The organism is Scytonema sp. PRP1 (assembly GCF_036697665.2).
Taxonomy (GTDB): domain Bacteria; phylum Cyanobacteriota; class Cyanobacteriia; order Cyanobacteriales; family Nostocaceae; genus Kalymmatonema; species Kalymmatonema gypsitolerans.
Genome location: NZ_JBAHYJ020000086.1, coordinates 57672 through 115342, shown reverse-complemented (window position 1 = coordinate 115342; position 57671 = coordinate 57672). Strand labels below are relative to the sequence as shown.

General features: G+C 44.0%; 55 protein-coding genes and 3 pseudogenes (1 of these 58 only partly in view). 28 read left to right on the top strand and 30 right to left on the bottom strand.

The features are described 5' to 3' along the window. Window positions 1-35 precede the first annotated feature (35 nt). A complete protein-coding gene (locus V5G28_RS21840) occupies window positions 36-1682 on the bottom strand; it encodes a Ppx/GppA phosphatase family protein (protein WP_332991014.1) in 1647 nt (548 codons plus the stop codon). A 288-nt stretch (window positions 1683-1970) separates the two neighbouring features. Here V5G28_RS21840 and V5G28_RS21835 point away from each other — a divergent pair, with 288 nt between their 5' ends. Both V5G28_RS21835 and V5G28_RS21830 read left to right on the top strand, forming a co-directional pair. Then, window positions 1971-2852, top strand: coding sequence for a 4-hydroxybenzoate solanesyltransferase (locus tag V5G28_RS21835; RefSeq protein WP_332991012.1), 882 nt, complete (start codon window positions 1971-1973; stop codon window positions 2850-2852). Between the two features lie 349 nt (window positions 2853-3201). Beyond that, window positions 3202-3693, top strand: coding sequence for a TIGR00725 family protein (locus V5G28_RS21830; RefSeq protein ID WP_332991009.1), 492 nt, complete (start codon window positions 3202-3204; stop codon window positions 3691-3693). Here V5G28_RS21830 and V5G28_RS21825 read toward each other — a convergent pair. The 5 genes and pseudogenes from V5G28_RS21825 to nuoB form a co-directional block, all read right to left on the bottom strand. Next, window positions 3690-5072, bottom strand: coding sequence for a cytochrome P450 (locus tag V5G28_RS21825; protein ID WP_332991007.1), 1383 nt, complete (start codon window positions 5070-5072; stop codon window positions 3690-3692). The genes V5G28_RS21830 and V5G28_RS21825 overlap by 4 nt on opposite strands. Window positions 5073-5107: 35 nt before the next feature. Next, window positions 5108-5749 (bottom strand): Coq4 family protein, encoded by a 642-nt coding sequence (locus V5G28_RS21820; RefSeq protein WP_332991005.1) that lies wholly within the window; start codon window positions 5747-5749, stop codon window positions 5108-5110. 149 nt (window positions 5750-5898) lie between these two features. Then, window positions 5899-6855 (bottom strand): hypothetical protein, encoded by a 957-nt coding sequence (locus tag V5G28_RS21815; protein ID WP_332991003.1) that lies wholly within the window; start codon window positions 6853-6855, stop codon window positions 5899-5901. A gap of 82 nt (window positions 6856-6937) precedes the next feature. Next, entirely contained in the window at window positions 6938-7990 is a 1053-nt protein-coding gene (locus tag V5G28_RS21810; protein WP_332991000.1) for a class I SAM-dependent methyltransferase, read from the bottom strand. Further along, window positions 7987-8681, bottom strand: a pseudogene (nuoB, locus tag V5G28_RS21805) (NADH-quinone oxidoreductase subunit NuoB). The gene V5G28_RS21810 and the pseudogene nuoB overlap by 4 nt, the downstream one beginning before the upstream one ends. 265 nt (window positions 8682-8946) lie before the next feature. Between nuoB and V5G28_RS21800 the strand changes: the two are divergent. The 3 genes from V5G28_RS21800 (at window position 8947) to V5G28_RS21790 (ending at window position 10348) form a co-directional block, all read left to right on the top strand. Next, window positions 8947-9171, top strand: a complete 225-nt coding sequence (locus V5G28_RS21800; protein WP_332990996.1) for a hypothetical protein — start codon at window positions 8947-8949, stop codon at window positions 9169-9171. 122 nt (window positions 9172-9293) lie between these two features. Next, window positions 9294-9989, top strand: coding sequence for a 3-oxoacyl-ACP reductase FabG (gene fabG / locus V5G28_RS21795; protein ID WP_332990994.1), 696 nt, complete (start codon window positions 9294-9296; stop codon window positions 9987-9989). A 77-nt stretch (window positions 9990-10066) separates the two neighbouring features. Beyond that, the gene (locus V5G28_RS21790) at window positions 10067-10348 is read left to right on the top strand and encodes a hypothetical protein (protein ID WP_332990992.1); all 282 of its coding nucleotides are present in this window, start codon (window positions 10067-10069) and stop codon (window positions 10346-10348) included. Between the two features lie 76 nt (window positions 10349-10424). Here V5G28_RS21790 and V5G28_RS21785 read toward each other — a convergent pair whose 3' ends face one another. Both V5G28_RS21785 and V5G28_RS21780 read right to left on the bottom strand, forming a co-directional pair. Further along, complete coding sequence (locus tag V5G28_RS21785) at window positions 10425-10997, bottom strand: nuclear transport factor 2 family protein (protein WP_332990990.1); 573 nt, start codon at window positions 10995-10997, stop codon at window positions 10425-10427. A gap of 152 nt (window positions 10998-11149) precedes the next feature. Then, window positions 11150-11980 (bottom strand): oxidoreductase, encoded by an 831-nt coding sequence (locus tag V5G28_RS21780; protein WP_332990988.1) that lies wholly within the window; start codon window positions 11978-11980, stop codon window positions 11150-11152. 331 nt (window positions 11981-12311) lie between these two features. Between V5G28_RS21780 and V5G28_RS21775 the strand changes: the two genes are divergently transcribed. The 3 genes from V5G28_RS21775 (at window position 12312) to V5G28_RS21765 (ending at window position 17547) form a co-directional block, all read left to right on the top strand. Next, complete coding sequence (locus tag V5G28_RS21775; RefSeq protein WP_332990986.1) at window positions 12312-13232, top strand: AraC family transcriptional regulator; 921 nt, start codon at window positions 12312-12314, stop codon at window positions 13230-13232. Window positions 13233-13393: 161 nt separating this feature from the next. Continuing rightward, on the top strand, window positions 13394-13705 hold the full coding sequence (locus V5G28_RS21770) for an NAD(P)H-binding protein (protein WP_332990984.1): 312 nt from the start codon (window positions 13394-13396) through the stop codon (window positions 13703-13705). Between the two features lie 176 nt (window positions 13706-13881). Then, entirely contained in the window at window positions 13882-17547 is a 3666-nt protein-coding gene (locus V5G28_RS21765) for an NB-ARC domain-containing protein (RefSeq protein WP_332990982.1), read from the top strand. Window positions 17548-17594: 47 nt separating this feature from the next. Here the strand turns inward: V5G28_RS21765 and V5G28_RS21760 are convergent, their stop codons facing one another. Together V5G28_RS21760 and V5G28_RS21755 are read right to left on the bottom strand one after the other, a co-directional pair. Further along, window positions 17595-18938: a 2Fe-2S iron-sulfur cluster-binding protein gene (locus V5G28_RS21760; protein WP_332990980.1), complete on the bottom strand. Its 1344-nt coding sequence runs from the start codon at window positions 18936-18938 to the stop codon at window positions 17595-17597. Window positions 18939-19002: 64 nt separating this feature from the next. Continuing rightward, window positions 19003-19500, bottom strand: coding sequence for a DM13 domain-containing protein (locus V5G28_RS21755; RefSeq protein ID WP_336231285.1), 498 nt, complete (start codon window positions 19498-19500; stop codon window positions 19003-19005). Between the two features lie 573 nt (window positions 19501-20073). On the opposite strand from V5G28_RS21755, the gene V5G28_RS21750 reads away from it, so the two are divergent. Next, window positions 20074-22071: an EamA family transporter gene (locus V5G28_RS21750; RefSeq protein WP_332990976.1), complete on the top strand. Its 1998-nt coding sequence runs from the start codon at window positions 20074-20076 to the stop codon at window positions 22069-22071. 1246 nt (window positions 22072-23317) lie between these two features. Here the strand turns inward: V5G28_RS21750 and V5G28_RS21745 are convergent. Further along, on the bottom strand, window positions 23318-23524 hold the full coding sequence (locus tag V5G28_RS21745; protein ID WP_332990975.1) for a hypothetical protein: 207 nt from the start codon (window positions 23522-23524) through the stop codon (window positions 23318-23320). Between the two features lie 136 nt (window positions 23525-23660). On the opposite strand from V5G28_RS21745, the gene hetR reads away from it, so the two are divergent. After that, on the top strand, window positions 23661-24560 hold the full coding sequence (gene hetR / locus V5G28_RS21740; RefSeq protein WP_073629253.1) for a heterocyst differentiation master regulator HetR: 900 nt from the start codon (window positions 23661-23663) through the stop codon (window positions 24558-24560). A gap of 502 nt (window positions 24561-25062) precedes the next feature. On the opposite strand, the gene V5G28_RS21735 is transcribed toward hetR, so the two are convergent. Continuing rightward, a complete protein-coding gene (locus tag V5G28_RS21735) occupies window positions 25063-25821 on the bottom strand; it encodes a hypothetical protein (RefSeq protein ID WP_096569802.1) in 759 nt (252 codons plus the stop codon). Between the two features lie 274 nt (window positions 25822-26095). Here V5G28_RS21735 and rpsD point away from each other — a divergent pair, with 274 nt between their 5' ends. Further along, complete coding sequence (rpsD, locus tag V5G28_RS21730) at window positions 26096-26704, top strand: 30S ribosomal protein S4 (protein WP_073629257.1); 609 nt, start codon at window positions 26096-26098, stop codon at window positions 26702-26704. An 84-nt stretch (window positions 26705-26788) separates the two neighbouring features. On the opposite strand, the gene moaA is transcribed toward rpsD, so the two are convergent. From moaA to V5G28_RS21710, 4 genes are all read right to left on the bottom strand, one after another. Beyond that, window positions 26789-27778 carry a GTP 3',8-cyclase MoaA gene (moaA, locus tag V5G28_RS21725; protein WP_332990971.1) on the bottom strand — a complete coding sequence of 330 codons (990 nt, stop codon included), beginning with the start codon at window positions 27776-27778 and terminating at the stop codon, window positions 26789-26791. Window positions 27779-28444: 666 nt separating this feature from the next. Continuing rightward, window positions 28445-28990, bottom strand: a complete 546-nt coding sequence (locus V5G28_RS21720) for a hypothetical protein (protein WP_332990969.1) — start codon at window positions 28988-28990, stop codon at window positions 28445-28447. Then, complete coding sequence (locus V5G28_RS21715) at window positions 28978-29910, bottom strand: RNA-guided endonuclease InsQ/TnpB family protein (RefSeq protein ID WP_332991068.1); 933 nt, start codon at window positions 29908-29910, stop codon at window positions 28978-28980. The genes V5G28_RS21720 and V5G28_RS21715 overlap by 13 nt, the downstream gene beginning before the upstream one ends. Next, window positions 29903-30157 (bottom strand): hypothetical protein, encoded by a 255-nt coding sequence (locus V5G28_RS21710; protein WP_332990967.1) that lies wholly within the window; start codon window positions 30155-30157, stop codon window positions 29903-29905. The genes V5G28_RS21715 and V5G28_RS21710 overlap by 8 nt, the downstream gene beginning before the upstream one ends. Before the next feature lie 40 nt (window positions 30158-30197). Between V5G28_RS21710 and V5G28_RS21705 the strand changes: the two genes are divergently transcribed. The 7 genes and pseudogenes from V5G28_RS21705 (at window position 30198) to V5G28_RS21670 (ending at window position 34756) form a co-directional block, all read left to right on the top strand. Beyond that, window positions 30198-30605, top strand: coding sequence for an element excision factor XisH family protein (locus V5G28_RS21705; protein ID WP_332990966.1), 408 nt, complete (start codon window positions 30198-30200; stop codon window positions 30603-30605). Beyond that, window positions 30575-30910, top strand: a complete 336-nt coding sequence (locus tag V5G28_RS21700; protein WP_332990964.1) for a XisI protein — start codon at window positions 30575-30577, stop codon at window positions 30908-30910. Before V5G28_RS21705 ends, V5G28_RS21700 begins: the two co-directional genes overlap by 31 nt. A 278-nt stretch (window positions 30911-31188) precedes the next feature. Continuing rightward, on the top strand, window positions 31189-31413 hold the full coding sequence (locus V5G28_RS21695; RefSeq protein ID WP_332990961.1) for a type II toxin-antitoxin system HicB family antitoxin: 225 nt from the start codon (window positions 31189-31191) through the stop codon (window positions 31411-31413). Then, window positions 31406-31660 (top strand): type II toxin-antitoxin system HicA family toxin, encoded by a 255-nt coding sequence (locus V5G28_RS21690; protein ID WP_332990959.1) that lies wholly within the window; start codon window positions 31406-31408, stop codon window positions 31658-31660. Before V5G28_RS21695 ends, V5G28_RS21690 begins: the two co-directional genes overlap by 8 nt. A gap of 215 nt (window positions 31661-31875) precedes the next feature. Further along, a pseudogene (locus tag V5G28_RS36820) lies at window positions 31876-33023 on the top strand (ISAs1 family transposase). A gap of 36 nt (window positions 33024-33059) precedes the next feature. Then, window positions 33060-33656 carry a hypothetical protein gene (locus V5G28_RS21675; RefSeq protein ID WP_332990953.1) on the top strand — a complete coding sequence of 199 codons (597 nt, stop codon included), beginning with the start codon at window positions 33060-33062 and terminating at the stop codon, window positions 33654-33656. 74 nt (window positions 33657-33730) lie between these two features. Beyond that, window positions 33731-34756, top strand: coding sequence for a hypothetical protein (locus V5G28_RS21670; protein WP_073630643.1), 1026 nt, complete (start codon window positions 33731-33733; stop codon window positions 34754-34756). A gap of 206 nt (window positions 34757-34962) precedes the next feature. Here the strand turns inward: V5G28_RS21670 and V5G28_RS21665 are convergent, their stop codons facing one another. Continuing rightward, the gene (locus V5G28_RS21665) at window positions 34963-35805 is read right to left on the bottom strand and encodes a carbohydrate ABC transporter permease (protein ID WP_332991066.1); all 843 of its coding nucleotides are present in this window, start codon (window positions 35803-35805) and stop codon (window positions 34963-34965) included. 213 nt (window positions 35806-36018) lie between these two features. Between V5G28_RS21665 and V5G28_RS21660 the strand changes: the two genes are divergently transcribed. From V5G28_RS21660 to folE, 5 genes are all read left to right on the top strand, one after another. After that, a complete protein-coding gene (locus V5G28_RS21660; protein WP_332990950.1) occupies window positions 36019-36714 on the top strand; it encodes an aldehyde oxygenase (deformylating) in 696 nt (231 codons plus the stop codon). Between the two features lie 183 nt (window positions 36715-36897). Next, window positions 36898-37917 (top strand): long-chain acyl-[acyl-carrier-protein] reductase, encoded by a 1020-nt coding sequence (locus V5G28_RS21655; RefSeq protein WP_332990947.1) that lies wholly within the window; start codon window positions 36898-36900, stop codon window positions 37915-37917. A gap of 85 nt (window positions 37918-38002) precedes the next feature. Next, entirely contained in the window at window positions 38003-38986 is a 984-nt protein-coding gene (locus V5G28_RS21650; RefSeq protein WP_332990945.1) for an acetyl-CoA carboxylase carboxyltransferase subunit alpha, read from the top strand. A gap of 395 nt (window positions 38987-39381) precedes the next feature. Next, window positions 39382-40104, top strand: coding sequence for an SDR family oxidoreductase (locus V5G28_RS21645; protein ID WP_332990943.1), 723 nt, complete (start codon window positions 39382-39384; stop codon window positions 40102-40104). A gap of 113 nt (window positions 40105-40217) precedes the next feature. Then, window positions 40218-40925, top strand: coding sequence for a GTP cyclohydrolase I FolE (folE, locus tag V5G28_RS21640; RefSeq protein ID WP_096571549.1), 708 nt, complete (start codon window positions 40218-40220; stop codon window positions 40923-40925). Between the two features lie 58 nt (window positions 40926-40983). Here folE and V5G28_RS21635 read toward each other — a convergent pair whose 3' ends face one another. Then, window positions 40984-41616 (bottom strand): phosphoribosylanthranilate isomerase, encoded by a 633-nt coding sequence (locus V5G28_RS21635; RefSeq protein ID WP_332990942.1) that lies wholly within the window; start codon window positions 41614-41616, stop codon window positions 40984-40986. 180 nt (window positions 41617-41796) lie between these two features. Here V5G28_RS21635 and psaK point away from each other — a divergent pair, with 180 nt between their 5' ends. Further along, window positions 41797-42048 (top strand): photosystem I reaction center subunit PsaK, encoded by a 252-nt coding sequence (gene psaK, locus V5G28_RS21630; protein WP_083246176.1) that lies wholly within the window; start codon window positions 41797-41799, stop codon window positions 42046-42048. Between the two features lie 487 nt (window positions 42049-42535). Beyond that, window positions 42536-42979 carry an RNA-guided endonuclease InsQ/TnpB family protein gene (locus tag V5G28_RS21625; protein WP_332991061.1) on the top strand — a complete coding sequence of 148 codons (444 nt, stop codon included), beginning with the start codon at window positions 42536-42538 and terminating at the stop codon, window positions 42977-42979. A 236-nt stretch (window positions 42980-43215) separates the two neighbouring features. Here V5G28_RS21625 and gatC read toward each other — a convergent pair whose 3' ends face one another. The 3 genes from gatC to V5G28_RS21610 all read right to left on the bottom strand — a co-directional run bounded on the left by gatC (window position 43216) and on the right by V5G28_RS21610 (window position 45095). Continuing rightward, window positions 43216-43506, bottom strand: coding sequence for an Asp-tRNA(Asn)/Glu-tRNA(Gln) amidotransferase subunit GatC (gene gatC, locus V5G28_RS21620; RefSeq protein ID WP_332991059.1), 291 nt, complete (start codon window positions 43504-43506; stop codon window positions 43216-43218). A 285-nt stretch (window positions 43507-43791) separates the two neighbouring features. Next, window positions 43792-44313: a photosystem I assembly protein Ycf3 gene (locus V5G28_RS21615; RefSeq protein ID WP_096569680.1), complete on the bottom strand. Its 522-nt coding sequence runs from the start codon at window positions 44311-44313 to the stop codon at window positions 43792-43794. 113 nt (window positions 44314-44426) lie between these two features. Continuing rightward, window positions 44427-45095 carry an SOS response-associated peptidase gene (locus V5G28_RS21610; protein WP_332990939.1) on the bottom strand — a complete coding sequence of 223 codons (669 nt, stop codon included), beginning with the start codon at window positions 45093-45095 and terminating at the stop codon, window positions 44427-44429. Window positions 45096-45298: 203 nt separating this feature from the next. Here V5G28_RS21610 and V5G28_RS21605 point away from each other — a divergent pair, with 203 nt between their 5' ends. Next, on the top strand, window positions 45299-45922 hold the full coding sequence (locus V5G28_RS21605) for a glutathione S-transferase family protein (protein WP_332990937.1): 624 nt from the start codon (window positions 45299-45301) through the stop codon (window positions 45920-45922). A gap of 273 nt (window positions 45923-46195) precedes the next feature. Here V5G28_RS21605 and V5G28_RS21600 read toward each other — a convergent pair whose 3' ends face one another. The 4 genes from V5G28_RS21600 to V5G28_RS21585 all read right to left on the bottom strand — a co-directional run bounded on the left by V5G28_RS21600 (window position 46196) and on the right by V5G28_RS21585 (window position 48283). Continuing rightward, window positions 46196-46420 carry a DUF167 domain-containing protein gene (locus V5G28_RS21600; RefSeq protein WP_332990935.1) on the bottom strand — a complete coding sequence of 75 codons (225 nt, stop codon included), beginning with the start codon at window positions 46418-46420 and terminating at the stop codon, window positions 46196-46198. Further along, window positions 46404-46814 carry a ribosomal maturation YjgA family protein gene (locus tag V5G28_RS21595; protein WP_332990933.1) on the bottom strand — a complete coding sequence of 137 codons (411 nt, stop codon included), beginning with the start codon at window positions 46812-46814 and terminating at the stop codon, window positions 46404-46406. The genes V5G28_RS21600 and V5G28_RS21595 overlap by 17 nt, the downstream gene beginning before the upstream one ends. Before the next feature lie 156 nt (window positions 46815-46970). Continuing rightward, window positions 46971-47513, bottom strand: coding sequence for a DUF2231 domain-containing protein (locus V5G28_RS21590; RefSeq protein ID WP_096569689.1), 543 nt, complete (start codon window positions 47511-47513; stop codon window positions 46971-46973). Window positions 47514-47542: 29 nt separating this feature from the next. Then, window positions 47543-48283, bottom strand: a complete 741-nt coding sequence (locus V5G28_RS21585; protein ID WP_332990929.1) for an LmeA family phospholipid-binding protein — start codon at window positions 48281-48283, stop codon at window positions 47543-47545. Between the two features lie 258 nt (window positions 48284-48541). Between V5G28_RS21585 and V5G28_RS21580 the strand changes: the two genes are divergently transcribed. Continuing rightward, window positions 48542-49591, top strand: coding sequence for a hemerythrin domain-containing protein (locus V5G28_RS21580; RefSeq protein ID WP_332990928.1), 1050 nt, complete (start codon window positions 48542-48544; stop codon window positions 49589-49591). Between the two features lie 113 nt (window positions 49592-49704). Here the strand turns inward: V5G28_RS21580 and V5G28_RS21575 are convergent, their stop codons facing one another. The 5 genes and pseudogenes from V5G28_RS21575 to V5G28_RS21555 all read right to left on the bottom strand — a co-directional run bounded on the left by V5G28_RS21575 (window position 49705) and on the right by V5G28_RS21555 (window position 56101). After that, a complete protein-coding gene (locus V5G28_RS21575; RefSeq protein WP_332990926.1) occupies window positions 49705-50889 on the bottom strand; it encodes a M20 family metallopeptidase in 1185 nt (394 codons plus the stop codon). Between the two features lie 191 nt (window positions 50890-51080). Further along, the gene (locus tag V5G28_RS21570) at window positions 51081-51644 is read right to left on the bottom strand and encodes a pentapeptide repeat-containing protein (protein WP_332990924.1); all 564 of its coding nucleotides are present in this window, start codon (window positions 51642-51644) and stop codon (window positions 51081-51083) included. A 431-nt stretch (window positions 51645-52075) separates the two neighbouring features. Next, window positions 52076-53851 (bottom strand): serine/threonine protein kinase, encoded by a 1776-nt coding sequence (locus V5G28_RS21565; protein ID WP_332990922.1) that lies wholly within the window; start codon window positions 53849-53851, stop codon window positions 52076-52078. A gap of 311 nt (window positions 53852-54162) precedes the next feature. Next, a complete protein-coding gene (locus V5G28_RS21560; RefSeq protein WP_332990921.1) occupies window positions 54163-54354 on the bottom strand; it encodes a hypothetical protein in 192 nt (63 codons plus the stop codon). A 143-nt stretch (window positions 54355-54497) separates the two neighbouring features. Then, a pseudogene (locus V5G28_RS21555) lies at window positions 54498-56101 on the bottom strand (peptide ligase PGM1-related protein). Window positions 56102-56908: 807 nt separating this feature from the next. Between V5G28_RS21555 and V5G28_RS21550 the strand changes: the two are divergent. Continuing rightward, window positions 56909-57671 carry the 5' portion of an SDR family oxidoreductase gene (locus V5G28_RS21550; RefSeq protein ID WP_332990918.1) on the top strand. Its footprint extends 92 nt past the window's final position, so only the first 763 of its 855 coding nucleotides appear in the window; it begins with the start codon at window positions 56909-56911; its stop codon lies off the right edge, out of view.

The window sequence follows — 57671 nt, the reverse complement described above, 5'->3', positions numbered from 1 at the left end:
GGTGCGTTACACTGCGTTAACACACCCTAGTTCATTTAAGTAAGCACAGCTAGAGGCTCTAAATTCGCCACAAATTTCACACCAAACTCTGCCTCAAACACTCCTTTGTTGTAATCCAAACTCCAAAGTTCTAAGGCACAATCATCATCAGCGCGAGATGGAAAAACTTTTAAATTAAATTCCTGCTGTTCCAGCAAATATTCACATTGCACTCGTGTAATTGCTCCAATTTGCCGTCTATCTAAAGCAACCGCCAATCTTAAAATAGCACTCAACTGATTAACAATTTGCCGATGATTTTTGCTCACCAGATTGCGATAATTTTCGTGCTTTTTTTTGGGAGGCGATTTGCGATGATAACGCGCTAAATTGGCAATAATTTCTACCTCAGTTTCGTTGTAGCCTAGTAATTCACCATTGCGAATGAGATAGTAAGAGTGCTTGTGGTGAGAAGAATGGCTGACATAATGACCACAATTGTGTAATAGCGCCGCAGCCTGAAGGAGTTGCCGTTCTTCTGCTCCCCAGTTGTGGAGTGTCCCTTTTGTTTGGTCAAATATACTCAAAGCAAAGACTGCTACCCTATCGCTGTGTTCTAAATTCACATGGTATTTATTCGCAATCTTCAGAACACTCCGCTGGCGCACACTAGTTTGGTAACGCAGCCGATCTTCAATTAAGCCGTGGGCAAGCATCCAGTCTACAATAACACCTTCCCTCAGCGAACGTTCACACACGGTGACGGACTCAACCCCCAAAAGGTTCATTGCTTCTTGTAGGATGACTGCGCCTGCAAGTATAACTTCAGACCGTTTCTCCGGCATACCAGGAATTGCAGCGCGTTCTGAGTTACTTATTTTCCGCAAGCGATTGACCCACTCCTGCAAGTCTTTTAAACTCAGTTCATAACCATTGAGCGTTGAAGGAACGGAACTCTGTTTCTCTCGCGCTTGAATCATCACCAGAGTTTCAATTGTGCCGGAAGTTCCTACCAAACGGGGAAATTCCCCTAATTTGAGGTTTGCTTGCACCTCTTCCACGGAACGTTCTAACATTCCGCGTGCATATGCTTGCAAATACTTAAACTCAGCGTTGCTGATAGGATCAGTGGTGATTAACTCGCTGGTGAGTCTGACTGCACCGACTTTTGTACTAGTGAGGGTTCGCGCTTCGTGAGAGTCGCCCAAAATTATTTCTGTGGAACCGCCACCAATATCTATAATGATGTGGGGATGGTTGTTGAATTCCATCCCTGACAGCACACCAAGATAAATCCGCCGCGCTTCTTCTTGACCAGAAATTAGGTCAACGCTTAAACCCAACTCGTCTTCTACGCTTTGCAAAAAATCTTTGCCGTTGGGCGCTTCTCGTACGGCGCTAGTCGCCACAGCAATGATTGTTTCGGCGTTGAGAGTTTTGGCGATCTCTTGGAAGCGTCCCAAGGTGGCGATCGCTCGTTCCATCACTTCTGGTTTCAAATTCCCTGTTTCAATATCGCGATCGCCAAGTCTCACTGTTTCTTTTTCTCTGGCGATAATGCTAAAAGATGGCAGTGTGGGTTCAATTCGCACAACTACCATGTGTAGTGAATTTGTCCCCAAATCGATAGCAGCAATAATCCGATGTTGCTCAACTGTTTGAGTTGGAAGGCTCTCCCAGCTAGCTGAAACTAAATTCACCATCTATGGTTTCTCTCTGTTAAGGATGGTAAGTTAAGGATGGTAAAAGCTGGCAATACAGACGGTCTGAGCGAGACAATGTATGCATGAAAAACAAAATTATTCTCAAGCGGAATGTATAAGTGAACCTGACTGAGTCAGGAGATGCACCATGTTCACACAACTAAATTAACTCATTAAGCGTATCCAAAGTTGTTACTTGTGGTTTGATTTTATAAATATCAAATAAAGATATTCTATAGATGTAACTATATGTGAATAAATCTATCTCTAGTTATTGTTTTGCTGCCTATGCTAACTACGCCAGAACGCAACACCGAACCCATGTTGTTTGTTATTATCCGGCTTTTGCGGTGGCATAAACCAGAAGGACGGTTAATTTTGATGATTCCTGCTCTTTGGGCTGTGTTTTTGGCAGCTGCTGGAAAACCACCTTTACCCTTGGTTGGCGTTATCATTTTGGGGACTCTCGCCACAAGTGCTGCTGGGTGTGTTGTCAATGATTTGTGGGATAGAGATATAGATCCACAAGTGGAAAGAACTCGCGATCGCCCTCTTGCTTCCCGTGCGCTTTCGATAAAAGTCGGCATCATTGTTGCCATAGTGGCGATGGGATGTGCAGCAGTTCTTGCCTTTTATCTTAACGCGCTTTCATTTTGGTTATGTGTAGCAGCAGTTCCAGTCATTTTGCTTTATCCAGGGGCAAAGCGGGTGTTTCCTATCCCGCAGTTGGTGCTCTCCATCGCTTGGGGTTTTGGCGTTTTGATTAGCTGGAGTGCGGTGACGCATAACCTTTCACTTCCCACTTGGCTGCTTTGGGGTGCAACTGTACTGTGGACATTGGGATTTGATACTGTTTATGCCATGAGCGACAAGGAAGATGACCGCCGAATTGGTGTGAACTCTAGCGCCTTATTCTTTGGTGATTACGCGCCTGTTGCAATTGGGATTTTCTTTGTTGGTACCGTGTTTTTACTGGGTTGGCTAGGTGTGCTTATGCACCTGCGCCCTACCTTTTGGATCAGTCTTGCTATTGCTACTGTAGCCTGGACTTGGCAGTACACACGCTTAAGACAGCCAAACCTGCCTAACTCTGCTTATGGAGAAATGTTCCGGCAAAACGTGTGGATTGGTTTTCTCGTACTTGCTGGGATGATTGTTGGGAGTTTATAATGTTTTTTCAGACTCGGTTTCTTCTGGAAACCGGGTTTCTACTGAAAATTTATGAATTTTTTATAAAAATATTTAGCGCTATATCCGAAATTTTACTATATCAGCTTTTTCTCTGCGCCCTTTGTGCCTGTGCGGTTTAAAAGTAATTTATTTAACCACAGAGGCACAGAGGAGCACCTCGTGAGGGAGGGTTTCCCGACAGCAGGCGCAGAGTACACAGAGTAAAGAGGTTAAAGAGGAATTTCTTGACCAAAATTTTTACCCACCTTGAAAGGGCTGGTTCTAGCTCGAAAAGTTTTGAGTTCTGAGTTTTGAATTCTGGGTACTGTGTTCTTCTTAAGAAACAGCAATGAGAAAAATCATTATTGGAGTGATGGGACCAGGAGAAAAGGCTACCTCAATTGATGTGCAAAATGCCTATGAACTTGGGAAAGTCATTGCACAAGAAGGATGGGTTTTGCTCACTGGTGGTAGAAATGTTGGGGTCATGGAAGCCGCAAATCTGGGAGCAAAATCTGCCAATGGTTTAACTATTGGCATTCTTCCTAGTGAGGATAGCAAGGGCATTTCTGAAGCAGTTGATATTGCTATATTTACTGATATGGGAAATGCTCGCAATAATATTAATGTCCTCTCCAGTGATGTGGTGATTGCCTGTGGGATGGGTGCTGGGACAGCTTCAGAAATTGCTTTGGCTTTGAAAGGTAATAAGAAAGTTATTTTGCTGACTGACGAGGAACAAAGCAAAGTTTTCTTCAAAAAGCTGTCGCCAGAAAACGTTTATGTTGTGAATGGGGTAGGAGAGGCGATCGCAACAACAAAGGCAATTTTAAGTCGTTAATTACGCCCCTTAACCACCAAAGGTACTCCTCCTGGAGGTGCAAATGTTATACCGCGACGTACAGGTAGCAAAGGACGCCGTTCTGCTAGTTCTAGTGAGTAATCAGATAAGACGGTTGCAAGTACCAATTTCATTTCAAACATGGCAAATGCCAAGCCAAGGCAGCGACGGTTCCCGCCTCCAAAAGGTAAATATTCATAAGGAGAAAACTGTCTTTCTAGAAAGCGCTCTGGCTTAAACTGCTTGGGTTCTGGGTAAATATCTGGGCGATGGTGAGTCAAATAGATACAAGCCGAAATTAACATCCCTTTTGGTAATTCGTAGCCCATCAATTGCATTGGAGCTTGTAAAATTCGTGGTAAGGCAAAGAAAACAACAGGATAAATTCTTAAGGTTTCTGAACAAACTGCATTCAAATAAGGTAGCCGAGCAATTTCCATTGGATCTGCACTACCGACGTTAATGGAGCTAAATTCTTGTAAGAGCTTTTCGCGCACTTCTGGTATATAGTGAACCCAATATAAAGCCCAAGCTAAAGCGGTTGCTGTGGTTTCATGCCCAGCGAAAAGCATGGTCATTAATTCATCCCGTAACTCAACATCTGTCATCGGTTGACCTGCTTCATCCCGAACTGATAGTAATAAGCTCAGAATATCTTCACCTAAAGGCTCAGGCTTTGAGCGGCGATCGCGAATTTCTTGGTAAAGTAATTTATCAAGTAGCTCTCTTTGCCGTACAAAATTTCCCCAAGGACTCAAAGGTCCTAAATCATGTTGCAGTGTTTTAAAAAATAGTAGAGTCGCACTTAAAGGAGACTCAAAACTATCCAACATTGCTGTTAAGGTTTTCCTAATTTGTTGGTAACGCTCTCCTTCCTTCAGCCCAAAAACAGCGCGTAAAATAACTGTTAGGGAAATCTCTTGCATACTGGAACGTGCTTTAAATACATCGCCAATCTTCCACTGGCTGATAACTTGCTTGGCAATGTCAGAAATGAGCTGACCGTAAGCCCGCATTCTCTCACCATGAAAAGGAGGCATCAACAGCTTGCGTTGTTGCATATGACGCTCACCGTCTAGCAATATTAAAGAGTTTGACCCCAACAAAGGTTGTATAATTTCGCTTCCTGAACCTGAATCAAATAACTTGGAATCAGCAGTAAAAATTTCTTGAATCGCTTCGGGATTACTGATAATGACTTGGGGACGAAAGCCAGGAATTTCAGTTAAAAAGATATCTCCATAGCGTTCTTGCATTGTTTCAAGATAATCCAACGGTCGCACAACTGCCCATATCGTTTGGAGCAATCCTGGTTCACGCGTTCTATTTGGCAGTTTCGTATTGATTTGCTGTGGAGAGTTTTGTTTGAGCGTAATCATCTGTTGTTCTCCTGCATTTTGTTATTATAAAAAATCTAAACTGGAATGAATTTTGGGGAATATTCAGGGTTATGAATTTGTGGTAATCCTAATCGAGTTCTGATTTCGTTGATTGGTTCTTTCCAATGTTCTTCAAAGCGGTATCCTAATAAAAATTGTGCTTTGTTCCCAAGTTCAAGTCCTTTTTTAAGATTAGCAAAAATAGCTTGACGTTGTTTAGGAGCTATGATTGGATATAGGAATTTTGCTAACAAAAGGCTAATTTTTAGAGATTTGCTGTAATTTTGGGCAGCTGCGAAGGCAAGCACGCCAATTTCTCCGGCGTAGCTGGTATCAAAGCCAAGCAAGAGATGAAAAATATCGTGAGTGACAACGTATCGCAAGGCAAATACATTGCGTCTAGCAACGTCCTCAAGTTCGGGACTGATGTTAAATGGTTTCAGGTTATTTTTCCGCATATGTTCGGCATATTCTCGCCCAAAGGTACCTTGAGGATATTTACTCAATTCCTCTAAATTAATGAGGGGATGATATCCGACAACGTGTTGCAGTTTAGCCTCTACTGTCGGATTAACTTTTGCTCCTAATAAATCAGATTTAAGAATGGCAAAATCGCCGTAATTTTCAGACTTTTTATAAGCTTGAAGCGCTTTGATTTGTTTGAGTTTGTTCCACATAGATGTTTCCAAAATCTGGAATTGAAAATCTAAAGTTGGCTAAGGGGCAATACGGTTCAGTTAGATGTTAATCCTTAAAGATCCCCCAACCCCCTTAAAAAGGGGGCTAAATTCTCCGCTTTTTAAGGGGGGTTAGGGGGGATCTAGCCTTATCTGAACCGCATTGGGCTAAAGGGTGGAATGCTGTAGCGATCGCGTAATTCTTCTACTGGTACATGCACAACTTCCCAGAAGTTCCAGTTATCTGAAAAATCTACTTTACACGCTGCACCGCGCTGTAGGGCGTGTATGACTCGTGAGATATCAAACAGTTCCATCCCCGCATCCGCATAAGGCGTGATGTGAAAACCCCAATGAAAATACAGAACGACGAACAGCAGAAATACAAAACCGTTTTCGCGGATAAAACCCGCCTGAAAGGCTCCCTGCTGAATCTCTCCTTGAGGGTCAGTGTCGTAACCAGATAAAATATGCGCAAAATCGTGAAACACCATGCGCTCTGGAATGCTCCCCACCTCACCAGGAAAGCTAAAACGTTTTTGGGTGTAGTATTCCCAAAACGCGCGTCCCAAAGTTCCCTCTGGTAATAGCCCCAATTGTCGATACTTCCATGCTACATCTGGATCTTCGCCGCCGTAAAACAGTGGAGTTACTATCTTTTTAAGACCGATAGTACCTTCTTGTGCATAGGATGCACTCATAAATATGCCCATCGACTCCCGTGTTATGTCCATCTGCGCTAGCAGCTTATGTTCTCTAGCGGCTTTGTGCAGCACTCGTAAACTTTGCTCGTTACTACAAAGGACTTCTGCAAGCGATCGCAATGCTTTTTGCTGGCTAGGCGTAATCTCGTTATCTACCATCGCCATCACCATTGCCATTTGGAGCAAGCGTTTGCGGTGGTGTGGATCGGTGATGGCTGTAGCAATTTGTGTTGGCGTGATAGGAGATAAGTCATCAACTACAACTGAGGCTTGATGTAGCTGCTTCACTACCTGTAAAAACTGATGTTCAAGTGGTGTTAATGCCTCTGGTTTAGCCGCTACTGTTGTTAGAGTTTGCAACACGAAGGGCAGTTCTTGAGAAGAAAAGACAGCGATATCCATCTCACATCTCCCTTCAGGGACAGGATGTCAGGAGGTACGGGCGCGGCGTCTTGCGCCCGTAATAACAAACGCGGATTAAGACCTATAAACGCGCTTCCAGTATGAGATTAAAAGGAGTCTGTGTAGCACACCGGAACCGACTAAAGCCAGCTTCAGACATAACTTGAGCCAGTCTCGCTTCACCAGCTTGTGCTCCCAGTCCTAGCCCAACCTCTTGAGATAGTGAGTTGGGCGTGCATATTGCAGTGGAGGCGGAATAAAACATCCGACCTACTGGATTGAGATTGTCCTCAATAGAGTTACCAGCGAACGGTTCAACCAATAGCACCGTTCCGTCTTCAGCTAAGACTTCCTTTGTATGTTTTGCCGCACCTACAGGATCGCCTAAATCATGTAGACAATCCATAAAGCAAACTAGGTCGTAGTTTGTTCCTGGAAAATTCTTTGCATGAGCGACTTCAAATTGGACGCGATCGCTAACACCAGCTTCTACAGCGCGTTGACGTGCAACAGTAATTGACTCGTTGTGGTAATCGAAGCCAAAGAATTTTGAGTTGGGATAAGCCTGCGCCAAAAGGATAGTAGATGCACCATGACCGCAACCCACGTCAGCAACTAAAGCGCCTGCCTGCAACTTTTCTTCAACTCCTTCGAGTGCAGGAATCCAGTTAGTCGTCAGCGACGCCTTGTAACCCGTTTTGTAGAACGCTTCGCAGCCGCAAAATAGCCGATGATGATGCTCGTGCCAACCAATGCCCCGACCAGTTTGGAAAGCATTTATAACTTTGTCCTCATCCAGCCACATTGAGGAAATAGTATCGAAAGCAGCAGCCATGAAAACGGGACTTTCTGGATTGGCTAACACCATCGCGTGTTCGTCAGGCAACTCATAAGTGTGTTGTTCACGGTCGTAAGTGATATAGCCACTGGCTGCCTGACTGTTCAGCCACTCCAGAACGTATCGCTCGCGAGTACCTGTCTTTTGAGCTAGTTGAGATGGCGTCATCGGACCAGCACCAGCCATTGCTTTGTATAAACCCAGTCGGTGCCCAATACTAGCCATCACGCCTGACATACTTACTGCCATGTCGTTGACAAGCTGATTGACAAATGCGTTAAGACGATCTTCATTCATTGAAACTTTACCTCCATTTTCTGCTGTTGAAGCGCCAAAGGTAAAGGCAATCCTGTTGCCTCAGCAATTTCCTTGGATGGAGTTTCCCGTGTAGGGCTTTTCAGATACTTCCCATCATTGATGGGAGGCACTACTTTCATCTTGTGTGTGATGCTGTAGTAGCGGTGAGATTGTTGGAGTTGGGGCAGTTCTTGGATGCTTTGATTGGCAATTTTCTTACGCAATTTAATAATCGCATCGATGACAGCCTCAGGTCGGGGGGACATCCCGGTATGTAGACATCGACTGGAATTAACTTGTCTACCCCTCGAACAGTGGTTGGAGAATCTACACTGAACATTCCGCCCGTAATTGTGCAAGCTCCCATTGCGATGACATACTTAGGTTCTGCCATTTGTTCATAAAGTCGCACCAAGTTAGGGGCGTACTTCATCGTGATTGTACCTGCGGTAATCATTAAGTCTGCTTGTCGGGGAGTCGCACGGGGAATCATGCCATATCGCTCCATGTCGAACCGAGAAGCATAAGCAGCCATAAACTCCATGAAACAGCAGGCTGTGCCAAACATCATCGGATACAAACTGGACATTTTTGCCCAGTTGTACAAGTCATCCAGAGTTGTGAGAATAATATTTTCAGACAGTTGTTGCGTTACTTCGGGACGCTTAATTGGATTAATAACATTAGTCATGGGTCGAATCTCTCATAATTATGAATATTGTTTGACAAAATGCGCTTTTTGTGTAATTTAAAGCGATTGGAAGAGCAGTTTTTCTTTTGTAGGAAGCTTTCCTGCAAGCTCTTCCACTCACAATTCACTACACCGTCGATAACTACAGTTTCTGATAACGTTTGAATCTGTACCAGTAAAGATAAAGGTCTTAAGTCGCTAACTTAAGCGATTGCTAACGCAACACATTACACTATCGCTAGCACACCATACATAGCCTGTAGAAATGATTATTACTTTAGAAGGCGCACCTGCGGTAGGAAAATCGACAACGTGTGTTGCGATCGCACAGCATTATTCAGCTTTTGTCGTACCAGAAGTGAATAAGCTTTTCGCTCGTCCCAAGCATGAGCCGGAAAACTGGTATTTAAACAGACAGGTGGCAAGATGGGAAATGGGAATTCGTCAGGTAGAAGACTATGAGTGGATTGTATTTGACAAAACCTTGTGAGAATTGTAGAAACCACGTGGATGGTGCCCGTGGAGGAAACAAGAGGAAAGTCATCTCATATCTTGCAGCGAATGTCAATTCCTTGTTTGATGTAGGAATAGTTAGTAGTTTGTGGAGTAATAATGAAAGATAAATATGTGTTACTGACAGGAGGCACTGGGGGGTTGGGTTTAGGTGTCACTCCTGTTGTACTGGCACTCGGTGCGCTCGTCACGGTGCCTTATCGCAAAGCGGAAGAAACAAAGCGGCTTAAAGAAGCTATCTCCCCTGCCGATCGGGACAGAATCCAGTTTATTCCTGCCGATTTGCAAGATGAGCAAGCTGTTCAACATCTAGTGGATGCTATGCCGCGAGTCGATGTGTTGATCCATCTGGTTGGAGGTTTTGCGATTGGTAAAACCCATGAGTATCCTTTTGCTGATTGGCAACGGGACTTTGGGTTGAATCTCAACACAACCTTTTTAGTCTGCAAGCATAGCCTACGACGTATGTTAGAGCATGGATATGGACGGATTGTCACGGTCGGCTCGCGGGGGGCTGTAGAACCGGGCGGGCAACTCGCAGCTTATTGTGCTTCCAAAGCAGGAGTCGTTGCCCTGACCAAGGCGATCGCTGATGAAACCAAAGGAACCAACATTACAGCCAATGTGGTTCTACCCAGCATTATTGATACCCCTACCAATCGAGTAGCATTGGGAGCTGAGAACGCGCACAACTGGGTTAAACCTGAATCTTTAGCTCAAGTTATTTGTTTCTTAGCATCTGAAGCGGCTCAAGATGTTCGAGGGGCAGCAGTTCCAGTTTATGGCAGTGCTTAATGCTGTCAAGAATCAATTTTATTATAGACTAGAACGCGAACGAGTATCACTGTAAAAATTCCGGAAGAATTGTAGCCATGCAATCAGCCAACCCAGCAGATCCAACGCCCCCAACCCTTGAGAAGAAACTTGCTCTGCTACAAAAGTTAAGAGATGAATTAGGCAGTGGAGACACGATTCGCCGTCTATTTTTTGGCGATTTGGAACCCATTGCACTCCAACCAGGAGGAGCGAATACCGTGGTTCATCTCTATAACAAAGCCAATGATGTCACCATTGCTTATTGCACTTCCTACGATGTATTTTTGGCTGCCCGACCAGGACGAGTCACCGAATTCGATCCTGCCGAAATCAAGTAGGGAAAGATCGCAAAGATGTTTGAGCGTGGAAAAGTGATTGCATCTGAGGTGCCCTGTGGTGCGATCGTCTTGAACTTCAATAGTTTGTCAATTCCTTTTTACTTACAGGAATGCGTTTCCACAGATCGGTAAGCTCAATGGTATCGAAGAATGCTACTACCTTGACAATACGCCCGTTTTTCATGGTCATATACCAGGAATAGGTGTTGGTATAGGGTTTGCCGTCTTTGGCTGTAGCTGTTCCATCCCATAAGGCAATTACCATGTCGCCCTCGGCATAAATGCCTCGTAAACTGGGTACTATTCTGACGCTCAATCGCTCGTTAATTGGCGCGATCGCTTCCTCCAAAAATTGCTTGCGGCTGGTGTAGGTTTTGGAAATTGGACTTCTGCCTGTAATCGTCCATTCCACATCATCAGCTAGCAGTGAGAAGAAACTACCAGTGTTATTTGCCCATTTGGCAAAGCCTTCGCGTACTATTTCTTTATTCTGGCTCTCATTAGATTGCACAAGAAAGCGAATCTCTGCTTGCTTTGGCTCGGCTTTAGCACTGGTCACAGGTGCTAAAGCGGCTATCATCAAACCAAAGCCAATTAATCCAAAGCTCATTAGTAATTTACGGTGGGGGGCGGTGGTGTATTTTTTCATAAATCCTCTTTCTGGATTAAGTCTGTATAGAAAACACTATTTTGTCTTTGTTATCGAATCGACAGGTCAGGCAGCCCAATCTATCAGTATTTCCCATGCAATCAAAAACACTAGAGATAAGGCTGCTTTTTCATGGCTGAGTCTTCCACTCCTTATCTGTAATCAGTGGATTCAGCCAGAGTCCGCCATTGTGCCGTTTCTTGCTCGACGTAAGCGTTTTTCTTAGCAATTGCCTGAAGGGTGTCTGTCCCTAGAGGCAACCGCAGAGGTGGGGTATCTGCGTTGACCAGCTCAAGGATCGCCTGGGCGAGTTTGGTGGGATCTCCGGGTTGTTGATAGTTCAGTTCAGATGCGTGGTTACGGATTTTACCGACCGTTTCCGCATAATCGGAAATTTCCATGGCAGTGCGCTGGAGCGAGCTGCCATCGAGGAAATTGGTCCGGAAGTATCCCGGCTCGACCACAGTGGCATGGATGCCCAGAGGAGCTAATTCATCGTGTAGAGCTTCAGTAATGCCTTCAACTGCAAACTTGGTTGAGGAGTAGATGCCCCACCCTGGAGTGGAGCGGTAGCCCCCGATCGACGATAGGTTAATAATGTGTCCGGAGCGGTTCTGACGCATACTGGGCAACACGGCACGGGTCACATTCAACAGCCCGAAGACGTTCGTGCGGTATACCCGCTCAACCTCAGTAGCACTGGTTTCTTCGATGCCTCCAAGCAAACCGAATCCCGCATTGTTGACTAACACATCGATCTGCCCAAAGCGTTCCAGTCCTGCTGCAACTGCTGCTTTCACTTGAGCCTCGTCGGTAATATCCAGGCTGAGCGTCAACACATTTTGACTGGACTCGAACTGATGCAAATCGGTTTTGTTGCGGGCGGTTGCAATTAATTGGTCACCTGCTGCCAAAACGGCTTTTGCGATTTCGGCTCCAATTCCACGGGAAGCACCTGTAATGAACCATGTTCTCTGAGTCATCTTTCGTTCTCCTTACATTCAGTTAGTAACACAGCTAGATTCTTCAACCGACATCAATTCGTTTTTAGGCAGTTGCAAAAGCGGTATTTTTGCTCCGTCCTCACCTCGATTTTGTAATCAAAGCGATTTGGATTTGCTTGTTGTGCCCTGCTCTATTGCCTTATCCTTTCATTGTCTTTTTGTTATAGGTTCATCATAGGCTTAAGCAAAAGGGTTTTAAATACATAAACCTCGCAGATTATTGCCCGATCCTCTCAAGCAGTCAGATGGGACTCAAAAGAATCCTCTATAATAATCGCAGCAAAATGATCGGAGCGATCGAGAAACTGCTATGGCAATTGAACTCTTGAAACGCGAGACGGCGATTCATCCTTGTCAAGAACTGGTGGAACTAGTGACTCGCCATACGGATGACTTGGGGAACGGTATCCATTCAACTGCGATCGCTCAGTTAGAATTTATGCGGGAATCTGCTGCTCCTACAGCACTCTGTGCTGTATATGAACCGACTCTTTGCATTATTCTTCAAGGCAAAAAAGAAACCTTACTAGGAAAGGAAACCTATCAGTATGGTGCGGCTCAATATATCGTTGTCACAGTGGATTTACCGCTCAGTGGATACATTGTCGAAGCGACACCAGACAAGCCGTATCTAGGATTTAAGCTGAGCCTGGACGCAATTCAACTTTGGAATATTATTGACCAAATCCAGCGCAGTCCAGATAAAAAAGAAACTTCGGTTAGAGGCTTGTTCGTTAGTGATGCTAATGCATCGTTAATTGATTGTGCCACCAGACTAACACGGCTGCTGGATACGCCCCAGGATATTCCATTCCTAGCACCGATGATTATTCGCGAAATCTATTACCGTCTTTTAATTGGCGAACAGGACGAAGCAGTTCGCCAGATTGCGACATCCGGTAGCAATATGCAGCGTGTTGCAGAAGTAATTAAACGGATCAAAGCTGATTTTACAAAATCATTGCGCGTTGAGGATTTGGCTCAGCAAGCGAGTATGTCTCCTGCATCATTCCATCGCCATTTCAAGGCAGTCACCTCAATGAGTCCATTGCAATATCAAAAACAGTTGAGATTATTGGAAGCACGTCGTCTGATGCTGAGTGAAAACGCTGATGCAATTCATGCGGCTTATCAGGTTGGTTATGAAAGTCCTTCACAGTTCAGTCGTGAATATTCCCGCTTATTTGGTGCCCCACCCATGAAGGATATTGAACGTTTACGAATCACCTGAACATTGCAGTTCGCTATATGTGTTAGATGGAACTCCATACCGTTTTCTACTGAAATTGGACTACTCAAGTTTATAAAAATTGGATCTTCAGTCAAACCAAAATCCGCTCTAACTTTAAAGTATCAACTCTAAACCAATGCTTGTTTGACAGGAGTGTTGATATGAAAATTTTTATTGCAGGTGCAACGGGAGCAATTGGTCGTCCACTGGTCACGGGTTTAGTTGCTGCGGGTCACGAAGTGATTGGAATGACTCGAACATCAGAAAAAGCTCATGTTCTTACCAAACTGGGCGCAAAACCCGTAGTGGTTGATGCTTTTGACGCAGTAGCAGTCCGTACTGCGATTACCCACGCTCAACCCGAAGTGGTCATTGAGCAATTGACTTCTCTACCTCAGACCTATACGCGAACATCAATGAATGCGGCGGCTGAACTTGATGCTCGATTGCGGCGGGAAGGCGTTAAGCGTTAAGTTAAGTTTTGTAAAGAATGAAGCTCTAACTGAGTTCTGATAAGCCTTGGAGTATTTGGCAATTGGCAAATGCTCAGGATAACGATCCTTAAAATGTATAAAAGATAAAGGATTCCAAGATATTGCCTTTCAGCCTGTAAAATTATTCTCAACTTAGCCTTAGCCTTGTCTACTCAATGGAAAAGTACAAGCAAAGACGCAGGCGCGGTGTTATTCTCAGTCTCCAAGGATTGCAGAAGCTTCAGGAGGCTAAGCATGTCTTAGAAATTCAAGAAAATGATGGAGCCAGATTTACTCTGGAAGAATTGAGTTACCGCACGCAGTTAGCTCCTTTTACGGTATCTAAAGTGCTGACGCGAGAAGAAGGAGTTGATAAGCAAAGCCTTGAGTATTTCTTTCGAGCTTTCGGTTTGGAGTTGACTAAAAGCGATTATTGCAAGCCAACGACTGGGGAAGTTGTCATAATTGGAGAAAATATTGCCCCTTCCCCATTATTGCTAGAAGCAAGCCCATCACCCCATCACCAAGACTGGGGCGAAGCTGTTGATGTCTCCATCTTCTTTGGTCGCACAGACGAACTCAGTAAGTTAGAGTATTGGATACTGCACGACCATTGTCGGCTGATTGCTTTGCTGGGGATGGGTGGAATTGGTAAATCTTCCCTGTCAGTGAAACTGGCTACTCAAATTCAAGAGCAGTTTGAGTTTGTAGTCTGGCGAAGTCTCCGCAACAGTCCGCCTCTTAAAGACTTGCTCGCAAATTTGCTGCAATTTTTTGCTAACGGTCAACCAATAGATTTATCAGAAAACATTGGCAAGCGTATATCGCAGTTGATAACACATTTGCGATCGCACCGCTGTTTGGTTGTGCTAGACAATGCAGAATCGATATTAGCAGAGTTAGACTCCTCTGGACATTACCAAATTGGCTATGAAGACTACGGAGAACTGTTTAAGCAAATAGGAGAAACGGCTCACCAAAGCTGTGTGGTGCTGACAAGTCGGGAAAAGCCCCAGGAAATTGCAGCACTCGTTGGGGAAAGTTTACCAGTTCGGTCATTACACTTAACAGGTTTAAATGCTAGTGCGGCGCTAGAACTGGTGCGAACCAAAAGCTTTTTTTGCGGTTCTGATGCAGATTGGCAAGACCTAATTGCACATTACGCAGGTAATCCCCTCGCTCTCAAGATTATTGCTACCACAATTCAAGAATTATTTGATGGTGATATTGCAGAATTTCGCGCTCAAGGTACGACTGTTTATGGTAGTATTTATGACTTATTAGCACAGCAATTTCACAGAATTTCACCTTTGGAAAAAGACCTAATGTGCTGGCTAGCAATCAATCGCGAACCAGTCACTCTCACAGAGTTGCGTGCTGATTTAGTCTTACCTGTATCTTCAATGAAGCTTTTGGAAGCATTGGAGTCACTTGGGAGGCGCAGTTTAATCGAAAAAAAATCAGTTCCACACACCCCTGTGCAATTTACTCTCCAACCAGTGGTGATGGAATATGTCACCGATTATATTGTTCAACAAGTTTGTACCGAGATTGAACAGATGGGTAAGAGGACAAGCGAAACCGCAAGTTCTCCTGATCTGTTTATCCTCTTCAACAGCCATGCGTTGATCAAAGCTACAGCCAAAGACTACATTCGGGTTGCTCAAACTAAACTTATTCTCCAGCCTGTCATTGAGCAACTACTGCTAAAGCTGCGAAGTAAAGTGGCGATCGCAACTCATCTGACTCAGATTGTACATGAATTACGCGAGCAATCTCTCAAAAGATACCCGCACCTCCCCACATTTGAACTAGAACCGGGGTATGCAGTTGGTAACCTCATAAACCTACTGTGTCAACTGCAAACTGATTTAACTGGCTACGACTTCTCTTACCTAACGATTTGGCAAGCTTATCTCCAAGACACCCCCCTCAGACAAGTAAACTTTGCCCATAGCGACTTATCTAAGTCTGTATTTGCCAAAACTTTTTCAAGCCCCATGTCTGCCGTGTTCAGTCCGAATGGTAAAATTTTGGCAACAGCTCACTCTGAAGGTCAAATTTGCTTGTGGAATGTCGCCACTGCTCAACAGCTCATGAGCTGTCAGGGTCATTTGGGTTCTGTTTGGTGTGTTGCCTTTAGTCCAGATGGCAGCATCCTGGCAAGTGGGGCGCAAGATGAAAAGATTAAGTTATGGGATGTCACAACGGGACAATGCTTGAAAACTCTGCAAGGTCATAAAGGGTGCGTTTTCTCCGTTATTTTTGCACTCGATGGTAAAATCTTAATCAGTAGTAGTGCAGACTGTACTATCAGGGTTTGGAATGTTGACACAGGAGAATGTACCCAAGCCTTGCATGGACATAATAGTGCAATCTTCTCTCTAGCTTTGAGTCCAGATGGTTGTATCTTCGCCAGTGGCAGTGATGACAAAACTGCCAAGCTTTGGGATTTGACTACAGGTTGCTGTATCAAAACCTTGCAAGGATATAGTGATTGGATTAGGTCTGTTGCCTTCAGCGCTTCAGGAATGCTTGCTACTAGCGGTTTAGACCCCAGCATTTGGCTTTGGGACATAGATGAGGGTCATTGTATCGGAACTTTGCAGGGGCATAGTAACGGCGTGCATTCGGTGACTTTTGTGGACGACGACAATACCCTTGCTAGCAGTGGTTTAGATGGAACAGTTCGACTTTGGGATACAGCAACAAAGCAATGCATCAGAACATTCCAAGGACATACTAACGCAGTGTACGCGCTTGCCACTAACCCCCAAGGCACTCTGCTTGTCACTGGTGGTGATGACTTCACCATGAAACTCTGGGATGTCGCAACTGGAGAGTGCGTGAGAATATTTAGGGGAATGCATAACTGGGTTGCATCCGTTGCCTTTAATCCTACCCCTTTTGAAAAATCTTTCCTGATCGCCAGTGGTAGCTATGACCGAATTGTAAGACTTTGGAATTTAGACGGTGAGTGCCAACGTTTGATTGGACACACTGATTTCATCTATTTAGTTGTTTATAGTCCTGACGGTCGCACATTAGCAAGCACAAGCGCTGACCATTCTATCAGGTTATGGGATGTACTGGAAGGTAAGTGCATCAAAGTCTTGCAGGGACATACAAGTATGGTGACAGGGGTTGCTTTCAGTCCAGATGGTTGTCTGTTGGCAAGTAGCAGCTATGACCGTACTATCAAATTATGGGATATAGCAACAGGTGAAATTCTGCACACTCACCCGGAACATATTGCCATGTCTATCTCCTTTAGTCCAGATGGCAAAAAGCTGGCAGTTGGCAGTTTTGATGATGTCGGGAGAATCTGGGATTTAGAAACCTGGCAATGCTATCAAACATTCAAAGGACACAGCAGTTGGGTTTGGTGGGTTGCCTTTAGTCCTCAAGGTGATATGCTTGCGACTGGTAGTGCAGATGGCACTGTGCGGCTATGGGATGTGCAAACAGGAAAGTGTATTCATATAGTCCAAGCACATAAAAATTGGGTGTGGGCGATCGCCTTTAGTTCTCAAGGTGATATCCTTGCAAGTGGCAGCAGTGACGGCACCATCAAACTTTGGGATGTAGCGACAGGTGAGTGCATTGCTACCTTGGAACATCATATTTGGGTGATGTCTATTGCCTTTAGTCCTGAAGGTCATATCTTAGTTAGTGGCGATGGCAATGGTGCTATCAAGATATGGGATATGCAGACAAAAGAGTGCATCAAAACTCTGAGAGTAGAATGCCTTTATGAGAGCATGAATATTTACGGAGTAACAGGTTTGACAGAAGCGCAGAAAGCAACCTTGTTGACTCTTGGAGCAGTGGAGCAGAAATAGTTTATCTGTTCCAAGACTACTAAAACATTGCCTGAACTTTCCAGAATTTAAACATCGAGGACAACTCTAGAAGTTCTTGGTTTGGAAATACAAATCAGTACTGAATTTTCATCGGTTGCAGCAGTTGGAGGTTCTTGGTAAGCAACTTCGCCTGCATCGATTTTGCACATACAAGTACCACAGATACCTGCACGACAACTATAGGGAGGGTTAATGCCATTGGCTTCTGCAAACTCCAAGATAGTGCCATCACCCTCCTGCCAAGTCAAGGCTTTGCCCGATTTTGTGAAGACAATCTCAGCTTCTCTAACGTCTTCACCTGCTGTTGCAGCAGGAGGTTGGCTTGTGGAAGAGACTTTACCCGCCTTGGTAAACGATTCAAAGAAGACTCTACTTTCAGGAACTCCCCATTCCTTGAGTCCTTCGCGCAGAGATTGCATAAAGGATGGAGAACCACAAAGGAAAAACTCGGCTCCTTGCCCAACCAATTGTTGAATTAACGCAATGTCTACATAACCAATACTATGGTAAAGACCTTCGTCTTCTGGTGTGGGACGGCTGTAGCGAAAATGTACCTTGAGGTTGGCATTGCGTTGACTAAGTGCCAAAACTTCATCCTGGAATGCGTGAAACCTACCATCCCTAACACCATGTATAAACCAGATAGGTCGATTGGGGTTAAGACGGCTGCACGCCTTCGCCATGCTGATCATAGGAGTAATTCCGACACCATTACTAATCAGCACGGCAGGCAATGACTTCTGAACGTCTATAACAAACCTACCGCTTGGTGGTTTTGCTGCAATAACGGAACCTTCATTGACAAAATCGTGCATAAAGTTAGATGCAATACCAGCCGGTACATCTAACCCGCTAGGAGTGGTTTCTCGCTTAATGGATAGGCGATAGTATTCACAGGAATCGGTGTAATCTGAAAGAGAGTACGTGCGAATGACAGGCTTAGTTTGTCCGGGGATCTCCAGCCTGATAGTTAAGAATTGACCCGGTTGAAAGTTAGGAATTTCCCCGTTATCCTCAGGTTTCAGATAAAATGAAGTAATTTCCTCACTTTCTTTTACCTTGCGAACCACCACAAAGTTACGCCAATCCTGCCAGATCTTGCTGTTTGTTGTTTGAGAGGAACGCCTAATATTAAGGTCTTGAGCAGATTGTTGTTGACTTGCTTTGCTAGTATGAACTAAACCAAAGGCTGCACCGCATCCGGTTCCAAAGAGCGCAGAATACACACCAAACTGATAAGCAGATTTATCTTTGGCATTCGTTACACCAATGGCTACAGCAGCAGCTAGGGTAACTGCAGAGCAAACTGTAGCTGCTGCTGTCACACTTCTGAGTAATGGATTCTGAATTCTTCCCAGACTTTCCAGCACTATTGTTTCCTGTCTAGTTGTAATTATTAACGCAATCGAGTAGAGTTAGATCTCAAAGTGTTAACTAACTGTTCAATGTTGCAGCCCCAAAGGTTGCATTGAATTTGCGACACCAGATAACAGCAGATTGGTATTTTGCTAAATTGACACTACTAGGAATTGAATAACTCTGAGTGCCACTAAATTTTTGTAGAGGGGCAAGAATTACGTAATCTCCCTTTTTTAAAGGATAAGCAGGTGGTTTGGTAGTATTAATGACATTTTTGGATTGATGCAAAATGACGACCAAATCGGGTCCAAGATTCGAGGTCTTAAAATCAGAACCCAGTTCCACAAAGGATTTACCATTTCTGGTTACAATGCGAGCAGTTCCTTGGGTGTTATGTTCTCCAGAAACAAAAGTGCCTTCTTTTACAGTCGTTTGTTCCTTTTGCTTTGACTGGGTTGAAGATTGTGTCTGAGTTGAAGGTGTAGCAGCAGCCATCTGATTCTTAGGAACTGCTGCACAACTGACTACCACAAGAGAAGCTAGACTCAACAATATCTTTTGTTTCAATTTCATGGGTGATTCTTTCTTAATGCAATCAAGCAACAATTTAATTGTTGCTTGAGTCATTAGTCGCATGATGATGCTTTGCTAAGGAGTTCACTTAAGAAAGCTGAAATTTAGCCGAGAAAATTTTTACAAATTTTTCAGGAAAATCTCATAACCTAAGGTGAGTTTTATGAAGTGGTTTTGACCTCTGTAGCGGTTTGGGTTTTCAATTTAAGGGGTAGGCAAGATCGCTCTTTAGGTGGCGATCGCGATCGCTAAACGGTCATGGTATGTCATTGACACGAGAATATCTTCTATGCAATTATTTTAACCTTAGTTTTATTATGTATGTAGCGCTTTGGATTACTGATACCATTAAAGTATAAAATAATCTTTATCAAGATATCTAAACAGTCACTGTCGTTGGCGTATCAGCTTTCATCTGAGATTAAAAGATACTGATTTTTCAGCCTTCAGACCATTTTCTATCTGAAAGTGAATATATGTACATTGACACAAAACAGAAATAGTAGGAATATAAGCGCCGATCAACTAAACAGTAAACTGCTTGATGCTGAAAGGGTGAGAGGTTAAAGACTAATGGGGCGATTTGAGAGGCGACCAGATAACCTGGGAGGAAAAGGCGATCCATACGGGGCAGCAGAAACTGCCTTACGGGCTGTTACTGAGGAATTACAGATTCTCCAACGGAATTTGCTGAAGTCGTTACACGAAGATGTCCACAAGCTACAGGCAGAAAAAGACCGCTTAACTAAAGATATTAGACGGCTGCAAGAGGAAAAAGAACATCTACAACAGGGACACCAAATCAACGAACAGCAAGCGTTGATTCGTCAGCTGTCACAAGTTTTAGCTCATCATATATCAACGCAGCTGCAATCTTCTCTGGAAACTATAGCGAGCCAAGCTATGGGGCGTGTTTCTCAAACACCCACAACCTCAGAGAGTGAAAATGAATATGCTGAAAAACTCCTTGGCTCTTTGGATGACAGCCTCACTATCACCTTTAACTCACTGCAACAGGAGCTGAAAAACTATCAAAGCAGTGTTTCTCAACAGTTATCGCGGATGAGTGTCCAGCAAAGGGAAGGTGAAGCAATTTTAATAGAGTTAGTCAATCGCCTCCGGTGTGAATTGGAAGGAACAACAGGAGATGAAAGCAAGCTGATTGGCTCCACCACTCCCCCTTGGGCGATTGCGCAAAGCGCAGTGGCAAAGCCAATCGCACAAGTTCCTCCTCCTGAGATTGAACAAACTCCACAACAACCACAGCCAACTTCCTCGGAAACTCCAACGAAGTTGCAAACGGATGTTCCGCTAGAAATTACGGTTCTACCCAGTAGTGCGTCACAGGAAGAAACGCCTACTCCGGGTTCTGTTTTCCAAAGCATAGCCTCGCCATGGGAAACAACTCAGCCTCCTGGTGCAATTCCAGAACCAACTGCGGTAACATCTCGATCCACCGCCTCAAAGCCAGAACCACAACCAACACCAAGCCAACCTCTACCGCAGACGAGAATGTCTTCGGTGCAACTGACGGGAATCATCCTGCTTGTGTTGTCAACAGTAACGTCAGCACTGTATAACGTTGCCATTAAGGTGATTTTCCTGCCAGGTTCCCAAATTTTCGGTGTGTTTGACGTCCAGCGCCTGATCTCGCCGACTTTGGGGAATTGTCTGTTAATTTTGATGCTCAGGATGCTGGTGGTTGTACCGCTGATGTTGCTTTTGGCTCCGATGCTGCATTCACGAGTGTGGGAAGATTTGCAATACCTGAGTAACTCACTGCGAAAAAATGCCACGAATCCGACTGCAAAAGGGGTGTTGGTGCTGTCGATTGTTAGTGGATGCTTTTTATTTCTATCTCAGGTTCTCATTTACCTTGCCATCGGTCAAGTTGCCACTGGAATGGCGATCGCACTTTTCTTTGTCTATCCGGTGATCAGCGCACTCCTGTCGTGGTTTTTATTCCGCGATGCTGGCTCCGGGAACCGCTCAAAGGGCGAACGCCTGACTTTGTTCAGTACTGGCGCGATCGCTGTCATTGGCTTAGGTGAGTTGCTCGTTTTAGGAGGTTCCACTAGAACTGTTATGGGCAATCTTCCTCTGGGGAGCATTGCAGCACTTGCTTCCGGAACATCTTTTGCGTTCTACCTAGTTTTCTCACGCAAATGTGCAGCGAAACTGCATCCAGTTTCTTTTACCTTGATTAACTTCGTTACGATGTTGCTGTTGTCTATCTTCGGTTTAATACTGCTTTTACCCACAAACTGGAAGGTGCAACTCAATCCTGCTGACTTGCTCGAACTTGTTTTATGTGCTTTCCTACTGGGTGTCCTGACGCTCTTGGGCTATTTGTTAAATAATTTTGGGATTCGTAAAATTGGTGGTTCGCGAGCAGGAATTATCGGTGCAACAATTCCCGCCCTAACGGTCATTTTTGCTGGGTTTCTTATTCAGGAAACCTTGCCGCTTGAGCAAGCTTTGGGAGTTTTGCTAGTGACTTTCGGAGCGCTGATTTTCTGTTTGGAAAAAATCCGCAATTCTCCTAAACCCCATAATAAGTCTTCCAATTAATAGCAAGAAATTCCCAAACTCTTCAGAATATACAATGACTTTATCTGTGAATCCGGAAGATTTACAAAAAAGTTTTTGGTTACATATTTATAGGGCTTTTCATTTGTGTGGAATACACCAAATTGCAGGCGTGTAGAGCGTAGCCCTTGAAATAAGAGTACGGTTGTACTCTCTTCTTCGGGAACGCTTTAAACCCACATATTTATCAGATTAAATCGAAAATCGCGAGAATTCAATACCGTTGAGTTAAGAAGAATGTTTTTTGTTAGGTAAGGCGGCTCTACGCAACCTATGCCTTGTACAGTTGGGTTTCGTGTGTCAAACAGGCACTTTCCAAGGGCGTGGGAAACCCCTGTACAGAAGTGTCCTCCCCAACAAAAGCCCTTTTGTGTTTTTCATTCTAACTGAGCCGTATTGCGCTATAATTTGCCAACTGTTAGGGGAAACCCTTGTCAGTATAGAGTTATTTAATTGTAAATTTTCTGTGGCTAAAATTGAGGGGTTAAACCCTACACCCTCTTTTGCATTTCTTGAGATTTGTCAATAATAAGAATAAGTGAAACCCTTACTTTATAAGCCTTTTAACGATATTAACTAATTTTTGACAAGTCGTTAAAGTTGAGTTTACTTAACTCTGTTTGGTAACATTTGTGTACGATTGAGTTAAATTTATTTATACAAATATATATTTTTCAATTAATAGTATAAATTAATTTTTTAAGATAAATGACTTTAAAAACTCTAGTTTTGTATTCTGTATCTTCTCTAACATTACGCTCTAAAACAGGTTGATAGAATTAGCAAAAATTGTCGAAATAAAAAGGTAGTTTGAACCTTGGATTATCTTTTGAACGTAAGGTCAGCGATTTTCCGGAAAAAAGATTGGTTGTACCGCCAAAACATAACTGCAAGTTTTGAGCAGTACAGAATGCAAAGAGCCGCGCCACCTCTTTTTCTGCTAATGTTGTTACCAGGGCAGGTGAAACACCCAAACCTGCATTCTATGCTGAGAGTCTTTACCTAGGCAGGCTAAAAAAGTAGGCAAGATATTCAACCCTATCTGAATGCGAGAAAGGAGTAACTCGCTCATAATGATCTCGCTCTACTCAGGACTACCTGAATTCGCAAGAAAAGGCACGAAAATTATCTTTCTTTGACAGAGGTATTATCCATAAACCGTACGGACTAGCTAGTTTTTGAACCGAAACAATCGCTTCAAAGGAGGCATCCTCCTTGAAATCATGCCTTATTCGTTGGATTTGACTTCCCGTTGTGTCGGTTCTTTGCCTCTTGTCCCAAAGGTGCGCTTGTGGAATTGTTGGTAGTTGGTTTTGCGTGTACGTGTTGATACTTGCGATTCGGTGACAAGAGCTTGTACAACTTTTATATAGAGGCAACTGTACAAACAGTGCTGGCTCTGGATTTCTGCTTGAAAATACGGATAAATTGCCAACTATGACTACCATGAATACTCATACATAACGCATAATAGATAATCTGAGGTAAAGACATCACCTAATGGTGGGTGTATACTACTTATTTTCCATTGATTGACAATTGTGTAAACGTGCTATTCAAGTTTCTGTAATATGAGTAACGACGTAGATCTGATCAAACGTCTTGGCCCCAGTGCAATGGATCAGATCATGCTATACCTGGCTTTTAGTGCTATGCGGACGAGCGGGCATAGGCATGGGGCGTTTTTAGATGCTGCAGCAACGGCTGCCAAGTGTGCGATTTACATGACCTATCTGGAGCAGGGGCAAAACCTGCGAATGACTGGGCATTTGCACCACCTTGAGCCGAAGCGGGTAAAAATCATTGTTGAGGAAGTCAGACAAGCGCTGACTGAGGGTAAATTGCTGAAGATGCTGGGTTCTCAAGAACCGCGCTATCTGATTCAGTTGCCTTATGTTTGGATGGAAAGATATCCTTGGCGACCGGGGCGATCGCGCATTCCGGGTACAAGTCTCACATCAGAAGAGAAAAGACAAATTGAGCAGAAACTGCCGTCTAATCTGCCCGATGCCCAGTTAATCACCTCTTTTGAGTTTCTGGAGTTAATTGAATTCCTGCATAAACGCTCTCAGGAAGACTTACCCCCAGAAAACCGGATGGAATTGAGTGAAGCATTGGCGGAGCATATCAAGCGCCGTCTGCTCTACTCTGGTACGGTGACACGCATCGATTCACCTTGGGGAATGCCCTTCTACGCTCTGACGCGTCCTTTTTACGCTCCTGTCGATGAGCAAGAGCGTACTTACATCATGGTGGAAGATACTGCTCGGTATTTCCGGATGATGAAAGATTGGGCAGAACGGCGACCAAACACAATGCGCGTTCTGGAAGAACTGGATATTCCACCAGAGAGATTTGAGAAAGCTATGGAAGAATTAGACGAAGTCATCCGCGCTTGGGCAGATAAATATCACGAAGACGGAGGAGTTCCTATGATTCTACAAATGGTGTTTGGGAAAAAAGAAGACTAAAAACCAGTTATTAGTTATCAGTTATGAGTTATCAGTTATCAGTTATCAGTCAACTGTTTACTGCTAACTGTTAACTGATGACCGAAATCCGCAGCGCTTGGACTCAGAACTCAGTGCTCAGAATAGGAAAAGGATGCAAGCCCCCAACTTTCTTATCGCATATGAAAAAGATTTATTCCCTTGCGCAAAGTGTACGAGCTTGCCTTGGCGTCCTTATTAAATCCCCTAAATTTATGATGCTGTTGGCGAATAAATTCGGGGTCACACCCCCTAACTTCTCGTTCCCTGGCTGAGCCAGGGAATGCGCTACTAAGAGGCTCTGCCTCCGGTATTTAAGTTGAGGCAGAGCCTCTCGTCGCCTGCATTTCCAGCCTCAGGCTGGAAACGAGCTTCACCAGGGGTATCATCCCACATGAATTGACCAACAACATCATTTATTTATAGGGATACCCAACTGTGTTCTGCATTGTGTGTTCTGCGTTCTTCTTAATGTTAATAGTACTTACCTAGTGCTGGGATTTGCTGGCGTTTGATTAGGGTCAGATAAACCTGAATCAGTCGCAGGTGGAACTGTGGAAGGCGCAGATGGAGTTGGGGTAGCCTGAGGCGGAAGTGGAGTAGACTCATAAGTGGGTCTGAATTGACTTGGTTGCGCAGTTGAGGGTATAAAAGTAGGCAAAAAGCCGCTAACCCTGTCGCTGGCATCAATACAAGTCTCCAAAGCTTGAGGGGGGGCAATATCGATTTCAGCACGCAAACCCACCACGCACTCAGCAAACCGCACGGGTAACAAGCTACGACCGCAATAATTTAAAAGTGCTGGGTTAGCAGCCTCCCGAGTGTAGCGACTGATCCCAACAACACAACTCGCTAAATCTTCAGGACGCCGTGATTGGCTACAAGTTGCCAGTGCATCAGGTCCTGCAATTTGTGTTTGCCGCCCAATTCTACTTACGCAAGCAGACAAGTCACCAGGACGTAGTGCAGCAGCACAAGCTTGTGATGCTGCTTCCGCTGCTACTCCCGCCCTCAAAAGTCGCCCAGCACAAACACGGAAATTATTCCTGTATGTGGCGGTGACAGCCATAGTAGATGAAGTCATTGCTAACCATCCACTCACAGCAAAGACTGGTATGCTAGCCATTGCGGTGACTCGGCAAACAACTGCTCTTAAGCCGTCTGCGCTTTCAAGACGCTTTGTAATCCGCCTAGCTTTTAGGCCAAGCCAATAGGTATCTTCGCTTTTTCTATTCCCTAACATTATTTCCCTTCTCCAAACACCCAAGAGTATGCTATTTCATGATAGAAGCCCGTTTTGATGCGTGCAATACAGAGATGAGGGAGTGAGTGAGATGAGGGAGATGAGGGAGTGAGTGAGATGAGGGAGTGAGGGAGATGAGGGAGAAACTCCGAATTTTGAATTTTGAATTGATTAGTCCTGCTCTTTAGAGCAACATTGCTGTATTGACATCTGAAATTTTGAATTATAATTATATATTTGGGTAAAGTTAAGCAGGATTACATTTAGGAAACTCATGTCCCGATACAGAGGACCACGCCTTAGAGTTGTACGTCGCTTAGGCGACCTACCAGGATTAACTCGCAAAAGCGCTAGACGCGCCTATCCACCAGGTCAGCACGGTCAAAACCGCAAAAAGCGTTCTGAATATGCCATCCGGTTGGAGGAAAAGCAAAAACTCCGCTTTAACTACGGGGTGACTGAAACGCAATTGCTGCGCTACGTGCGTAAAGCCAGACGCGTCACCGGTTCTACCGGACAAGTGCTGCTGCAATTGCTAGAAATGCGCTTGGATAATACCATTTTCCGCATGGGTATGGCTCCCACTATTCCCGCAGCTCGTCAGCTGGTGAATCATGGTCATGTCACCGTCAACGGTCGCATTGTCAATATTGCCAGTTACCAGTGCCGTCCTGGAGAAGAAATTGCTGTCAGAAACCGGGAAGGATCACGTAAGTTGGTGGAAGCTAACTTGCAATATCCTGGCTTGGCAAACCTACCCAGCCATCTGGAATTTGACAAAAATAAGTTGGTTGGTAAAGTCAACGGCGTTATTGAGCGCGAATGGGTGGCGCTACAAATTAACGAACTGCTTGTGGTGGAATACTACTCACGTCAAGCGTAACAGAGACGTTTGTAGAGACGCGCCGACGTTTGTAAAGACGCGCCATGGCGCGTCTCTACACATCGCACTCTACTGTTTATTAATTTATCCACCAATTTGTGACATAGTGCGGGTGTAGGCACCAGTCATTGTACCCGCATAACGTTGCTTAAAGTTAATTTCTGGCTTCAGGGCAAGCAAGTGCCTAAGCTGCTCCCGCAATTCGGCAGTGGTGACACCTCCACGCAAAGCAGTTTTTAAGTCAATTTGACCAGTTTCATTCAATAAACACGGACGCAACCAGCCATCGGCACTCAGGCGCATCCGGTTGCAGCGATCGCAAAAACACTCTGACATCTGACTGATAAATCCCAGTGTCCCCTTCGCTCCTGGAATCTGAAAGACATCAGCAGGTCCATTACCACGAATTTGCGATTCTGTCAATCCCCAACGCTCGCGAATCCGTTGGCGTAACTCTTCGGAAGATACCCAACCGCGATCGCCAAATAAATGCGAATTACCAATTGGCATAAACTCAATAAATCTGACGTGCCACTGCTTGTCAATCGTCAGCGCGGCGAGATCCAGAACTTCATGGTCATTGACACCGGGGATCACGACCACATTCAGCTTCAGGGGATCAAATCCCACACGGTATGCTTCTTGAATCCCTTGCCAAACATGTTGCCAACGCGATCGCCCGCGATTACCGATAATTTGGTCAAAGGTGTCGGGATCAAGGGAGTCTAAGCTGATATTAATTCGTCGCAAACCAGCATTGTAGAGGTTTTGCGCCATTGGGGCGAGTAAAAACGCGTTTGTGGTCATCGAGAGGTCTTGGGTTTGGGGAAGAGAGGCGATCGCTCCTACCAACTCCACCACACGGGGACGTAGTAGAGGTTCGCCGCCAGTCAAACGAAATCGGGTAAATCCGACAGGGATAAAGACTTCTTCAATTAGAGTGAGCAGTTCTGCGTCAGTCAACAACTGTTGCTTGAGGATGTAGTCTAGTTCAGCACCCTCTGGCATACAGTATTGACAGCGAAAATTGCAGCGGTCTATTAAACTAATACGGAGATAATCTACCTGGTTCATATTTTTATCGGTTTTATAGCCCTTATGCAGAATATATAATTTTTGTCAAGCTATAAAGACTCGCTTGCCGTATAAATTTTACTTACGTTCTTTTACGCTAACGTGTCTTGAATATATTTGCGAATAGCAGCAGACAGAAAATGAAGCATACAAAACAACTTACCGCAATTATTGAGCGCGAGGGAGACGGCTATGTATCCCTGTGTCCTGAACTTAGGGACTTCCAAATTAAAAAATATCCAATTTTTTCTTGTGGGATGGGCTTCTAACCCGTCCTAAATTCAGGGCGGGCAGGATGCCCACCCCACAAAATATGTATTTTATCTGAGTGAGAAGCGCTATATTTTTGCAACAGCTATTGCACCACTACATTAACAGCGAAAAGAAGTGCGATCGCTCCCATTGGTGTCAACTTAAGCTCAACTGAAGTCGAGACTTGACCTTCAGGCTCTCTCGTTCCCATGCTGAGCATGGGAATGCACTATCAGAGGCTCTGCCTCGCAATGATTATATTGAGGCAGCAAGCAGCCTACAGTTATGCATTCCCTACCTCTGGCAAACAACGAGAAACGACCATCACGCAAGGGTTTAAATCTTAAGTTGACACGTATGGATCGCTCCCCACCATCACACTCCTTTTCGGCTTCATACATCCATGCTGCTCACTTATTTTCCTCGCAAAGCTGGTTCTATGCGAGATATTTCAACTGCACGATTTAATTTCAGTCCGTTAACTGTGTTCCACCCAGAATGCAAAGCGAGGACATAATAATTGCCGCCAATATTGCCGATAATTGCGCCGCCAGAAGCTCCGCCTTTCGTATCGCAGTTGTGGTACAGTAAATTATCCTTTTGCCGGAGAATGCTGCATCCCAAGTGAACGCCAGCAGTCATGCTTTCTCCAGCTGTAAATTCTTGGTATTCCTTTTTGTTGGGGTTAGGAAAATCACCAGAATAACCAACCAGGGCAAATTTTTGAGTATCCCCTACCAGGTCAAAGGATGGTAGAGATTTCAAAGGGATAATACCGTATTTTTTCCCAAGAGGTCTGTCAAGTTTGATAATAGCCCAGTCGTCTACATAATCTGCCATTGTCCCGCTTTTGAAGTCTGTTCCAGGCTTAACAGAGGTTGCGTAGGCGATATCATTTTTATCGCGTACTTGACCGTTAATTAAATTTGGTAGAAAGGCTGACGGTGTTACGCTGTACATCCCTGAACAAACAGGGCATACGCGATAGCAATCCCCTCACTACTAAGAGCAAGGGAAAAGGAGCCGTCCCTCAAAGCCCGGATCATAATGTTCCGAGCGCCGCCCCAGTCTCTATCATGTTCATGATTGCAGACGGGGCATTTAAATGTTTTGGAGCCGCCTAATTTATCGTGTTTGTATCCGCACTTGGTGCAAGTTTTGCTGGTGTAGGATTCGTTAACATCGATAATAACTACACCTCGTTTTTGAGCAACTTGTTTGAGATGACATTTCAAGCGGTAATGACTCCAAGTCAGCATTTGTCTGGCTGCCTTGGTGTGTAGTTTGCGCTTGCTTTTTACTACCATTTGAGATGTTTCAAATGTTGGTAGCAAGATAACTTTATACTCACTTGTCAAGTAGTTAACTACCTGTTGGTGACACTCGTCTACCAAGTTACGGATGCGGATTCTTAGGCGTTGAGCCGCTAAATACATACGGCGTTTCTGTTTTCTATTCTTAGCTTTAGATGCACGTCCAATCAATTCGTCAAGGTGAGAACACAATCTTTGAATGCGTCCAATGTCTGCCTTGCCGAATTCTTGAAATGAATCGCCATCGTAGCCAGTTAAAAACGTTCTTACTCCAGGGTCAAGAGCTATGAGTTTACTTAACTCAGGCGGTCGCTGAACTTCCTCCAACACGGGAATACAGGCAAACCAGCGCTTTCTGTTCCTAATAATCTGAGTTGCATATTCAGTATCAGGAATTGGTTCAGAAGTTATAAACTTAAGACCTTTAACCAACGATGGAAACCAGGTTTCACCGTTGAAGTTGCGGACATGAAACTTAATAGCTTGAGATGGTTGGCGGCAGCTTTTAAAGCTAGCTTCCCCACCCACAGATTTGGCTTGATTCCAAGCATCCCAGGCATCAAAGATAGCGTTTTCTCGCTTGATGTACAGGAGACTCTTTTACCCAGTCCGGCAACTCAGAGGACAGAATAAAATTTCTCAAATTGTAAGCACTGGTTATCTTTTCTCCTGCTTTTAAAGCAGCGATAGCTTTGTTATAGCGATCGCAGAACAAGGACGTGCTAGCAAGGGAAGAACAACCATGACACAAGAACCCATATTTGATAAGACTGCTACCATAAATTTGAGATGGGCGACGGCTTAATTCTGCCAAGTGGAGGCACAGGTGTCAGCGAAGGATAAATTTCAGACAGGTGGTTAAATCTGCGCTTGTCCAAGATGGGTGGACTATTACTCATGATCCATTTCCGATTGACTATGGGGATGTACAAATGCAGATTGACTTGGGAGCTGAACGTCTGGTTGCCGCAAAACGAGGTGATGAAAAAATCGCCGTGGAAGTAAAAAGCTTTATTGATCCCTCTACTATTTCTGAGTTTCACACTGCCTTGGGACAGTTCCTCAACTATCGTTCTGCTTTGCGTGCGAATGAACCTGAGCGAATTCCTTACTTAGCTGTTCCAGAAGACACCTATGAAGAATTTTTTCGGCTCCGGTTTATCCAAGAAGTGACTCAAGAGCATCGGCTTAACCTACTAATTTATAATGTAAAACAGGAGGCAATTGTCCAATGGATAAAATTGAGCAATACCGCCAATTAATTAAGCAAGTGCTGATTGTCCATAGTCAAATTAAACCTGCTTACGGGGATATAGAAGTACACACTGTATTTGATAGTGAAGGAGATCACTATCAGGTAGTACGTTCCGGCTGGAATAAAAGTCGTCGCGTGTATGGTTCACTAATTCATATTGACTTAAAGGGCGATAAGATTTGGATTCAGTACGATGGTACAGAAGTGGGCGTGGCAAATGAATTGCTGGAACTAGGGGTATCCAAACAGGATATTGTATTGGCATATCATTCGCCGTTTATGCGACAGTACGATGGGTTTGCAGTTGGATAGTTCAGACTCTTGATTCACCTATGAGTTTTGTAGGTAAGTTGAGGTTATCAGATGAAAACCCCATAATTAGCACACCACATTTATATGAAACTCTTGTGGGGTAGGCATCTTGCCCGCGCAAATTGTGCGCTAGCGAGAGAAGAACAACCATTACTAACTTTTAGAATTCTGTACAAGTTTACGGACATTTCCGCCCATAGAAAACTGAATCAAAACGGATAATTTAATAGATTTATAATTCAAGAAATTAAATCGTAAGAAAAAAGGAGCAAAGTTATATGGCGTATAAAGTCAGCATTGTTATTGAGAAAGATGAATATGGATACTATGCTTATTGTCCTGAGCTTCCAGGTTGTCAATCTCAAGGTGATTCGTTAGAAGAAGTACAGAAAAATATCAAAGAAGCAGTTGAACTTTATATAGAAACATTGTCAAGCTCAGAAAAACAGGCGCTTCAAAACAAGGAAATTTTAACAATGACCTTGGAGGTAAAAGTTGCCTAAACTTCCGCGCCTAACTGCGAAAGAAGCTGAAAAACTCTTACTGGATGCAGGGTTTCTTCAAATTAGAAGTAAAGGGAGTCACAGAATTTATAGTCGAGAAGAAGTAAGAGTTGTGATTCCTTTTCATTCAGGAAAATTGTTGCACCCAAAGATAGTGAAACAGGTTCTACAAGCCATTGATACCTCTGAAGGTGAAACGACACCAGAAGACACAGGAATTGATACAAATGAATTAGATGAAATTTGAGCTTATCTCACCATTAACTGATCCTACGGCTATAAAAACAACGAAGACCGCTCGTTTTTATGGAAAGCCGTGGGATTTCGTGTCAAAAGTCCTTTGTCCTTTGTATTACTATTGACCAGTGACTAATGAAGGACGCGAAATCTCACTCCCTTCAGGGGCAGGGCTGTTTCATTCCCTAAAACTAGTAAAATTGCAAGTGTTGAGGGGAAAAAATCATGGATGCAAATCTGATTGAACAACTGCGGCTTGTTGAAGATTTTAGAACGACTGATGGTCGAAGACATCCACTGTGGCTAGTGTTGCTATTTGTAATAATGGGCACCATGAGCGGATATATCGGATATCGCGCATGGGGGGATTTTGTCAAACGGCATCGTCGTGCGCTCATAAAAACATTTGGAATAGAAAAACATGGTGTTCCTTCTTACTCAACTATAAGACGAGTAGTGATGGGTGTAGACTTCGATAAACTTGCCGCAATATTTAATCAGTGGGCTAACCAATACGTTGATTTGAAGGCTCAAGAGTGGTGTAGCGTCGATGGTAAAAGTATTAAAGGTACAGTTGAAAACTACGATTCATGCGCTCAAAACTTTGTCAGTATTGTATCTGTGTTTGCTAGTAAAAGAGGACTAGTTTTAGGTATGCAAAAATTTGATAACAAGAAGGAAAGTGAAATTGTAATTGTACAAAATTTAATTGCAGCATTGGATATAAAAGGTGCGGTATTTAGCTTTGATTCACTGCATTGCCAAAAAAAACTTGCAAGCAAATCATAAGTAGTAGCAACGACTATGTGATTGCTGTTAAAGATAATCAGCCCACATTACATCGCTATATTAAACGCATTGCTGCACTGAGAAAACCAGTCAGTCGTCATCTTGAAACGGAAAAAACTAGAGATAGGTTTATAACACGTAGCGTCGAAGTTTTTAATGATTTAACTGGAATTAGTCCGCAGTGGACGGGTATTAAGTCTTTAATCCGAGTTGAAAGAGTCGGAACTCGCACGGGTAAAGCATATCGTCAGGTAGTCCATTATATTAGCAGTATTGTGAGCACAGCGAAAGAATTCGCCTGTGGTATTCGCGGTCATTGGAGTATTGAAAATAACCTCCATTGGCTCAAGGATGTGGTTTTGAATGAAGATAATTCGACTATACGTATGGGTAATGCTCCTGCAAATCTTTCAGTTATGCGAGCGATTGCCCAAGGGGCAGTGCGCTCCGCGCAATCGCACTCAATGTCCTGCGCCGAAATGGTCATACTTCCATCACAACTGCTCAAAGATTTATCTCTCATGATATTGACAAACTTCTTGCCCTTGTGGAATCAAACAGCCCTGCCTTCAGGGGTGGGATGATCTAAGGCAAAATACGATTAAAATTACTAAACTAATATGGCATACAGCGATTTCACTTTAGAAAAAGTTAAACAAATTTTTCAAATAAATACTATTGAAGAAACTAATATTTTTGCGAATGTTGCTGATTTAGAAGGCAGTGAATTATTAAAGGAAATCCTTCAATATAATTTACCTATAGCTGTTGCAAGCAATAGTGATAAAGCTCGTTCAGAAATGATTATTTCTCCAATATTGCTAGATTTGAGACGACAATTAAATGACCAGATAAATTTGTTTTCTGGAGTAGAATTTAATGTTGAACCTGCACAAGGATTAAATGGAATTTGTGATTTTCTTATTACCCATTCTCCAGAAAGATTAATTGTGACAGCACCAGTCATTATTATTGTGGAGGCAAAGAAAGAAAATATTCCTGCTGGCTTAGGACAATGTGTGGCGGAGATGTTAGCAGCGAGAATATTTAATGAACGAGCGGGTAATGAAAATCTTGTAATTTATGGAACTGTCACGACTGGAAGCATTTGGCAATTTCTGAAGTTGGAAGGGCAAGTTATCTATATTGACTTAAGTGAATATTACCTGAAAGATGTCAATAAAATTTTAGGAATCTTAGCTAGTGGTATACGCTAAAAAAAATCATCGGTTACAGTTCCCCCAGATTGTGGCATAATAAGCCGAGCGCATTCACTACTAAGCTATACATCGTGCTATACAACGATAATGAACTGGCTGATCTCTTGCAACAGCCAGCTGATTTAACATTTGAACTGCCCGATCCTGAAGATGAGGGAATTCCAGAGACGGAATTTCAACAGCAGCTGGATATAGCTTGGCAGGTGTGCGATCGCTTTGACTTACAAACTGAAATCTGGCGGGGACGAATATTACGCGCCATCCGCGACAGAGAGAAAAAGGGCGGCGATGGACGGGGAACCGGCTTTCTCAATTGGCTCAAAGAACGGGAAATCAGCAAAAGCCAGGCTTATAGTTGGATTCAACTGGCAAACAGTGCTGATACGCTCTTAGAAGAAGGAAGACTAGAACCATCAGCAATCAATAACTTCAGCAAACGGGCGTTTGTCGAAACAGCAAAAGCAGCGCCAGAAGTCCAGCAGATGGTGGGTGAAGCAGCACAAAAAGGCGATCGCATCACTAGGCGAGAAGTGCGTCAAATCAACGACGAATGGACAGCGATGTCTTCCGATTTGCTACCCGAACCAGTCAAGCAAAAAGCAGCAGATAATTCCCTTCCTCCGCGTTACCTCGCACCACTGGTGAAGGAGATGGAAAAATTACCAGAGTCTCACCAAAACGCGATCCAAAAGGAAATAGCCCAAAACCCTGATGTGGATACCCTCAAACAAGTCACCACAGAAGCACGTAACTTAGCAAAATATCTCAAAGCCGCAGCTCAAGTCCAAGCGCTGACTGTCCAAGACGTTGACATCGAAACAGCACTCATAGAAGCTCAAAGAGTCGGCTGTTTGAGCATAGCCGCTGACTTAGTGAATCAAGCATCCCAGCTAGAACAGATGATAGCCAAACTGTACATGGCTTGGAAGAAAATTGGTAATCTATCAGACCGTCTCTATGTAGATACGGGTGCAAGTACCCCACGTTTGCGAGAACTGCTCGAATGCTTGGAACCACTTGGTGGTGAAGTTATGGAATTACAACTGATTGGTGGGACTGAACATACGATTCGCCTGCAAATTCAGGAAACAAATTAGGCTATGTCAGGAGATGACGCCTTCTACTCTTATGTCAAGTTCGTTAAATTACTGATAATAAAAGTACCCCACCCCGGTTTTGTCTTGCGCCAAAACCTCCCCTCCCCGCATGGGGGGGGGGGTGGGGGGTGGGGTAAAATCAATGTGGAATAAAGGGTTGAACGTGATTGTTGACACCAGTGGCATCTTGCCCGCCCTAAATAGCCTCAATTCTTCATCCCCGTTGTCGCAATACCCTGAATAAACTGACGCTGCCCGACAAGGAATAATAACATCACTGGTACAGTCGCGATCGTCACGGCTGCCATCATCAAAGGCCAATTGTTAGTAAATTGCTCTTGAAACTCTGCCAACGCTAACTGTACTGTCCTCAATTCCGGGCGCGTTGTAAATACCAACGGTTTAAACACATCATTCCATTCACCAATAAAGGTAAACAGAAACAGCGTCACTAAAGCAGGACGGGCTAAGGGTAACATCACCCGCCACAAAATTTGTAGTCTATTTGCCCCATCTATAGCGGCTGCTTCTTCCAACTCTACAGGAATTGTCAGGAAATATTGACGCAAGAGGAAAATACCAAAACCATTGGCAGCTGTTGGTAAAATGAGCGCCCAATAAGTATTTATCAGGTGTCCCCACTTTAACACCAAAAAGACGGGAATCACTAGTAATTGGAAGGGAATCACTAGTGTTGCCAGCACAATCAGCAGCAGCGCTTGCCTGCCGCGAAATTTTAGCCGTGCTAAGGCGTAACCGGCAAGTGCCGAAGTGATAATTTGAAAGCCGGTCACAGCGATCGCTACTAAGGTAGAATTAGCGAAAGCAAGTAAAAATTTACCTCTGTCCCAAGCATCGCGATAATTGGTTAAAGACCAGCCATTTTTTGGGAAAACACTAGGAGTTGCGCCAGGAGGTGCAAAGGATGTCAACAAGACGACAACCAAAGGTAACAACACGATAACAGCTCCTAGTAGTAGCACTCCTAGGCTCCAGGAAATTTTGAATTTAGATCCTTCGCTGCGTTCAGGACGCTTGGTGTTTTGGATTTTGGTGTCATTTATAATTTGTCCCCTGTCTCCCACTCTTCCTCCTTTCCTCACTCTCGTATAAATTAGCTTGAACTAATGCCGCCAGCAAAAGCTAATCTAGAACATAGAGACTTGTTAAGTTAAATTAAACCACAGTTAACGTTGCCCTCAATGTTTGGGGTTAACGCAATTTTGGTATCCCATGATTCACATCACAGGAGTGAACGTACAATGCAGCAGCTTGCAGCTCAATCTGAAATTGACTTTCACAGCGAAACATACAAAGACGCCTACAGCCGTATTAATGCGATTGTGATAGAAGGAGAACAAGAGGCTCACGAGAATTACATCAAACTTGCTGAACTGCTGCCGGAAAATAAGGATGATCTCATTCGCCTATCGAAGATGGAAAGCCGCCACAAGAAAGGATTTGAAGCTTGTGGACGCAATCTTCAAGTCACACCGGATATGAAATTTGCTAAGGAGTTTTTTAGCTCACTGCATCAAAATTTCCAAACAGCATCTGCTCAAGGTCAGGTAGTGACTTGCTTGCTAATTCAGTCTTTAATTATTGAATGTTTTGCGATCGCCGCATACAACATTTACATCCCAGTCGCCGATGAATTTGCTCGTAAAATTACTGAAGGCGTAGTTAAAGACGAATACAGCCATCTCAACTTTGGAGAAGTGTGGTTGAAAGAACACTTTGAAGAATCAAAAGCTGAGTTAGAAGAAGCAAATCGCCAAAATCTTCCCATAGTGTGGAAAATGCTTAACTCTGTCGCCGAAGATGCTCACACTTTGGCAATGGAAAAGGAAGCTTTGGTGGAAGACTTCATGATTCAGTACGGAGAAGCCCTCAGCAATATTGGTTTCTCTACCCGCGATATTATGCGCCTATCCGCCTACGGACTGGCAGCAGTATAGCAGCAGTATAGATAAGAGAGACAACAAGACGCGCGGAGAAAGAAAATGTCCCCGCGTCACCCCGTCTTCAAGGAGTCGCCCCTCATTTTTCGTGACTTTTTGTGTAGTATTTTTAAGGGTTAGTTGTCTCCTGACCCGCTCATTCCACCCCTTTGAGAAAGGATAAGGCTAACACAACAGTTCATGTTTGGTCTAATCGGACACCTTACTAGTTTAGAACACGCGCAAGCAGTAGCCAGAGATTTGGGCTATCCAGAATATGCCGATCAAGGGCTAGATTTTTGGTGCAGCGCCCCGCCTCAAATTGTCGATAACATCACCGTCACCAGTGTTACCGGGCAAAAAATTGAAGGGCGGTATGTGGAGTCATGCTTTTTGCCAGAAATGCTGGCAACTCGTCGCATCAAAGCTGCAACACGTAAAATCCTCAACGCTATGGCTCATGCTCAAAAGCACGGGATAAATATTACAGCTTTAGGCGGGTTTTCTTCGATCATTTTTGAAAACTTTAATTTAGAGGAGCTCAAACAAGTCCGTAATATTAAACTAGAGTTTGAACGCTTTACTACAGGAAACACTCATACGGCATACATCATTTGTCAACAGGTAGAAAAAGCCTCGAAACAAGTAGGCATTGAACTATCAAAAGCAACAGTTGCTGTGTGTGGGGCGACTGGAGATATTGGAAGTGCCGTCTGTCGTTGGTTAGATGCCAAAACAGATATCAAGGAACTCTTGCTCATAGCCCGTAACCAAGAACGCCTGCAACAGCTGCAAGACGAACTAGGACGTGGAAAAATCATGTCTTTGGAAGAAGCACTTCCTCAAGCTGATATTGTGGTTTGGGTTGCCAGTATGCCCAAAGGTATGGAAATCGAACCCACAGTTTTAAAGCAACCTTGTTTGCTGATAGATGGTGGCTATCCAAAAAACCTCGCAACCAAAATTCAACATCCTGGTGTGCATGTCCTTAATGGTGGCATTGTCGAACATTCGCTCGATATTGATTGGAAAATTATGAGCATCGTCAATATGAATGTTCCAGCACGCCAGTTATTTGCTTGTTTTGCAGAATCAATGCTACTGGAATTTGAGAAGTTATACACTAACTTCTCTTGGGGGCGGAATCGGATTACTGTAGAAAAAATGGAGCAGATTGGTCACGTATCGAAAAAGCACGGATTTAGACCACTGCTGGTATAAAAATTAAGAATTAAAAATTAAAAATTAAAAATTTTTAATTTTTAATTCTTTGAAGGCTCTTCACTGTTCACTTTTCAATCAAAAAATGGCTACTACTGAGCGTAAACCGCTACTGTTGGATTTTGAAAAGCCCCTAGCTGAACTTGCTACTCGAATTGAGCAAATTCGGCAACTAGCAGAAGAAAATGGCGTCGATGTAACTGGTCAAATTCGTCAGCTAGAAGCACGCGCTATGCAACTGCGTGAGGAAATTTTCAGTAGTTTATCGCCGTCTCAGCGATTGCAAGTCGCTCGTCATCCCCGCCGCCCTAGTACCCTTGATTATATTCAAGCTATCAGTGATGAATGGATGGAGTTGCATGGCGATCGCTGCAATTCTGACGATCCTGCGATCGTCAGTGGCGTAGGTCGCTTGGATGGCAAACCCGTGGTATTTTTGGGTCATCAAAAAGGTCGTGACACTAAAGACAATATCGCCCGTAACTTCGGTATGGCTTCTCCTGGTGGCTATCGCAAAGCCTTGCGGTTGATGGAACATGCTAACAGGTTTGGGATGCCAATTATAACTTTTATCGATACGTCAGGCGCTTTGCCTACGGTGATCGCAGAACAACAAGGTGCTGGAGAAGCAATTGCCTACAATTTGCGGGAAATGTTTTCCTTTGATGTCCCGATCATCAGCACAGTCATTGGTGAAGGTGGTTCCGGCGGTGCTTTAGGTATTGGTGTGGGCGATCGCCTACTGATGTTTGAACACGCAGTTTATTCAGTTGCCCCACCTGAAGCTTGTGCCGCCATATTATGGAGAGATGCCAGCAAAGCTCCTCAAGCGACAGTTGCCTTGAAAATCACAGCACCAGATCTGAAAAACTTAGGAATTATCGACCAGATATTGCCTGAACCGATTGGCGGCGCTCATTCTGACCCCCTGAAAGCTGCTACCACTCTTAAGCAAGCTCTGTTGGACAATTTAGAGGAACTCAACCGCTTTACTCCGCAAGAACGACGCCAAATGCGTTACGAAAAATTCCGCAAAATTGGTGTATTCACTGAAGTTTCCCACTCATAAAACGTGAGATGCTTGATTAGTATAGTAGCAGTGCTATAATTGCCTATGGAAGTTAAAGATTTTTAACAATCTTTTAAGCCATAGGCATTTGTGTTTTTAGTCATTAGTCATTAGTCATTAGTCATTAGTCAAAAGTACTTTGACAATGGGCTGTATACTGTGTATTTATGACTACTCAATTGAAAATCAGGGTGGTACAAGATTTTTCAGGTAAAGATATATAGTCTTCCTTTGGAGGATATGGTATTAGCAATATATCTTCTTGACAATGCAGCATAGCAGTTGTCAAAGAGAATTAATTGGATTTTTAGGTTTGTTTAATCTATTTAGACCACGAGAGTGCAATCATTGGGTGGCGACGCGGTTATCAAACCGTTCAAAAATTGGGAGACAGCATGAGTGTTGAGCACAAACGACGTGCCCTAATTACTGGGGCAAGTAGTGGCATTGGGAAAGCAACAGCTTTAGCATTTGCGAAGGCAGGAATAGATGTTGCCCTAGTGAGCCGTTCAGTTGATAAGCTGACATCGGTGTGTGATGCTGTATCACATACTGGCGTGGAAGCGAAAGCTTACGAAGTGGACTTAGCTTGTGTTTCCCAAGTGCAAGAGAAGATGCAGGCAATAGCCCTTGATGGGGATATAGATATTCTGGTCAATAATGCTGGCATGGGTTATACCGCCACTTTAACTGAAACTCCCTTGTCCGACTGGCAGCAAGTGATAGACTTAAATCTCACGAGTGTGTTCCAGTGTATTATGGCAATTCTGCCCAGAATGCGGACTCGCGGCACAGGTACAATTATCAACATTAGTTCAATATCCGCAAAGCAAGCATTTCCCAATTGGGGGGCTTACAGCGTCAGCAAAGCTGGTTTGATTGCCCTTTCTCAAACTCTTGCACAGGAAGAACGTGCCCACGGTATTCGTGTGACTGCTATCTGTCCCGGTGCGGTTAATACAGAACTTTGGGATACACAAACCGTCAATGCCAACTTTGACCGCTCAAAAATGCTTACTCCAGAAATTGTTGCTCAGTCAATTCTCCACGCTGCCTTGCTACCACAACAGGCAGTTATTGATGAATTGATTATCATGCCTAGCGCTGGCGCTTTATAAATGCCGAGTCATGAATGATGAGTATTGAGTCATTCTCACTCAAACCTCAGCATTTATGACTCAGCACTTCAGAAATGATCTCAACTACAGAAACTCTAACCAACACTGACATCATGACTACTGCTAGTTCCAACGGTACCAATAGCTCTCAATCTCCTCTGATTCCCGACTTAACAGAAGCCATCATCCCAAGACCAGACCGCAACACTCATAACGGACGGCAAGCTGCTTTGCACCCGCAAACAGAGGAGCAGATGGAGCAGATGACGGACGCCGTGCGGACTTTATTAGTGGGTGTTGGAGAAGACCCCGAACGCGAGGGACTACTGAAAACACCCAAACGGGTAGCAGAGGCAATGCGGTTTCTCACCAGTGGCTACAACCAATCGTTAGAAGAAATCGTCAACGGTGCCATCTTTGACGAAGGTCATAACGAAATGGTGCTGGTGCGGGATATCAATTTCTTTAGCATGTGCGAACACCATATGTTGCCATTTATGGGCAAAGCTCATGTTGCCTATATCCCCAACCAAAAAGTTGTGGGACTGAGCAAGCTTGCCCGGATTGTCGAGATGTATTCCCGCCGTTTGCAAGTGCAAGAAAGGCTCACCCGCCAAATTGCTGAAGCCGTTCAGACAGTTCTGGAACCACAGGGAGTTGCCGTTGTGATGGAAGCTACCCATATGTGCATGGTAATGCGGGGTGTCCAAAAACCGGGTTCTTGGACTGTCACGAGCGCAATGCTGGGTCTGTTTCAAGAAGAACAGAAAACCCGTGAAGAATTCTTCAATTTAATTCGCCACCAGTCATCATTCTTTTAGGTATTCGGAACTGGAGATTGGGGATTGGGCTATTTCCCTCATCCCCAACCCCTAACCCTTAACGCCGAATTGCCAGGTTCTCAAATAACTTAGCTACCTTGTCTAAATCCTTATCCCCAGGGGCACGTTCTACACCACTCGATAGGTCGATGCCACTGGGGCTAACGTGTGTTAGAGCTTCGGCAATATTATCTGGAGTCAGTCCGCCAGCCAAAAACCAAGGAAAACTAGGGTTGAATTCCTGTAACATTACCCAGTCTAAAGTTGTGCCTGTACCACCTAGCTGCTGCGGATGATAAGCATCTAGTAACAGCGTATCTGCGGTTGTAGTATACATAGCTGCTTTGTCAATATCTTCAAAACTACGTATTCTCAAAGCTTTGAGAATTTCGACGTTCGGTAGCAATTGACGCAACTCCACAGCAAATTCTGGAGATTCATCTCCGTGCAGTTGGACGCCAGTCAAACCAGAATTAACCACAGTTTGAGTAATTTCAAGAGCCGTCGAGTTGGCAAAAACTCCAATTTTGTCGGTTTTTTCGGGCAGTTGTTCCACGACGGCACGAATTTGGTCTACGTTAACATAACGGGGTGAAGCGGGGACACAAATAAATCCCAATGCTGTCGCACCCAGTGAGGCGATCGCCTTCCCCTGTTGTGGTTGAGTAATTCCGCAAATCTTAATCCGCATAGATATTTTTGATAGTGGTAGTAATAGTTACAAAAAATCTCAATTGTATAAACAATTGCAAGTTTTTTCCTTTGTAATTCTATAATCTTTGTGGTTTACACAGTAAGTAATCAGTATTGATCTCGGTAATTTCAGATTACTGACCACTTGTCAATTTTTAACTTAGGAGAGAAAAACTTGATTTCATCAATCTTACTAGCAGCCGCCGCAACTGTTCCCGCAACACCTGCGTGGAACACCAATGTATCAATAATCATCAGCGTCAGCTGTTTAGTAGCTCTTTTGCTCACTTTCAAGATTGAGAAGCCCAAAGTTGGTCCCAAGGTACCTCTACTGCCTATAAGCATTCCGGCATTCATTGGCGCTATGTGTTTTGGGCATCTGATCGGGGTTGGTATCGTTTTAGGGCTGACTAATATCGGTAGCCTGTGACGTACTCCCATACTGACAGCAAGCTGTCAGTGTGGGCTCAAGAGCGACTCCCGGTATCCCGTCGGACAAAAACTCTCGCTTTATTTATACTGCACGAGACGCCCCTCCGCGCAGGTGAACAGGTACAAAGATTGTTCAAACCTTAGTACTGCTGGAATTTTACCCATCCACAGAAAGTGATTTCAGTGTATCTCGTCTTTGTTCCGATAGGCAGCTAAACGCCTCCCGTTCCGGGTAAGCGTGAGGCTTCTTGCGGGATTAGCGTACGATTCGTTCAGTCAAAAATCCATCCTAGGAGGGATGACTGGCTTTAGTAGAGTCATCCGAAATGATTGAGTTCGCACTTTTATCCTCTGGGAGTAGTTGGTTCAAAATCTGAAGCTGTGGAAATTAAACAGAATATTGCCACGTTTTTACCTGAACAATTAAAACTTGAACTTAGTGAAGAAAAGACCCTCGTTACCCATGCTCGTGACGAAGCGGCTAAATTCCTAATCAACGCATCTCGGATACTCGCAAAGACTGGCATTTCAAGCTTGCTCACAAGCTTTGTAATGGTGCTGGAATGGTGTTTGTTGAAGACATCGATTTTCGGACGTGGGCAAAAGGGATGTTGGGCAAACACACTCTTGATGCTGGATTTGGACAATTTGTTGAAATCCTTAAATGGGTGTGTTGGAAACGAGGTGTGTATTTTGCCAAAGTGGACAAGGACTATACTTCACAAGTTTGCCCGCAATGCGATACACATACCGGAAACAAAGAATTAAAAGACAGAATACATTCTTGTCCTGAATGCGGCTACACCACACATCGTGATGTGGCAGCTGCTCAAGTGATACGGAACAGAGGTATCAATGCGCTCTTGTCGCAGCGTGTTAGAAAATGCTTGTGGAGACGGTCTGACGGGGACGGGAAACCGTCTAGTTAAGAGTCGAAGAAGCAAGAAGAATGGTGGAGAGGCGCGACTTCAGTCCGCCTCGTAACATCATTCGAGAATCCCCGCGCATTTATGCCGGGGAGTACGTCAATAGGCATTAGTCCTTCGTCATTGGCTATTTGTATACGGACAAACGATCCTCGGGTATCTCCTCCGCAGGAGGCACGCCAGTCGCCGTGACAGTTGGAAACACTCCTTGGCTGCGCTGACTCACAAAGGACTAATTGCTATTCTTCGTTGAGGATTTTAGGCACTTTGAAAAAGTCGCCTTCTTGTTCAGGCGCACTCTGGAGAATGTCTTCACGGTTGGGATAAGGTTGCAGTTCATCTGCGCGTGTGACATTACTGACATCAATTGCCCGTGTTGTCGGTGGCACATTATTGACATCCAATTCACTCAGTTGTTCAAAATAGTCAAGAATACTACCTAACTGAGTTGTGAATTTCTCTTCTTCTTCGGGTGTCAACTCTAAACGGGCGAGATGAGCTACTTTGCGAACTTGTTCACTGTCTATCATGGTTAGTCCTTGGTCATTAGTCATTAATCATTAGTCATTAGTCATTAGCAAATAACTAATGACCCAACGGGAGAGCCCAACGGGAGAGCCAGTTCCCTGGGCGCGGGAAACCCTCATTCGCCCTTCGGGCACGCTGAGCGCAAAGCGCACGCTACGCGAACGCGAACAGCACTGGTCTCACCGCCTAAGCCCTGCGGGCAGGGTGCGCCAACAGGACTGGTCTCACCAGTCGCGGTGACCGTTGGAAACACTCCTTGGCTGCGCTAGCTCACAAATGACTAACGACTACAACAATATGTCAATTTGAGAGCGTCCACTAGTTTTCAGCCAGTTTTGGGCTTCGATGTAGTTGTTCGGAGCCATGCGAATAGCTCTAATCCAATAATCGGCGGCTCTGTCGAACAGTGCTTCTCCCAATTCGTCGTCTCCTGCTTCCTTCGCTTTTTCGCCCTGATAGTGATAAATGACGGCGATGTTGTTTATGGCTTGGGGTAGGATCGCGTTACACTCAAGAGCCTGGTGATATAACTCCAGTGCCTCTTCGTAGTCGCCATTGCTAGCATAAATGAGCCCCATATTATACAGGATATAGCTGCGATCGTTGGGGTCTTCCTCTAGTGTTAGGGCTTCTTTGTAGTTTTCCAAAGCTTCGGCGTATTCTCCATCTGCCTGCGCTGACATACCATCTCGGTAATAAGCAAAAGCTTCTTTGGCTTGTTTATTGGTTGGCAGAATCTTGAGGATTATATCTGCCATAACCGTAAAGGTTTTGTCAATAAAGTTATTGTTTTTCTGGCTTCTTGACATAAGGGCTTATGTGATAGGTTTGCCACAATCATTACTGCGGACTGGGTTGGTAGCGATCGCATAAAGGAGCGTTCACTACAAGCTAATGTAACTGATTGGTAGCTCATTGCGAGTTACAAAGGCTTAATACAATCTGGACTATTGTGTTTAGGGCTGTTGACCACTGTGCTGACTCGGTAAGCCATCATCGCCTCTGATGGGTACGGGTGCAATAGCTGCTGTAGTGGTTCGGGTGTTTGCACTTGGGGATCTAACCACAGTGAGTAATCCTGCGGTTGAAGAATCACTGGCATACGTTCGTGGATCGGTTCCAGTAATTCGTTGCACTTCGTAGTCAAAATTGTACATGAGGTGATTTCCTCTCCTTGAGGCGATCGCCATTGCTCCCATAAGCCTGCAAAGCCAAAAGGTTTTCCTTCTTTCAGATGAAAATAAAATGGCTGTTTTTTGCCTTCTTTTGTCTGCCACTCGTAAAATCCATCCGCCACCACCAAACAGCGACGGTGCTTGAATGCAGACCGAAAAGCTGGTTTTTCTGCCGCTGTTTCTGCCCTAGCATTGATCAGCTTTGATCCCATTCCTAGGTCTTTAGCCCAAGAGGGAATCAACCCCCAGCGTAACTTTTGAAATTGACGCTGCTTGCTTTCTGGGTTATACAAGAGTGCCGCCACCATTTGCGTAGGAGCAATGTTATATTGCGGCTCTAGGTCGGGAATTTTGTTTACATGGAAGGTTTGGTATATAGCTTCTGCTGTTTGGCTCAAAGTAAATCTTCCACACATATTTTTTCCTTGACCACCAATTAAAATTAAACACCCAAATACTGCAACAAATATTACTTTTAATTTTTATCTTTCAGAGAATTGTGTATCGTACTAAAATGCTATATATCTACTGATTTTATCATATCTATTTGTCTTTTTCGATGAGATGCTGTATTTTTACTGCATGATTAATCAACCATTTCATCCCTATTTTTTTTGGCATGGAAATCCTGCGTTTGTATGATTTTTTACCCTCAGGCAATGGCTACAAGATTCGTCTTTTATTGACGCAAATGGGTATGCCTTTTGAAAGGGTAGAGGTTAACATTACTAAAAATGAATCTCGAACGCCAGAATTTTTAAGTAAAAATCCAAACGGAAGAATTCCGGTTTTGGAAGTAGAACCAGGGAAATATTTAGCAGAATCAAATGCGATCATGGTGTATCTGAGTGAAGGGACAGAATTTTTACCTTATGACCGTTTTTTACGAGCCCAAGTTCTGCAATGGTTATTCTTTGAACAGTACAGCCATGAGCCTTATATTGCTACATCGAGATTTTGGATTTCTATTCTAGGTAAAGCTCAGGAATACCATGAAGCCATAGAGCAAAAACGTGAACCTGGTTACGCAGCTCTTAGGACGATGGAAAAACATTTATCCAACCATACTTTTTTGGTAGGAGAGCGTTATACGATTGCTGATATTAGTTTATTTGCTTACACTCATGTAGCTAATGAAGGTGGATTTGATTTAACACAATTTCCTGCTATCGAAGCTTGGATAGAGCGGGTGAAAGCACAACCCAGCTATATCAGTATTACGGAAGAATTGAAGCCTTGGTAATTTTGCTTTCAAAACAATTAATTTCATGTATAGCTGGCGTATCTCCCGTCCTCCTCTAGGACGGGTTTTTCAATCCACCTATTGTATGCAAAAGTCAATTTGTTGAAATATCAAACCACAGATACACACAGATACTTTATCGCGTTTATCTGCGTGCATCTGCGGTTTCAAATAGCCCGCAACCAGATTATTGCAAGAAATCTAATTATCAATAAAATTTTTACGTATAATTATTTATTTTCAAGTGAAGTCTAATTTTGAATTTTAAATTGTTTAGTCAGTGTCAATTTGAACCAGCTTTTGCCGAGAAGATAAACCAGACTTAATTGTGATATGCGATTTTGGCACATCAAATTTTTCTGCTAGTAGTTTAATTAACTCTTCATTAGCCTTACCATCTACAGGAGGGGATTTTAAATGCACGCTAAGACTACCGTCAGCTTGTTCCTCAATCTTTTGAACTTTTGAATTCGGTTTCACTTTAACTTTTTTTTGCATAACCTTGTGCTTGTAATTGTCGCAACCACAACCAACCCAAAATACAACCCAACAGGTAATGCGGAAAGTCCCACCAAGCAAAGGTGGTTCCAATTAACCATTTACCTATCAACGTAGCGCGGAATTCCTCTAATAAAGCTGGATGCCATAATTGCAAGAATTCCAGTATGCAGGTGATGATAAATACCCACAGAGGAATTTGCCTGACTGCCGTTCCACTGCTAAAAAATAGAAATGCAAACAAGCACCAAAATATTTCGTAAAAGACAGCGGCTCCGTAATCATTAAACCACTCATGGGCAAAACCAGTGTAGTACTTAAAGAAAAAGCCCATCGCTATAACGATGAGCAGGGAGGGGATGATATAAAAGCTTTGAGTTTGTTTTGATAGCATTTTTTAGGAACTAAGGACTAAAGAAGATTTTAGCCCTTGCACCAAAGCTTTTTGGCTTGTATGCGAAATCTAAAATCTTGTCAAAGAAGAAGCAGGGTGCAAGGGGGAAAATTCCTCTCCCCTTCTCCCTACTCCTTTCTCCTCTGGTTCTTCTAGTTAGGGGTATCTTCTGCTACCAGCACCCACCACACCAATTTTATGGCGATAGGATAGTTCGGCACCGAACCAGCCAGAAGCACTCGTCAGGGTACCGACAATAAGTGAGATTATAAGTCCCCAAGGTAATATTGCTGATGCAGGATCGCCCAGACGTAAGATGAAGTTGACGAGTGTCAAGACTAGGATAGCCACGTTAAGAATCATGTGCGCCCAGCCTGCGGAACGCTTGCGGACTCGTTCAATTTGCAAAAAGTCGCTCATGCCGATGAGCGCTGCTACTACGCCTGCAGCCAATCCGAGTCCGATTAACCACAGTGAAGCCCTTGCCCAAAAGAAATCGCGAGTTAACCAGTAGCCGAAGTCGCTTCCCAAGGCGGCGGCTAAAAAGGCAATGGGAAAAATGACACTCAGGGGGTGTAAGGGATGCCCTGCGATCGCAACTGTGCTAGGTACACCAGTATCGTTATACTCTCTATCATCACTTTCAATAACTGGTGGCAGATTAGGGAACGGTGTCGAAGCTCTCTCTGTAGTTTCCATGATTTTTAGTATTTTTTTGTATCCTGATTTTATGCAGAGGGAATTTGCTCTACATAAGCTTCAGCTTGCAGTATTAGTTTACCTGTTTGCACCTCGAGTTGCTTAACTCGTAGGGTCATTCCTTCTAAATCAAAATTACTTAGATTCAAAATTTCGCTTGTTGCATCTACCAAAGCTTTTGTCAAATCTGGAGATATTTCCTTTGTGTCGCCATACTCTACATTTTCTAGAGAAACTGTTTGTCCGTTAGCACCCACTTTGGGTACTGCTGAAAAAGCGACTTGATGAGTTTCATTACTTTCTCTTAATAGAATAGAAGCGCTTATTGCAACTTTACTATTACCAGGTAAACGAAAATCTACCTGTTGAGGAACAATCGTCATTAATTGCCCGTTGACATGAATTTTCTGGCTTTGCAGTTGTGAACGGACATACTCTGAATTGAAGGCACGGTTGATATCGTCTTCGATTAAAACAACCCGCGTACTGCCTTGAGTTGGTTTGGTGAGTTCAATTTTACCAAAAGCTACACTCAGAGGATTGATGGCAACGCTACCCATTTGCATTTGCAACTCCTCCACGCGGAGGTCTTTTTGCATTACCAATCCTTCGCCTTCAATTGAGACTGCATCAACCTCGCCTTGAAGCAGTTTTAATGGATCTGTTTTGACATCTACATTCAAATTTTCTACTTCATCTAACTGGCTAGATAACCCTATTTCTGCGGCTTTATTCAGCGCCTGCTCTCCAAGCCCCTGATTCTCGGGCATTATGACTTTATCTCCTGTTTGACCATCCTTGCGTCAATCTAGAAAATTGGCATAATAAATTTATCTATCTAGCGATGGAGCATAGGTAGATCGCCTATCTATCTAAAAGTATATATAAATATTTTTGAAGTTTAATTTCATTTTTCTACCCGAAGTTTTGCAGCCTATCGGTCAAAAGAAAGATGGAACCGATTTGATTCTTGTGCAAATTTGAGAGTAGAAATGAACACGAAAAACTTCCAGAGGGGAACCAGAAAAATGGTTGCAACATTAGACGATACCAAGCGTTCTGCTATTGCCATTAAGCTGGCAGACATGAAGGCGATTCAAAACTTGATTATTGAAAATGAAGAACAGTTGATCAGACAAGTCAACGATCAAGAAATCGCTCAGCGCCTCCGGGACTTTCTCGAGAGTGATAGAAAAAATCTGGGCATTCTGGAAACTGTAATCGGTCAGTATGGCATCCAAGCCGAGCCAGACAACACCGTTACACAAATGGTTCAAAAGATTCGTGAATTGCAGCAAGGCTCTGAACTGAGCGTGTACGAAAAAGTATTTCAGCATGAATTGCTGAAGCACCAGCAAACCATGACCGGCTTGACAATTCACAAAGCAGCACAAAAAGTTGGTGCTGACGTGTTGCTGGCAATTGGACCTCTTAACACCGTCAACTTTGAGAACCGCGCTCACCAAGAGCAGCTCAAAGGCGTTCTGGAAATTTTGGGTGTTCGCGAATTGACCGGACAAGAAGCGGATCAAGGTATTTGGGCACGCGTTCAAGACGCTATGGCTGCAGTAAGTGGCGCGGTAGGTAGCGCAGTTACCCAAACCAGTGACAAGAAGGATTTGAACATCCAGGATGTTATCCGCCTTGATCACAACAAGACAAATACGCTATTCACCGAAATTCTGGCAAGCCAAGACCCACAAAAGATTCAAGAGTACTTCGGTCAACTCTTCAAGGATCTGAGCGCTCACGCTGAAGCTGAAGAGCAAGTCGTCTACCCCAGAGTCCGTCCTTTCTACGGTCAGAATGAGACTCAAGAACTTTTTGACGAGCAAGCTGAAATGAAGAAAATGTTAGCGGAAATTCAGGGTATCAACCCCTCTAACATGGATCAATTCAAAGGTAAAATCAAAAATCTCATGGACATTGTTGGCGACCACATTCGTCAAGAAGAAAGCACAATGTTCGCTGCTATTCGCAACAACTTGAGCACCGAGCAAAGCGAGCAAATGGCTACAGAATTCAAAGCTGCTAAAACCCAGATTCAACAAAAACAGGGCGTTGTCAGCGCTAAGTAGTTGGTAGGAATCACTAGACGCAAAAATTTGCGTCTGGTGATGACTCTCGCTCTAATAGCTACTCCCATCACTTGGTGCTGGGAGTTTTGTTGTATTTATTTGAGTGTTTTCGTTTAACAATTCTGGTGCCAGTATTTATAAGCCGTATATGCCATAGTGACAACCCCAGTGATAATGGCAGATTCATCAACTTCAAACAGGGGATGGTGTAACGGGTAATTCAGGATTCTATCTCTGAAACCGACACCCAAGCGAAACATCGAACCGGGAGCTTTTTCTAAATAAACAGAAAAATCTTCAGCACCAAGGGAAGGTTCGGGTAACACTTGAACGCGATCGCTACCCCATGCTTCTTCTGCTGCTGACTGCAACAACTGCGTGAGGAAATAATCGTTTTGCACGCTAGGGACACCTTGGCGATAATTCACCTGGTATTTTGCGCCGTAGGAATTGCAGACGTTAGCGACGATTTTTTCAATCCAATTTGGTAAATTAGCACGGGTTTCCGGATGGAGAGAACGCACAGTTCCCAACAACTGCACTTTATCAGCAATCACATTCGGCGCTCTACCACCCTCAATCTTCCCGATGCTCAATACTACAGGACGTAAAGGATTCTGCGTTCGGCTAATCGCTTGTTGGAGTGTGGTTATGACTTGCGAAGCAATCCAGATAGCATCTACCGCCTCATGAGGACGAGCGCCATGTCCTGATTCCCCGATAATGATAATCTCTAAATCATCTGCAGCCGCCGTCAAAGCCCCGTAACGCACACCAATGGAACCTGCGGGTATAGAGGGGAATACATGAAGACTCAGTATATTTGAAACCTCGTCCATTGCCCCATCGTTCACCATCCAAGAAGCACCTTGAGCAATTTCCTCTGCTGCCTGAAATAAAAACCGGACTCGACCCGGTAACTCCTCTGCCATCTGAGACAATACCATTGCCGTTCCCAAGCCAACAGTTGTATGGACATCATGACCACAGGCATGCATGATACCTTGTGAGCGAGAGGCAAACTCTAAACAAGTGCGTTCTACAATTGGCAACGCATCCATATCGGTGCGAATTGCCAATAAACGCTCATCTTTGCCAGTCCCTTGCAGTTCTCCAATGACGCCGGTTTTACCCACTCCTTCTTGTACGTGAAGACCACTAGAAGATAAAACACCAGAAACAAAGGCAGATGTTTGGTACTCCTGACCACTGAGTTCTGGGTGAGAATGGATATGACGGCGAATTTCAATTAAGCGGGGTGCCAGTTTTGTTGCTAAGTCTTTAATACGAGTAAGCATTGGTGAATTAAATTACATACTGTTTTGGCATTTTTCTCATCATAAAGAAATGTTAACCAACTGCTGATTTAACTTCCATATTTTTTGCAAGTCGGGCTAGGGGACAAATCAATTCAAAATTCGCTCATTCAAAATTCGCTCATTCAAATTCGGAGTTTCTCCCTCATCTCCTTCATCCCCCTCACTCCTCCTCACTCCCCGTAGCAGGTTGAACCAGGAACCTTCTCAGTTTTAAACTTGTCACATTCTTTTTGAGTTTCACGCTGTAATGACCACCAATAGGGTTTGTTAGAAGTGACGACGCCTGTAGGCATTGTTGTCAGCCGGAAGTTTGCGCCCCGGAAGTTTGTGTACTGCAATTTAGCGCCTTTAAGATTAGCAGCTTCCAAATTGGTACTTATGAACCCAGCAGCACTCAAATCGGCATTTTCCAGGGATGCGGATTTGAGATTCGCACCTGTTAAGGAAGCGCCCTTTAGATTCGCCGAAGTTAATACCGCTGTTTCTAGGTTGGCACCCGTGAGATCCGCATTTGAGAGATTTGCCTGAGATAAATTAGCACCTTTTAAATTTGCATCTCGTAAATTTACTTTATTTAAATTAGCTTGAGATAAGTCAGCACCACTTAAATCACAACGCGGACAAGCATTGGTTGTTTTCAAGAGTTCCAAGTCTTGCTCATTCAGTGCAAAGGCTTGTGCTGTCAACCCAAAAAAGGTAAACAGGACGGTAGTTGTGAGAATCTTAATGTTCATATTTTTACAGATAGACTCAAGTTAGAAAATTTGGACGAATATGTACTGTTATACTTACATATAGGACTAGTTTAAAAAATAGTAAAAATAAAGAACTAATAAAGAAGTTATTAAATTTACGTAAATTGTTGTAATTACACTGTTCAAAAGTGAACATGGTTAATACAATAAAAATATCTTGAGACTTATACAGAAACTCTATAGCCTACGACTTATTTGTTCCCCCCGAGCCTATATAACAAGGGCTGGGGGGAATTAATTTTTAGGTGGGGCATGAGGGAGTGAGGGAGTAAGGGAGTAAGGAAGTGAGGGGGATGAGGGAGATGAGAGAGATGAGGGAGAAACTCCGAATTTGAATGAGCGAATTTTGAATGAGCGAATGCGTGAATGAGCGAATTTTGAATTGATTTGTCCCCCTGCTTCCTCTGGAGTTAACGCCAGCCCAACAAGCGCAACCCAGGTACAATGAGGTAGTAACTCACCCCTAACCAGAAGCTGAGCAAAACGCCGACAAAACCAAAAAAAGTCACCGGAAGCCATATCTCGTTCCAGCCAGGTGAGCGAAACAAGTCAAATATATTTGTTGGAAATCCTAAAACAATCAAAACCGCAAAAACAACAGCGGTGCCAAATGCAGCAATCACAGCATGAACGATATGATGACTGCGAAGACCCAAACTTATGGTGAGCAGAGAAACACCTGCTAAAATCAATCCTACTAATCCCTCACCTCCATCTTGTGGTGTGATTAATTGTAAAACTAGCCAACCGAATCCATAACTAATAATACCCATCAACGACGTTACAAAAAACCGTCGCTTCTGACCAAAACCCCCTGCAAGCGTTAGTCCCCATGCGGTTCCCAAGCCAGCTCCTGCAAACAAAAGAAACTCTGATCCTGAGATAGCTGGAGTCGTTGTCACCAGTGCCGGTAGCTGATGAGACATGAATCTGGTAACATCTTCGTCTATGGTTGTCCCAGACGCCAAAACAAACCCACCGATTGCACCAGAACTAGCGCCTATGCCGGTGAGAAGCATTGTCCAAAATGTGTCCAGACAGGCGAGTAAGATGTTGAAAATCCCCTTGAATATAAAGAGAGTCGTGTTACCGACGGCGTGAGCAGAGGTAGTCAGTGCTTGTCCAACGGAGTCTTCAACTTGGGATAAAAATCCCTTTGCTTGTCCAAACCCCTGACGAAAAGATTGCTCTATTTGAGAAAATACCGCCTGCTGTGGCGATACTCGGGAAATTTTTCCGAGACGTTTTTGAATGATTGCGGCGTTTGCTGGACGCGATCGCACATCCTCCTGTATCATCTCATCTAGAAAATCTGCGAGTTGAGGACTGACATTTACCTTATTGCGCCAAATGAACTCTCCCGTCACGGGATTTTCCAACTCCGAGAGAGATTTGCCGGTTAACATCTCAATCATCGTTCGACCGAGGGCATAAAAATCAGCACCAGGTCCGATGACTCCCCCAGCAATTTGTTCTGGGGGACTGTAGCCAGAAGAATACAACCGAGTTGAGGAAGCCTTTAAACCAAACTGGTTGGAACTAAATTGTTTTGCTCCACCAAAATCAATCAGTACGAGCTGATCCCTCTTTGTCCCCCCCTTGTTTAAAGACGCTGGGTGGGTACGCAGCATTAAATTAGAAGGTTTGATATCGCGGTGAATAATCTTGCGGCTGTGTAACTCCTGTAAAATCTCCACGGCTTGGACAAGCCAACTTAACACCCACTCCTGGGGACACCCTTGGGGATACTGCTCAAATATTTCCTCTAGAGTTTGACCGTTAATTTTTTCCATCACCAAACAACGGAACTGGTGAGGGTTGAGATTGTTTTGTAGAGTCGTTGCAGACAACATCTCTACAGAAAAATACCCATCAGCATCGACTCTGGGAACACCCGGGTGTCGCAAACTTCTTAAAACCGCAGCCTCTTGGACAAACAATTCCAACGCCTTTGGTGAACTTTCCACCAACACTTTCAGCACTTTTTCTGTTTGCGTCTTTTGATCCCAAACTGTATAAATTTGAGCAAAACCACCTGATCCCAAACGTTGGAGTGGGACATAGCGGTCTAAAAGGTGTACCGGTGCGCCACAGGTGTGGCAAAATTTGTTTCCCCAAGGCTGGGGATAAGGACGTGGACAATCTGAATTAATGCAATGAACTGCATTTTGATTGATGTGGAACACAAGCGCTCAAAGACATAGCCTGAGTCGATTGTACATAACTGGGGACAGAGAAACAGTTCGTTGATAATAGTTAGTGGTATTTTTAACAACTAACAACCAATAAATGTAGAGACGCGCCACACGCCAACAAATCTACAGACGCGCCACGCCAACAAATCTACAGACGCGCCACACGCCAACAAATCTACAGACGCGCCACGCCAACAAATCTACAGACGCGCCACGCCAACAAATCTACAGACGCGCCACGCCAACAAATCTACAGACGCGCCACACGCCAACAAATCTACAGACGCGCCACGCCAACAAATCTACAGACGCGCCACGCCAACAAATCTACAGACGCGCCACGCCAACAAATCTACAGACGCGCCACACGCCAACAAATCTACAGACGCGCCACACGCCAACAAATCTACAGACGCGCCACACGCCAACAAATCTACAGACGCGCCATGGCGCGTCTCTACAATTAAGGGATTTCCAAGAAATAAATTATCCATCTTGTGGGGGAGCCAGCGCCCTTTGGAGGGTTTCCCTCCGTAGGCGACTGGCGTTGGGCAGGAAAGCCCGCCCTGAATACAAAGGACGGGTGGGGACACCCATCCCACAAGAAAATTTGGGATATTTTTTTATTTGGAAGTCCCTAACAGCTACATCCATCCCAGGTGATAGGGAAGGTGTATTCCGATTCCGAGGAGAAATCGTTATTGTTGCTGGAAGTTTCTTCATCCAAGACTTTAACGACTTTGTGATAAATTTCTTCCGCCTGTTGTGGAGAATCGCCTATGCTCGTCAATCCCAACTTACCAAACTGGGAAAGACAACCCATCAAATGAAATACCGTTCCTGTCTCGGTTCCGGTGTCAAAGTGCAGTCTGTGATGAGCGATGATGTCCATCAAGTCATTGGGCAGAAGCCCCTGATAGCGTTGTTTGTGTAAGTTATCAGTAGCCATATAGTATTTGGGACGCCCTTGCTGACTGTAAAATAAACCTGTCGAGAGTTCATAGCGACCGTTCGTCATTAATTTTAGGGTCATAAACGGATGGGTCGTACCACCTTTACGCAGGTTAATTTCAATCGCCTGAATGTCCCACTGTCCATCACCTTTATCTACGGCGATAAAATCAACGCCAAATCTTTCTACTGCGCCTTTTTTTGCCAAATTTCTGCCAACTTTTAACCCTATCTGCTGCAATTGCAGCCGATAGCTTTCATCGGCGGGAAATCGACAACCAAGATAAATCTGACCGTCTGGTCCTCCTAGGATTTGGTCGTGGGTTGAGAGGATTTCCACTTCGCCATTGGGTGTGATGCGTCCTTGCACAGAGGGCGATCGCTTGATTTCCCCCTCTACAAATGCCTCAACAATTGCCCCTAACTCGGCGATTCGTCCAGAAAAATTCTCCCAATTCTCTTGTTTTGCTTGAAAGCGCATAGTTTGGAAGCGCTCTTTCATCGCTTCTACCCGTTCGGCATGAGAACCACCTGGAGGTGCTAAATTGTTTATCGGTCTCAAGTCCAACAGCGCATTTCCTTCTCCGGAAATTCCTTCGTTGAGTTTCACCACCATCCGTTTTAATGTTGGCTGGCGTTCCCACAACTCCGCAGCAGCTTCTGCCAAATCTATATCATTCCAAACTCTTTCGCTGCCATCTGGAAGCGCAACTTCGCTTTCAGCAAAAATTTGCCGACTGCCACTTTTCGTTCCCCAAATTTGCAAATCTGGTGCGGCAGCGTACAGCGGCACTCCTAATTTTAAAGACAATTCCGCTTCTAATTCCGTAGAATTATAGCACACCATAAATGATTTGTCGAGCCTCAAGGCTTGATGAATTCTCTTAAGCAAGCGTGGGCGTTCTAAAATCTTTTGAGTAAGGGGTTTTTGAGAGGAATCATAAGTCGAAAGTAGCAGCAAGCGATTGCGAGCATGAGAAAAAGGAATTCCCGGCAAAAGTTGCAGATAATAATCAATGACACTGGGGTGCATCGGCATTGATGTAATATAAATCACCCTAGTGCGGGGATTCTGCAACCGAATCAAGGAAAATAGCAGTCGTTCCTCATAATGTTCGCAACCTTCGATTTTTTTGAGTTCTCGTTGGTCGATGCTCAGGAGGGAATAACTAAAATATCCGCATCGCTGTTATCAAATATCTCGGTAGTTTTCCAGCGATCGCGTAAAGTTAACTGAAGATCGCGAAAATTGTCCGTTGGTTCTAAAGAGGAAATATTGAGCGTTTGCATAGTAATAATTTGTTCCACAAATAAGCTTTTATACTCGCACATCAGCCTGGTTGCTTCGATTAGCTCTTGGATTTAGGTGTTTTGAATTGTTTAGCCCTGCCTTGCTTTGTTTAGCACTGTCTAACTCTGGTATATCCTAATTAATCTTTGAATGAATGTCGGTGCAACACTTCTTTTACATACGGCTTTTTTTATCATGATTTCTACTATCCAAGGGAGAAATAAATAAAACTTGAAGTAATCCGTAAGGAAGAACTCATTTTTGATTTTGTAGGACTGGGACTGGAGTTCAGTAGACCTGTTGCATAAATTCTTTTGTTTCGCGCACCAGGCGCACTAGGCGCAAAGAAGAGCTCAAAAAGAAGAAATGGAAGAAGTGTCATGGATAGGGAAATGATGACCGACAACTGGTTTGTGAGTTCTTCTTTTTTTGTATAAATTGTTTTTACGTCTTTAGATTGAGTAGTTTTGAGTTTCTTTACATCTAAAGAGCGATAAATACCAGCAACACAACAGCTAATTTAATAGACATATGGAAGTTTTAAATCTTTCATTACGGTAGAGTTGTGTAGTTGTGTTCAATTGTCAGATTAAGAGCGTGCGTCAGGTGTGAGGAAACTTAATAACAGTTGCGTATAGTTGCTTTGGCAATGAGTACGATAGGCTGACAAACGGGGGAAAAGCCTAAACTGGTAAATGGCAATTGGGAGCGAACACAAAAATGAAACCTTGGATTGAATTATCGATCCAAGGTTTAGTTTTGAGATGTGATTTTTTGCGTTGTCTATTTCTAGGGAGCATTATAGTATGCCAGAAGAACAATTACAGCCACCTCAAACTCAGGAAGCACCAGGCGTTGAATCACAAATGACGCCAAAACCCAAAGCAGATGATCCCCAGTATAAGGGAAGTGACAAGCTAAAAGACAAAGTCGCCTTGATTACTGGTGCAGATAGTGGTATTGGTCGTGCAGTGGCGATCGCATTTGCTAAAGAAGGAGCAAATGTGGCAATTTTATACCTCAGCGAACACGACGATGCTAAAGAAACAAAACATTTGGTGGAATCGCTTGGGCGTCGTGCTGTCACGATAGCTGGCGATGTTGGCGATGAAACTTTTTGTCAGCAAGCTGTACAACAAACTGTGGATGAGTTTGGCAAACTGGATATTTTAGTCAACAACGCCGCTGAACAGCATCCAAAAAAAAGCATTGAGGAGATTAGCAAAGAGCAATTAGAGCGTACTTTCCGCACAAATATTTTCTCGATGTTTTTCTTAACCAAGGCGGCGCTGAAGCACCTTAAAGAAGGAAGCGCCATTATTAATACCACATCGGTAACGGCTTATAAAGGCAGCCCAGAATTACTTGATTACTCTTCCACAAAAGGGGCGATCGTTGCCTTTACGCGTTCCTTGTCACAAAGTTTAGTAGAAAAAGGAATACGTGTAAATGCCGTAGCACCAGGTCCAATTTGGACACCTTTGATACCCTCTACTTTCCCGGAAGAGAAAGTGGAAACTTTCGGCAAACAAGTCCCGATGCAAAGAGCTGGACAACCTGAAGAAGTCG

Bases quoted from the DNA above. Each gene is read 5' to 3' on its own strand.
- V5G28_RS21840 (WP_332991014.1), bottom strand. From the start codon at position 1,682: ATGGTGAATTTAGTTTCAGCTAGCTGGGAGAGCCTTCCAACTCAAACA.
- V5G28_RS21835 (WP_332991012.1), top strand. From the start codon at position 1,971: ATGCTAACTACGCCAGAACGCAACACCGAACCCATGTTGTTTGTTATT.
- V5G28_RS21830 (WP_332991009.1), top strand. From the start codon at position 3,202: ATGAGAAAAATCATTATTGGAGTGATGGGACCAGGAGAAAAGGCTACC.
- V5G28_RS21825 (WP_332991007.1), bottom strand. From the start codon at position 5,072: ATGATTACGCTCAAACAAAACTCTCCACAGCAAATCAATACGAAACTG.
- V5G28_RS21820 (WP_332991005.1), bottom strand. From the start codon at position 5,749: ATGTGGAACAAACTCAAACAAATCAAAGCGCTTCAAGCTTATAAAAAG.
- V5G28_RS21815 (WP_332991003.1), bottom strand. From the start codon at position 6,855: ATGGATATCGCTGTCTTTTCTTCTCAAGAACTGCCCTTCGTGTTGCAA.
- V5G28_RS21810 (WP_332991000.1), bottom strand. From the start codon at position 7,990: ATGAATGAAGATCGTCTTAACGCATTTGTCAATCAGCTTGTCAACGAC.
- V5G28_RS21800 (WP_332990996.1), top strand. From the start codon at position 8,947: ATGATTATTACTTTAGAAGGCGCACCTGCGGTAGGAAAATCGACAACG.
- fabG (WP_332990994.1), top strand. From the start codon at position 9,294: ATGAAAGATAAATATGTGTTACTGACAGGAGGCACTGGGGGGTTGGGT.
- V5G28_RS21790 (WP_332990992.1), top strand. From the start codon at position 10,067: ATGCAATCAGCCAACCCAGCAGATCCAACGCCCCCAACCCTTGAGAAG.
- V5G28_RS21785 (WP_332990990.1), bottom strand. From the start codon at position 10,997: ATGAAAAAATACACCACCGCCCCCCACCGTAAATTACTAATGAGCTTT.
- V5G28_RS21780 (WP_332990988.1), bottom strand. From the start codon at position 11,980: ATGACTCAGAGAACATGGTTCATTACAGGTGCTTCCCGTGGAATTGGA.
- V5G28_RS21775 (WP_332990986.1), top strand. From the start codon at position 12,312: ATGGCAATTGAACTCTTGAAACGCGAGACGGCGATTCATCCTTGTCAA.
- V5G28_RS21770 (WP_332990984.1), top strand. From the start codon at position 13,394: ATGAAAATTTTTATTGCAGGTGCAACGGGAGCAATTGGTCGTCCACTG.
- V5G28_RS21765 (WP_332990982.1), top strand. From the start codon at position 13,882: ATGGAAAAGTACAAGCAAAGACGCAGGCGCGGTGTTATTCTCAGTCTC.
- V5G28_RS21755 (WP_336231285.1), bottom strand. From the start codon at position 19,500: ATGAAATTGAAACAAAAGATATTGTTGAGTCTAGCTTCTCTTGTGGTA.
- V5G28_RS21750 (WP_332990976.1), top strand. From the start codon at position 20,074: ATGGGGCGATTTGAGAGGCGACCAGATAACCTGGGAGGAAAAGGCGAT.
- hetR (WP_073629253.1), top strand. From the start codon at position 23,661: ATGAGTAACGACGTAGATCTGATCAAACGTCTTGGCCCCAGTGCAATG.
- V5G28_RS21735 (WP_096569802.1), bottom strand. From the start codon at position 25,821: ATGTTAGGGAATAGAAAAAGCGAAGATACCTATTGGCTTGGCCTAAAA.
- rpsD (WP_073629257.1), top strand. From the start codon at position 26,096: ATGTCCCGATACAGAGGACCACGCCTTAGAGTTGTACGTCGCTTAGGC.
- moaA (WP_332990971.1), bottom strand. From the start codon at position 27,778: ATGAACCAGGTAGATTATCTCCGTATTAGTTTAATAGACCGCTGCAAT.
- V5G28_RS21720 (WP_332990969.1), bottom strand. From the start codon at position 28,990: ATGTACAGCGTAACACCGTCAGCCTTTCTACCAAATTTAATTAACGGT.
- V5G28_RS21700 (WP_332990964.1), top strand. From the start codon at position 30,575: ATGGATAAAATTGAGCAATACCGCCAATTAATTAAGCAAGTGCTGATT.
- V5G28_RS21695 (WP_332990961.1), top strand. From the start codon at position 31,189: ATGGCGTATAAAGTCAGCATTGTTATTGAGAAAGATGAATATGGATAC.
- V5G28_RS21675 (WP_332990953.1), top strand. From the start codon at position 33,060: ATGGCATACAGCGATTTCACTTTAGAAAAAGTTAAACAAATTTTTCAA.
- V5G28_RS21660 (WP_332990950.1), top strand. From the start codon at position 36,019: ATGCAGCAGCTTGCAGCTCAATCTGAAATTGACTTTCACAGCGAAACA.
- V5G28_RS21655 (WP_332990947.1), top strand. From the start codon at position 36,898: ATGTTTGGTCTAATCGGACACCTTACTAGTTTAGAACACGCGCAAGCA.
- V5G28_RS21650 (WP_332990945.1), top strand. From the start codon at position 38,003: ATGGCTACTACTGAGCGTAAACCGCTACTGTTGGATTTTGAAAAGCCC.
- V5G28_RS21645 (WP_332990943.1), top strand. From the start codon at position 39,382: ATGAGTGTTGAGCACAAACGACGTGCCCTAATTACTGGGGCAAGTAGT.
- folE (WP_096571549.1), top strand. From the start codon at position 40,218: ATGACTACTGCTAGTTCCAACGGTACCAATAGCTCTCAATCTCCTCTG.
- V5G28_RS21635 (WP_332990942.1), bottom strand. From the start codon at position 41,616: ATGCGGATTAAGATTTGCGGAATTACTCAACCACAACAGGGGAAGGCG.
- gatC (WP_332991059.1), bottom strand. From the start codon at position 43,506: ATGATAGACAGTGAACAAGTTCGCAAAGTAGCTCATCTCGCCCGTTTA.
- V5G28_RS21615 (WP_096569680.1), bottom strand. From the start codon at position 44,313: ATGTCAAGAAGCCAGAAAAACAATAACTTTATTGACAAAACCTTTACG.
- V5G28_RS21610 (WP_332990939.1), bottom strand. From the start codon at position 45,095: ATGTGTGGAAGATTTACTTTGAGCCAAACAGCAGAAGCTATATACCAA.
- V5G28_RS21605 (WP_332990937.1), top strand. From the start codon at position 45,299: ATGGAAATCCTGCGTTTGTATGATTTTTTACCCTCAGGCAATGGCTAC.
- V5G28_RS21600 (WP_332990935.1), bottom strand. From the start codon at position 46,420: ATGCAAAAAAAAGTTAAAGTGAAACCGAATTCAAAAGTTCAAAAGATT.
- V5G28_RS21595 (WP_332990933.1), bottom strand. From the start codon at position 46,814: ATGCTATCAAAACAAACTCAAAGCTTTTATATCATCCCCTCCCTGCTC.
- V5G28_RS21590 (WP_096569689.1), bottom strand. From the start codon at position 47,513: ATGGAAACTACAGAGAGAGCTTCGACACCGTTCCCTAATCTGCCACCA.
- V5G28_RS21585 (WP_332990929.1), bottom strand. From the start codon at position 48,283: ATGCCCGAGAATCAGGGGCTTGGAGAGCAGGCGCTGAATAAAGCCGCA.
- V5G28_RS21580 (WP_332990928.1), top strand. From the start codon at position 48,542: ATGGTTGCAACATTAGACGATACCAAGCGTTCTGCTATTGCCATTAAG.
- V5G28_RS21575 (WP_332990926.1), bottom strand. From the start codon at position 50,889: ATGCTTACTCGTATTAAAGACTTAGCAACAAAACTGGCACCCCGCTTA.
- V5G28_RS21570 (WP_332990924.1), bottom strand. From the start codon at position 51,644: ATGAACATTAAGATTCTCACAACTACCGTCCTGTTTACCTTTTTTGGG.
- V5G28_RS21560 (WP_332990921.1), bottom strand. From the start codon at position 54,354: ATGGATAATTTATTTCTTGGAAATCCCTTAATTGTAGAGACGCGCCAT.